Here is a 57,671-nt window from a genome sequence, read left to right on the forward strand (position 1 = left end):
TTTTGAAATTTTAATTAAATTTAGTCTTAGACTTGTAAAATGGGTAGATTTATTATGCAGTAAATTTATTTAGGACAGGATTGGTTTTAAGTTTAAAAAAAGTAAAAAACCAAGCTTACCTAATGATATTGAGTTTACAAAAACTGTATCAATAAAAGTAGTTATTCCAAAATATTAAATGAACTAAGGTTAATTGTTTTTGATCTGGATAATGATATCACTATTCAGGTTTTTTTGAGATGGTTGAATTTGTTTTAAAAGCTCTAACCTATGTAAAAAGATATGTGTTTTTAAGGTTAGTTTAAAATAGGATATATTATCTTTTTTTTAAACCTAATAAATAATCCGCAGCAGAAAAGGGACTAGTTTTATTATTTTCAATAAGTTGCAATTGATTTTCTAATTCTTTTTTAATTTTAGGTGTGTTAAAAAAATCAGACTTTAATTGTGTTTCAATAGTTTGAATGAGCCAAAATTTATTTTGTTCACTTCGTTTTATATTGAAATAACCATTTTTTGAAGTTGTTTTTACATAATCTATAATGAATTCCCAAATAGGATCAATACCTTCATTTTTAATAGCACTACAAATAGTTACTTTAGGTTGCCAAAGTGAAGGTTTTTCAGGATAGAGGTGAAGCGCTCTGTTAAATTCTACTTTAGCAAGTTTAGCTTGTTTTAGGTTATCACCATCAGCTTTATTTATAGCAATTATGTCAGCCATTTCTATAATACCGCGTTTTATACCTTGTAATTCATCTCCAGCTCCAGCCAATTTTAATAATAAAAAGAAGTCGACCATACTATGTACAGTAGTTTCACTTTGTCCTACACCAACAGTTTCAATAAGAATAATATCAAAACCAGCAGCTTCACATAAAATAATAGTTTCTCGTGTTTTTCTAGCAACACCACCTAACGAATCTCCAGAAGCAGAAGGACGTATAAAAGCATTTTTATCTTTTACTAAATCTTCCATTCTGGTTTTATCACCTAATATACTCCCTTTTGTAATAGAGCTACTTGGGTCAATAGCCAAAACAGCAACACGTTTTCCTTTAGAGGTTAAATGCTTTCCAAAGGTTTCAATAAAGGTGCTCTTGCCTACACCAGGAACTCCCGTAATACCAATGCGAATAGATTTATTAGCATGAGGCAAGCAGGCATTTACAATCGTATTTGCTTTTTTTAAATGCTTAATATTTTTACTTTCAATAAGTGTAATAGCTCTACTTAAGGCTGTAATGTTTTTGTTTAAAATAGAGGATACTAAAGCATTAGCATCTACATTCGTTTTACGTTTAGTTTTAATGGATTCAATAGAAGATGTATTGGTTATCTCAGATATAGAAACACCTTTTTTTTCTTGTAATGCCGTTTTGTTTTTTTTAGCCACAAATACATGAATGTTTGTCTAATTTACAATTTTATTTTTTACAAGATTATATGCTCAATATTGATAGAGAAATATTAGCCTTACTTTAATGGAAGTGCAATTTTTACATCATCCCAAGCCATGGTTAAAAATAGATTATCTGTAGAATTATCAAAAGCAATAGTAAATTGTTCTACAGAACCTTGTAATTTTTGTACAGGTACTTCTACATTTAAAACATCGTAATTTGGATCCCACATAGGTCTCATTTCTGTATCAACACCCCAAGTATATTGTTTAGAATTAAATATAACCTGCCACGTAGAATCTTTAGGAACCGTCCATAATGTATATTTCCCAGTAGCTAGAGACATACCTTTTACCTCAAGAGGCTTATTGGTTTCAAAAGTAGTTGCTTCATTGGCACCTGTTCTCCAAATTTCATTAAAAGGGACTAATGCACCAAAAATTTTCCGATTCTTTTTATAAGGTCTGTTATAAAATACTTTAAGCTTTAAATCATTCAGTTCAAATTTAACAGTGTCCTTAGGACTCAAGCGTTTTGCAAAAATATTTTCTACAAAAACAGAATAGATAAACAATCCTATAGCTATAATTGATAATAGAATGAGAATGCGTTTTAAAAAGGTATTCATGAAGCGTAATTTTTAAGTGATAAAGATAATTTAAAAAGGAATAATTACTTAAAGGCAAAGGTAGATTTCTTTTGTTAAATTTAACATAAAATAAAAATGGAGGTTTTAATATTTTGTATTAGAAAGAAAATTAAAATAGAGTTCATAATGTAAAAAAGCATTTTATTGAAGTAAAGTTTAATTTAAATGTAAAAAAATACACCTTTTTTGCAACACTATATTTTTTTTACCGTCTTTAAAATGAACTACCACAAACCATAAGTAAAAAAAGTATGTTTCAAGTTGACATTATCGAAAAATGTAAACAAAACAATCGTAAGGCACAATTGCAGTTATACAATCTGTACTGCGACGGAATGTATATTGTTGCTAAACGATTTTTGAAAGATGCTACCGATGCTGAAGATGTAGTACAAGAAGCCTTTATAAAGGCTTTTACAAAGTTACATCAATATAAAGCGGAAGTTACTTTTGGAGCTTGGTTAAAACGTATTGTGGTTAATAAGAGTATCGATTTTTTAAAATCTAAAAAACAAGAACTTCTTGAGTTAGAGGAGGTGCACCTCAAAGTTGTTGATACTTGTAATGACGACAAATGGTTAGTAGATGATACAATGACATTAAGTGATGTTAAAGACGCAATTAATAAATTACCAGATAAATATCAGTACGTAGTGATGCTGTATTTAATCGAAGGGTACGATCATCAAGAAATTTCTGAAATTTTAAGCATTTCTGAAGTTGCATCGCGAACACAACTATCAAGAGGTAAAACAAAGTTACAAGAACTGTTAATACTTAAAAAAAATGGCACGAGATATTAGAACATTATTTGAAAACGATAATATAACAAATGAGAAGATGCCTAAAAATCATCAAGAACGTTTTCTTGAAAAATTAGATAAGGCATTACCTGAGGAATATAGTCATTCAAAATATGGCTGGATAAAAATAGCTGCAAGTATTGTATTGCTTTTAGGAGTGAGTATTGGAGCATATAAAAATTTTCAACCAATAGCAGATTTACCTCAAACCGTAGTGACGACAAAAGTTATTGAAACAAAAACTTTAGGAGATATTTCACCAGGATTAAAAAAGGTAGAGGACTACTATTTGGCAAGCATCAATTTAGAACTATCTAAAATGGTATATACATCTGAAACTAAGGATTTGTTTGATGGCTATTTGGAGCAGCTGGATGAATTAGATAAAGAATACAAGCGCTTATCTATAGAGTTAACAGATTCTGGACCAAGTGAATTAGCTGTAAATGCTTTAATTGATAATTTAAAATTTCGTTTAAACTTATTGTATCGTTTAAGAGCACAATTAAAAGAATTAAGTGCTTCTGAGGTTAATACTACGGGAGTAACACAATCAATCTAAAAATCAAAAAATGAACAAGATTATTATAAAAATAAAACTTTTTACGATATACTTTCTTATAACAGGAACTCTTATAGCACAAGAAAAGCTAACTAAAGTATCTCAATCTATTAAAGTAAATAAAGATGTAACTATTGATTTAAATACAAGTTATTGCAATATTATATTTGATACTTGGAATAAAGATGTTGTTGAGGTTGAAGCTTATATTGAAGGGTCACAGCTAAGTCGAGAGACATTAAAAAAGGCTTTAAAATTGTGGAAAGTAGATATAGATGCTTCTCAAAGTGAAATTTCAATAGAAACCAGTAAAGAAAAGGGAATTCCTGTTGTTTGGGCGTATAAGTACAAAATAAACAGTGGTGAAGATGAAAAATGTTCTGTATTAGAAGAATTAAAATTTGAATTAGCAGATATTCCTGAAATACCAGAACTACCAGAATTACCCAACCTTCCAGAGTTACCTGAAATGCCAGAACTTCCACCTTTACCAAATGGAATTAATGAAATTCAGTTTGATTATGAAGCTTATAAAAAAGATGGCGAAAAATATTTAGAAAAATATACCCAAAAGTTTGAATCTAAATTTGGAGATAACTATTCAAAAAAAATGGAAGCATGGAGTGATGAATTTGAAAAAAAATGGGCAGAAAAATATGGTGAAGAAATGGAAAAGTGGAGTGAGCGTTTAACAGAAAAAATGGAACGGAAAGCAGAAGAACGTATAAAGTTAGAAGAGAAACGTAGAGAGGTAGAAGTAAAACGTTTGGAATCTCAAGCTAAACGATTACAGTATGAACATGAAAGGCATGAACAAGAACGCGTTAAATTACTTAAAAAACGTCAAAAAGAGATTGAAATATTAATGGATAAAGAATCTAATTTTAATATTAAGAAAACAATCAAAATAAAAATGCCTAAAAGGACTAAGTTAAAAGTGAATGTAAGGCATGGTGAGATTGAATTTGCTTCTAATATTAATAATTTAAAAGCCAACTTATCTCACACAAAATTAACAGCATATAGCATTAATGGAAGTGGAACTTCCATTAATGCTTCATACTCCCCAATTTATATAGCTAACTGGAATTTAGGAGAACTGAACTTGCATTATGTTAAAAATGCTGAATTAGGAAGAGTAAAACATCTTGTTTTAAATGCAACATCTTCTAATGTAAGTATAGATGATTTATTAGGAAATACAATTATAGATGGTAATATTGGAGATCTAAAAATTTCTAATATAGACGATACTTTTACTAGCTTAAACGTGATTCTTCAAAATAGTAATGCTATTATTAAGCTTCCTAGAGTAGATTGTAACTTACAATATAAGGGAACAAGATCTTGTTTAGACCATCCTAAAAAGAATTTAAAAAATAATACATCTAGTTTTTCATTAGGAAATTTAGCTAGTGGCAAGAGTATTATTGTTAATGCTAAGTATAGTAGTATAGAAATGAAGTAAATAGCTTGATTCTAATAATTTTTTTTGAATATAATAAAGAATCTCAATGATTAATTTTCCAGTAATGTATTTTTCTTCTAGTAGTAAATCCTAGTTTTTTATATAAATTAATAGGGCCTAAGTTGGTCTCATCTACATGTAAAAAAGGAGTTTTATTATCATCAAATATACCATTAGCAGTATGGGTTATTAATTGTTTAGCATAACCTTTTCCCAAATAATCAGGATGTGTTACAACAGCACTAATTTCTGTAAAGTTTTTAGTTTGCATGCGCTCGCCAGTTACAGCTACTAGTTTTTCATTTTTATAAATACCGTAGTAGCGTCCCAGTTTATTTGTTTTGTCTTTAAAAAAATATGGATATACAAGCTTAACCAGAGCTAATAAATCATTGAGATGAGTCTCATTAAGTTTAATAATATTTTCAGTTATCGGGTAATCTATTTTATTATAAATTATCATTTGTAACCCAATATATTTTACGGGTTCCTTAAAATGTAAAGGTAGTTTAGGCTTATCACCAACAATAAAAAAGGTATCAACTAATTTAGCATATTTTTCTATAGCAAGGCTAGTGTCTTCATTATTGATAAAAGAACCAAAAACAGCATAATTGGGATTGTAAAATTTTACATTATCATAATTTATTGATTGATTAAATTGTACCTCGGTTAATGAAAACCAAACGGGGTTATCTAAAACTTTTTCAGATATTGCCATTATTTAAAATATGCTTTATTTTTTTTATAACATCTTCTATTGGAGTAGTATAATCTATCCAGATTGTATCTTTATTCTTTTTAAACCAGGTGAGTTGACGTTTTGCAAAGCGTCTGGTATTTTTTTTTATTTCGGAAATAGCAAACTCTAAGGTCCATTCGTCATTTAAATAGTTGAAAATTTCTTTGTATCCAACTGTATTTAATGCGTTTAAATTTTTGTATGGAAGTATACTTTTAACTTCATCGAGTAAGCCTTCATCAATCATAATATCTACGCGTTGATTGATTCTATTGTATATTATTTCTCTTTCGGCAGTTAATCCAATTGTTATCGTTTTAAAATAGCGTTTTTCTTTTCCTTTATTTAAAAAAGAAGAATAAGGTTTTCCAGTACCAATACATATTTCTAAAGCTCGTATAACACGATGTGGGTTATCAATAGCTATGGAATTATAAGATGTATAGTCAAGTGCTTTTAGTTTATTTTGTAAGAACTCTAAGCCTTTAGTTTCTAATTCGTTATTTAAAGATTCACGTATAGTACTTTCAACTTCAGGAAAATAATCTAGCCCCTTTACAACAGCATCAACATATAATCCAGAACCACCAACCATTATAACGATATCTTGGGTGATAAATAGGATATTTAAGCATTGTAGCGCATCTTTTTCAAAAGCTCCTACGTTATAATTTTCCTGTATGGATTTATGATGAATGAAATGGTGCTTTGCTGCCGCTAATTCTTCTGGTGTTGGTGCAGCTGTACCTATTTGCATTTCTTTAAAGAATTGACGTGAATCTGCAGAAATTATTTCTGTATTGAAATAATTTGCAAGTTTTATGCTTAAAGATGTTTTTCCAATTGCAGTTGGTCCAACTATAGCGATAAGATATTTGGTTTTTGAGTTTATGGTTTTGTTGTTTATAGATTAATTAATGTAAAGGTAATCTGAAAAAATGATTAGTCAAATACTAGCTGTGAAAATTAACTTTAACAAACAGTATATTATGTTAAAGAGAATATTCATTTTTACTATCTCTTAAGAAATAAAGTAATTTATATGAGTAAAGAGTGAAAATGTCTAAAAAATATTAAACATGTAGCTTCTCTCCACAACTATAACAAAATTTGGAACTATCTTTATGATTTTCGGCTAAACAGTTTTGACAAGATTGTGAGTTTAACTGAATGTCAATTTTTTTATCCGTTTTATTTTGCGAGGCATATTCGGCAGATATTATACCAGTAGGTACAGCAATTATGCCATAACCAAGTATCATAACAATAGATGCTATAAACTGTCCTAGTGGAGTAGCAGGTGCAATATCTCCATAACCAACAGTAGTTAGTGTCACAATACACCAGTAAACACTTTTTGGAATATTGGTAAATCCATTTTCTTCACCTTCAATTAAGTACATAATAGTACCTAGTGTAATAGAAATTATAATAACTGTAAATAAGAATACAGATATTTTTACTCTACTTGCTTTTAATGCTTTTAATAAAGTGTTCGATGCACCTAAATATCGTGCTAATTTTAAAATTCTAAATACTCTTAATAACCGTAAAGCACGAAGTGCTGCTAAAGCATGTACACCTCCAAATAATAATGAAATGTACTTTGGTATGGTTGATAGTAAATCTACAATACCATAAAAACTAAAAATATATTTAAGTGGTTTTTTTACAGTAATAATTCTTGCAATGTATTCTATACTAAAAAGAATGGTAATAATCCATTCAGATATGTTGAGGAAATTATGATAATTAGTGTCAAAGGATTTAACACTTTCAAGCATAACTAGTATAATACTCGCTATTATGATTATAAGTAATACAATATCAAATAGTTTCCCTGCAGGTGTATCTGCTTCATAGATAATTTCATGAAGTTTTGTTTTCCAATGTTTTTTTAATGTATTGCTCATATATTCAAAAATATGAAAAAGATTATTTTTTCTTTAAGAGTATAAGGGAATTTATTTGTATGTCAACAATTTTATTCATAATTTTCTTTAAATATGGATAATATTCTGGTTCGTAAATAACTTTTTTAAAGCTAATTCTAAACATTATATTTATAGTGTTATCAACTACTTTTGAAGAAAACAGTAGGTTCCCAGTACTATCAGGGAGATTTAAGTTTATATTTTTTGGTACTTCAGTTATGGTATAATTATCATTAAAGTTTAGTTTGAAAGCATAAAAATAGGAATCTCTATACCCAAAATCGATAAGGTATGTTCTTTCTTGAAGTTTAAAAGGGTTTTCTTTAAAGAATTTAACAAAAAACGGATTTAAATAAACATTGTCTCCTGTGTTATCGTAATTATATTCTATGTTATACGATTCTTTAAAGTCGGAGCTCGTTTTGCCTTCACTTGTAACTTCAAAATTTGATATGTCTATATAAGGAAACTTATCTTCTAGTTTTTTTAAATAAGCATCGTTATTTGCATAGTAAATCTTTTTATGGTTTATTATGTGATATCCTGTTCTTTTAGATTGGATGTTTCCAGAAATAATAGATCACTATCATTAATGTGTAATTCAGCTTGATAGAAAACGCCAGAGGTGCCTCTGGGTTTTATATCTAACCATTCACTTCCGTTTTTAAAATCAAATAACCTACTGTATTGATTTAAGCACCTAAATGGGATGTCTCCAAAGCTTAAAAATTTATATGTAGCGTCTAATAAATATGTTTTTTCATTTATAATGGCCTGTATTGTTAAATAATTAAAATCTGAAATTACGGGGTATATTTTAGTTGGTAAGCCATTCTTTCTTGTAGATACTATACAGGTTTTACACTAATATTGTTTTCCTTTAGTAAGTTATTTAGTAAGATATTAATGGATGATACATTACCAGATTTGTTTTTTAATAAACCTTTTGCAGATACGTCTTTAAAAATTCTATAGACCTCATTCCATGTATAATGATCTTGTACATATTGATATATGGCGTTTGCTTTTTTTAATAAATCTGTTTCATTAATAATATCTAGAGTTAATAATTTTTCTGAATCTACAGATTTAGACAATTGCTTGCCTATGTTTGAATCTGTTTTTAACTCTTTATCTACAGTTTCCTATGTTTTTGTATAATCATTTATTACGCCATCAAAACCTTTAAATGTTTTAAGTTCGTAATCAATTCTAATTAAATAATTAGATTCACTAGTCATATAATCTTCCTCAATGAAAGCCGGTATATCCTTCATAACATACCTGAAAACAGCACAGTGGGCAATACCTCCATTACCTCCAGATAAGCGTTTTTTTCTACTTTAGACTCATTAACAGCAAACTCTTTACTGCCCACTAGTTTAATTTTATATTCCCAATTACCAGGTATACTTGCTTTATATTCGCTATATAGTTTTGGTATTTTACTTTGGAAATTCCAGCCTTTATATTTAAACATAAAAGGAGAAATAATTGTATAGTTATAGGTGATAACAGAACCTTCTTTAATATTTGGAAGCGTAAATTTAACTAATGTATAATTTTCGTTATACTTTTCTTTAAATATATCTTTTTCTTGTAGCTGTGTTTTTACAACTTTACCATCAATTTTGTTATAAGTTGTGGCTATAATTTTTTTTACTTTTTTCAGAAGCGGTTTTATTATTGTATAGATAAATTATTACATTAGCATTTACTAAAGCCTTCTTTATTTAAAATTTTTATTTTATGCTTTTCTTCTGTTCTTAAATCGTAGTCACCAGTGTGTACATAGCTTTTTCCTTCTTCAAATATAACTATAGCATTTGCCTCTGTAGAGTCTTTTTTATAAGTTCTTGTTTCTATATCTCCAAGGGTTACCCTGTAGGTTTCTGAGCTATATTTTTCTTGAGAAACACTTTTTAAGGCAATAACTAGAAAAAGAGCAAAGAAGATTTTTTTCATGTTTTCAATCTAATTCAACTATTTTGAGGCGTTTATTTTTACGAAGATAATTTTGAATGATATGCTGTGAATCACGATTATTTTGCATGGGGGTTATAATAGACTCTAAAACCTCTTTATTATTTATTTGATAATTTAAACTGAAGAATCCTAAACCTTTAAAAATACCATTTTCGATAAGTATAGCACTACGTTCATCAATATCCCGTCCTTTATCAATAATTACCATATTCTTATTAGAATAGCTGTTTTTCTCTATAAGTGCTTCAACTCGTTTGTTGTAAGATTCAGAAGGTTCTTTTTGTATACAGGCACCTTCGCAGGTTTTTATATCATAATTAAAACAACTTGTTTTTGTTTTATATAAGTCTGCTAATTTTTGACATAGGTTGTAATCTTCAACAGCTTTTGTTATAAAACTTTTTCCACTTTGGCGGTTACTAAATGTTGTTATGGCGTTTTTGCGTCCGTCTGCTTTATCAATTTTTAAATTGATATAATCATTTTCATCTTTAAAACTATATAAGGCATGCGTAAAAACAGAACGGCGAAGTGCTCTGTTAAATATAGGGCGCAAACGTTTTATTTCTTCGCTTTCTTTTAAAAGGGCTACCAATTCACTACCTGTAGCTTCGTAAGTAACAGTTGTTACTTGAGCTTGGAGTTTTTTTGATTTTTGATTAGTTGCTGTAAAATGCTGATTAATCCGCTTTTTTATATTATTACTTTTCCCGATGTAAATAATGTCACCATTAGCTTTATGTATGTAATATACACCTGTTATTGATGGTAAACTGTCAATAATATCCAAATGTTTGGGTTCTAATTGACGTTTTGGGTTTAATCTAATGGATTGTTGAATGATACTTTTAGAAGTGTCTTTATCTAATAATATTTTAAATAACTTAACAGTTGCTAAAGCATCACCAGAAGCACGGTGTCTATCTGTAACAGGAATACCAAGAGAACGGACTAACTTTCCTAAGCTATAGGATGGTTGGTCTGGGATTAAATCTTTAGAAAGTTCTACAGTGCATAACGATCGGCGATCGTATTGAAACCCCAAACGCCTAAATTCGGTACATAAAATTCTGTAGTCAAACTGTGCATTATGTGCAACTAATATACAGTCTTCTGTAATTTCAACAATTCTTTTAGCAACCTCGTAGAATTTAGGTGCATTACGTAGCATATTACTATTAATACCAGTAAGGTTTACTACAAAGGGTTGTATTTCTCGTTCTGGATTTATTAGACTTATAAATTGATCTACAACCTCGTGTCCATCATATTTATAGATTGCAATTTCAGTAATGCCTTCTTCGTTATACTTGCCTCCAGTAGTTTCTATGTCTAGTATTGCGTACAAAAAGTGTTTATGCGTTTATTTATTGTCATTGCTATTTTTTTTAAAGTAGAAACGATTTGTTGAATTTGAGTTTAAAAATGAAAAATTTCTTTATTGTTTCTTCTTTATAATGACCTTTTAATTATAATTTCGTGAACCAAATATACTACTTCCTACTCGAACCATTGTACTCCCACAATTAATAGCTAATTGATAATCACCGCTCATACCCATTGAAATGGTTTCTATATTACAATTTTTAGCTTGAATGGTTTTTAAATTGTTAAAAGTTGATTTTAATAATTTAAATTCTTGTTCTACTTGTTTTTTATCATTTGTAAAGGTTGCCATTCCCATAACTCCAGTAATATTAACGTTTTTTAATTCTGAAAATTCTTTAGATTGAATAATTTCTGAAGCTTCTTTGGCAGACATTCCAAACTTGGAATCTTCTGAAGCTATTTTTATTTGAAGTAGACAATCTATTATTCTATCATGTTTTTTTGCTTGTTTATTTATTTCATCAAGTAGTTTATAATTATCTACACCATGAATTAAACGTACAAAAGCAGTCATATATTTTACTTTATTACGTTGTACATGTCCAATCATATGCCATTCAATATCTTTTGGCATTAGTTCGTGTTTTTCAGCCATTTCTTGGATTTTATTTTCTCCAAAAATACGCTGACCAGCATTGTAGGCTTCCATTAAGTCACTTACAGGTTTAGTTTTAGAAACAGCTACAAGCGTTACATGTTTTGGTAATGTTGATTTTATATTGTTAAGATTTGTTGAAATACTCATTGTTATTTGTTAAGTAGTTTGTTGTTAAGTTATTTTTGAAACAATTCCAGAATACCAAAAGTGTTAAAATTCATAAATAGTAACACCACTACGTAATTTAGGTTCTATGAATGTACTTTTTGGAGGCATAGTTAAATTTTCGTCTGCAATAGCTTTCATTTCTTGAATAGTAATAGGAACTAAACCAAAACCAACAGCAAATTCACCTTGATCTATTTTACTTTTAATGTTTACTAGATCGTTTTTACCATGTGAATAATCTATACGTTTATTATTACGTAAATCGGATATTCCTAAAATAGGTTCTAAAATAGTTTTATAGAGTATTTGAGTATCTAAAGTATCTAGTGCGTTATTAAATGTATAATTATGCTTTCTTAAATATAATGAATAAAATTCGCCATCAAGATACATGCTAAAATGATGTTTGTTATTAGGTTTATAGAGTTCACTTCCTCTATTTTCAATACGAAACATAGCATCAAGTTTTATTAAAAAGGCTTCTTTTGTTAAGCCATTTAAATCTTTTACTAACCTATTAAATTCGTATATTTTTAAATTAGATTCAGGAATTAAATAACTCATAAAAAAGTTATAGGGTTCGTTTCCTGTATGCGAATTGTTTTCAGATTTTAATGTTTCCGAAAGTAAATATGATGAGGCAGACCTATGGTGACCATCTGCTATGTATATGGTATCAATAGATTTAAATTCATTTTCAATATTCTTAATAGCCTGTATATTGTTTACAACCCATAAGTAATGTGTATCTCTAAAGTGCGTTGTAAATTCATATTCTGCACGCTCTTTTTGGGTTTCAGAAATAATATTTGCTATAACATTGTTATCTGGGTAAGTGAGAAGTACTGGTTCTGCATTAAAACCTACTGTTTTTAAATAATCTTTAAAAATATGTTCTCTGTATTCAATAGTATCTTCGTGCTTTTTTATAACATCTTTTTTATAATCTTCTGCACTTGCAGCAGCTACGATTCCTGAAAAGGATTGACCTTCTCGATTTACAATTTTATATATATAGAAGCAGGGAGTTTTATCTTCAATAAAAATACGGTCTTCTTTAAATTCTAAATAACGATTTCTAACTAAATTATAGCGTTCTGTTCCAGTGATTTGCTTGTCGTATTTATATCCAGGGTTTACAATATGTAAAAATGAAAATGGATTATAATCTAAACGGGCTTCTAATTCGTCTTGTGTATAACTTTGGTATGAACGAGATGCTACCAGACTGACTTTGTCTCTGGTTGGTCTAACTGCTTTAAATGGAATTACTTTTGCCATGTTTTTTCGGACTTGTCATTACGGGGAGTTTTTATGACACGTGGTAATCTGTTTATTTATTTATTTATAATGAGATTGCCACATCACACAAAAAAGTATGATTCGCAATGATTTTATATAAACTGTTTCGAAACGTCTTCTGCTTTTCTATTTTCCGAATAATCATAAAATCCTTCTCCAGATTTTATCCCTAATTTATTAGCTCTAACCATATTAACAAGTAGAGGGCAAGGCGCATATTTTGGGTTTTTAAAGCCTTCATACATAACATTTAAAATAGACAAACAAACATCTAGACCAATAAAATCTGCTAACTGTAAAGGTCCCATAGGGTGTGTCATACCTAACATCATGACCGTATCAATTTCACGCACACCTGCAACGCCATTATATAATGTTTCAATAGCTTCATTAAGCATAGGCATTAAAATACGGTTTGCTACAAAACCTGGATAATCATTTACTTCGACTGGAATTTTACCTAATGTTTTTGAAAGTTCCATAATAGTACTAGTAATTTCATCACTAGTATTATAACCACGAATAATCTCTACCAATTTCATGATAGGTACAGGATTCATGAAATGCATACCAATAACTTTATCAGGTCTATGAGTTACAGCTGCAATTTGTGTGATCGATATAGATGAGGTATTTGTTGCAAGAATGGTGCTTTTAGAGCAAGTTTCATCTAATTTTTTGAAAATATTAAGTTTTAAATCGACATTTTCAGTAGCAGCTTCAACTACTAAATCAACAGATTTAACACCTTCAACTAAATTTGTGAAGGTTGTTATATTACCTAAAGTCTCAGTTTTATCAGCTTCAGAAATTTTTTCCTTAGCAAGCATTCTATCTAAGTTTTTAGATATAGTGCTTATTCCTTTGCTAAGTGTCTCTCCACTTTTATCTATAAGATTGACTTTAAATCTGTTTTGAGCAAAAGTGTGAGCAATACCGTTTCCCATAGTACCAGCTCCAATAACTGCAATATTTTTCATTGAATATTAATTTTTATTATCCCTAAAAACTTAGGAACCCTTTTAACGTTTGTTTATTTCGTCCAGATATAAAATGAACCCAAAAAATATATAAAAATTAGGAAATTACTAAAGCTCTATATGTCTTTTGTAACTAGCTTCTAAAACAATCAATAATTTGGGTTGCAACACGTAATGCTTCAGTACCATCATGAAGTGTTACTATTGGTGTTGTATTATTATTTATAGCATCGGCAAAAGTTTCTAATTCATCTAAAATGGAATTATTATCTGGTATCGATGGATTGTCAAAATAAATTTGTTTTTTAACGCCTTCGGCATTTTGAAGTATCATATCAAAATCTCCAGGGTTATCTGGAGCATCTTTCATTTTTACAACTTCACATTTCTTTTCTAGAAAATCTACAGAAATGTAAGCGTCCTTTTGAAAGAAACGGGCTTTACGCATTTTCTTTAATGAGATTCGACTAGCTGTAAGATTAGCAACACATCCGTTTTCAAATTCTAAACGCGCATTGGCTATATCTGGAGTATCACTTATTACGGCAACACCACTTGCCGATACACTTTTAATTTTAGATTTTACAATACTTAAAATGATATCAATATCATGAATCATTAAATCTAAAACCACAGGAACATCGGTTCCTCTTGGATTAAATTCAGCTAATCTATGTGTTTCTATAAACATAGGTGATTTAATGTCCTCTTCTACAGCTAAAAAAGCAGGATTAAAACGTTCTACATGACCTACTTGACCACGAAGGTTATGTTCTGCTAAAAGTTGTCTAATATGCTCTGCTTCTTCAACAGTATTTGTTATTGGTTTTTCTATAAAAACATGTTTACCTTTAGCTATGGCTTGTTTTGCACAATCATAGTGCGATAGGGTTGGGGTAACAATATCTACCATATCTACAGCATCAATAAGAGATTCTATAGAGCTAAAAAATTTATAACCAAATTCGGCTTCTACCTTTTTGCCATTGGCTTCATTGGCATCATAAAAACCGATAAGATTGTATTTTTCAGATTGATTAAGAAGTCTTAAATGAATTTTTCCTAAGTGACCAGCACCTAGCACACCAGCTTTGAGCATAATTATTTACGTTTTCAACAAAAATAACATATTTCGTAAATGAATTTGGTTATTTGCTGCTTATTTTTTTGTTGAATTATTTAACCTGTATTCTGTATTAAAAAGCCTGTTAAATTTTTAATAGAACTATAAAATATAAGGTTTCACCATTTTTTTTAGAATAGCCTTAACAGACGTTGGGTTAAAGCTAATTAAAAGTCATATTTTATTGATATTCTAATTATTATAACGACCTTTTAATACATAATATGGGGTGAAAAATAAATTCTTAAAAAAATGCTTTCAGCTTAAAAATGTTAAGTAATTTTATCCAACTAAACACAACCAAAATTGAAAGATACTTTTAAGCACCAAGGGCTAAGACAGCAATTAGTTAATGTTTTAAAAAACAAAGGGATAAAAGATGTGGCGGTTTTAAACGCCATAGGGAAGATACCTAGACATTTGTTTATGGATTCTAGTTTTTTAGATCATGCTTATCAAGATAAAGCATTTCCTATTGCTGCAGACCAAACTATTTCGCAACCTTATACTGTTGCTTTCCAATCTGAGTTATTACAAATAAAAAGAGGTGATAAAATTCTTGAAATTGGTACAGGTAGCGGATATCAAACTGCTGTTTTATGTGAATTAGGAGCTAGGGTATACAGTATAGAACGACAAAATGAATTGTTTAAAAAAACAAGTAAGTTTTTACCTAAATTAGGGTATCGCGCTAAGAGTCTTATTTTTGGCGATGGTTATATTGGCTTAAAAGAAGAAGCGCCTTTTGATGGTATTATTGTTACCGCAGGAGCACCTTATGTGCCAAAACCATTATTAAGTCAGTTAAAAATAGGTGGTAAGCTTGTTATTCCTGTAGGTGACGATATTCAGGTTATGAATATGTTTACTAGAAAAGGATCTAAAGAATTTGAACAAGAAGAATTAGGCGAGTTTCGTTTTGTACCTTTACTTGAGGATAAGAATTAATTAGATTTTTTTAGTTATAGAGGTGTGCGTTTCAAAACCATCAATACTTTTGGAGTTTTTTTCTTTCCAATAGGTTTTGATACGCTCTTCTCCTTGTTTTTCAGACCAAGAATTTAACTGTAAGCGCTCTTCTTTATAATCCATAAAAGGAACAGAATAGCCACATGATGATTGTACTAAATCTATATCTAATTCGATAATTTGTCTAGAACCAATATTTTTTTCAAATAAATTAATGTATTCATGAAATTTAGTATCTCTATCATGATATATTTTAGCGTGACCATAGAGTCTTAAAATTATTGGTTTTCCTTCAAAAGCACAGAACATAATAGTCATTCTATTATTTTTTAAAAGATGAGCAGCTGTTTCATTGCCACTACCTGTAAGGTTTAACCAGACTAATTTATTAGCATTTATTATTCGAAGTGTATCATACCCTTTAGGGGATACATTAACACGACCATCGTTTGCAGCTGTACCAACAAAAAAGATGTTTTGTTTTTTTATAAAATCTTGTAATTCGGTACTTATTTCAGAAAATTGTTTTCCCATTAGAGACTTTTATTTTGGTGTTAATTAGAAGAGTGGTCTTGAGGAATAGGATTCTCTTCACTTTCTTGAGTCCAATAAATATTAACAATCCACCAACGTTTACCATCATTTAATAGTTGAATACTATTAATACCTCTCATAAAAGGTTTTTCGTCACTTTCGCTGTGAAATGCTTCGTATGTGCTAAATACTTGAGTGATATTTCCAAAAGTATTTACAGTTCTATGAATTTCTTTTTCAAAAAAACCATTTTCAACTAACCATTTTCCTGAATCTTTAATATAATCTTCTGGAGATATGTAGCGCACTTCATAAATACCAGTTTTATCTTTTCTAGTAGGAATTAGTTTTGCGTCAGGTTTAAAAAGATATTTAAATTGTTTCCAATTTCTTTTTTCTCCTTTTTCACCAGAAATAACAGCGTACAAAGTTTTTATAGTACGATCTAAATTTAATACTAATGTGCTATCTATTTTGTGTTCAACGACAGTATTCTCAGATTTTTTTTGTGCCTGTAGATTTATAGTAATAAGGCATATAAACAAGACAGAAACTAATTTTTTCATGATGATTATTTTAAAGAAAGTAAATTAGAAAATATAAATAATTTAAGCGTTAATAAACACTTAAATTATTTGTAAGCTTTCTTGATTCTATCTAAATCACGTTTATTATCTCTATCTTTAATAGATTCACGTTTATCATATAGCTTTTTACCTTTCGCTAAAGCAATATCCAATTTAGCATAACCTTTTTCATTAATGAATAAGCGTAATGGAATAATAGTAAGTCCTGTGTTTTGAACTTCTTTAAGAAGTTTTTTAAGTTCCTTTTTATTTAAAAGTAACTTACGTTCGGCTTTAGGGCGGTGATTGTAATAGTTACCAAAAGCATATTCTTCAATAGTAGCATTAATTACGAAAAGTTCACCAGCTTCATTAAATTCGCAAAAACTTTCAGCAATAGAAGCTTTACTGCTTCTAATAGATTTTATTTCGGTTCCTGTTAATACAATACCAGCAGTGTACTTATCTAAAATTTCATATAGAAAGCGCGCTTTTTTATTTTGTATGTTTATTGTTTTTTGCATGGAGTACAAAACTACATAAATTTATTGTTAGAATTTTTTTGATTTTATTGAAAAGTTAAAGAAAAATTAATCCGCTTAAAAATAAAATAAATACGATTACTTTAGCTAGCGTTTTATTTTACACGTTATAACTTTATATGAAAAAAATATTTTTATTAATTTTTGTTTTAGTAGGACTAACATCTTGTAATAGTGTTAAAAGATATAATGAGCAAATAACAAGTTTACATACTATTGACGATTTACATAACGACGTAGATAGACTTTATAATCAATTAAAAAAGCACCACCCTAAACTTTACCAATATACGCCAAAAGAAGTTTTAGATTTTAAGTTTGATAGCTTAAAAAAATCAATAAACACACCTATTAATTCTCGAGAATTTTATAAAATATTAGCGCCTGTTGTTACGAATGTTAGACAGGGTCATGTATCTGTAAGTTCAGTAAGTAAAGGCTTTACTAAGAAAGAACGTAAACAACTTACAAAAAAAAAGTTTCAGTTTTATGATTTAGATTTTGAATATCTACAGAATAAACTTTGGGTTACAAATACAAGAGGTAAAGACTCTACTATGCTATGGAGTGAAGTGGTGAATATAGAAGACGAACCAATTTCTATGTTAGTTAATATTTATAAAAAACGTTTTGCGTCTGATGGGTATAATAAAACATTGCATAACAGAGCAATAGGAAGAGCATTTAGAAGTCTGTACTACAAAGATAAAGGCTTTTTAGACAGTTTACATATAACGTTTAAAAAGAAAGATTCGATATTTATAAAAACCTTTAAAAGAGTCCCTAAAAAAGAGAAGGCGAATGAAAAGGATTCTCTAAAACAAATTAAGCCTAAAAAACTTACTAAAGTAGAAAAAAAAGAAAATCGAATAGCTAGAAAGAAAAAACGGAAGGATAATAAAAAATATGGTTACATAGGGGAAAAAAGAGAGTACACTCGTAATTTCAATTTTATAGGTAAAGATAGTACTGTAGCTTTTATGAAAATAAGAAGTTTTACAAATGGAAATTATAAAAAGTTTTATAAAGAAAGTTTTAAAAAAATAGATTCAGAAAAAACAAAACACTTTATTCTCGATTTAAGAGATAATGGAGGCGGACGTATATCTGAAATTAATTATTTATACGCTTACTTAACCAATAAAAATTATCAATTTATTACAGAAAGTGAAGTTAATAGTAGAGTGCCGTTTTTAAAGTTTTTAATGAGTAATACGACACCAAATAGCCTTAAATTCCTTTCAGGGTTATTGTCTCCAATTATAGTGACTCAGAATTTGCTTAAAACGAAAAAAAGGGATGGTAAACTGTATTATAAATTTAAATATTCAAATATTCAAGAACCTAACCCACTTAATTTTAAAGGAAATATATATGTGTTAATAAATGGGGCTTCTTTTTCTGCTTCTTCCATTATATCGACTCATCTTAAAGCAAATAAAAGAGCCGTTTTTGTAGGAGAAGAAACAGGTGGAGCTTTTAATGGCTGTGTTTCTGGGATATATAAAATATATAAATTACCTATATCTAAACTAAAAATAAGAATAGGTTTAATGCAGATAGAGGCTCCTCAAAAACAAACTCCAGATGGCTATGGTGTAAAACCAGATATAAAAATTATACCAACTATTGAAGATAGAATATTAAAACGTGATGCAGAGTTAGAGTGGGTATTACAAGATATTGCTAAAAAGGAATGATATAATTGCAAATTATTTTATTTTTATAAAATATATATAGACTTAACTATAAGAACTCTAATTCTATTTGATAAAACCTTTTTTTTATTGAGTTCCCATAAAACATTTGTATTTTTGATTTTCAATTCTGCTTTGTTATGTAGTATACATTCAAAGTAATATCTCTTAATTAAAATTAGAAAATTATCTTATGAATTCATATGATGTAGCCGTTATAGGCTCAGGTCCTGGAGGATATGTAGCAGCTATACGTTGCGCACAATTAGGAATGAAAACAGCTATTATAGAAAAGTATTCAACACTTGGTGGTACTTGTTTAAATGTTGGTTGTATACCAAGTAAAGCGCTTTTAGATTCATCTCATCATTATGATGATGCTGTTAAGCATTTTGAAGAGCATGGTATTGAAATCCCTGGAGATATAAAAGTAAACCTAGAGAAGATGATTGCTCGTAAGCAATCTGTTGTAGATCAAACTACAGGAGGTATTGATTTTTTAATGAAAAAGAACAATATTGATGTTTTCCAAGGTCTAGGAAGTTTTAAAGATGCTACTCGTATTATTATTTCTGGTGAAGAAACTGTAGAAATTGAAGCAAAAAACACAATTATAGCTACAGGTAGTAAGCCAGCAAATTTACCATTTATAAATATTGATAAAGAGCGTATTATAACGTCTACGGAAGCTTTAAAGCTTAAGGAAATCCCTAAGCATTTAATTATTATTGGAGGAGGTGTAATAGGTTTAGAATTAGGTCAAGTATATAAACGTTTAGGTGCTGAGGTTTCTGTTGTAGAGTATATGGATCGTATTATTCCAACCATGGATGCTGACTTATCTAAAGAACTAAATAAAGTTTTAAAGAAGCAAAAATTTAAAATTAATGCATCACATAAAGTAAAATCTGTTGAGCGTGTTGGAGACGAGGTTATTGTTAAAGCAGATAATAAAAAAGGAATTGAGGTAGAGTTTAAAGGAGATTATTGTTTAGTATCTGTTGGACGTAGTCCATACACAGATGGCTTAAATGCTGATGCTGCTGGTGTTAAATTAACAGAAAGAGGGCAAGTAGAAGTAAATGATCATTTACAAACCTCTGCAAGCAATATTTATGCTATAGGTGATGTAGTTAAAGGAGCTATGTTAGCTCATAAAGCAGAAGAAGAAGGTGTTTTTGTAGCCGAAACTATTGCAGGGCAAAAACCTCATATTGATTATAATTTAATTCCAGGGGTGGTTTATACATGGCCTGAAGTAGCTACTGTTGGAAAAACAGAAGAAGCACTTAAAGAAGCTAGAGTTGCATATAAAACTGGGCAATTTCCAATGCGTGCATTAGGTAGAAGTAGAGCGAGTATGGATTTAGATGGTTTTGTTAAAATTTTAGCAGACAAAACTACCGATGAAATATTAGGTGTACATATGGTTGGAGCTCGTGCTGCCGATATGATTGCAGAAGCTGTTGTTGCTATGGAGTATAGAGCTAGTGCAGAAGATATATCTAGAATGTCTCATGCGCACCCAACATTTACAGAAGCTATCAAAGAAGCTGCTTTAGCAGCAACTGAAGATAGACCATTACATATTTAATACTTAAGTGTTATATTTATAGAATAAATGATAAAAAAACGACCATATGGTCGTTTTTTTATCTAAAATAAGTTCTCAAAAAAGAATATGATATTATTATTAAGTAAATTTTTTTTACAGAAAAATCTTACTTAAATTTGTTTTAAGTGTCAAAAAACTAATGTGACTTTTTGAATAAGTAGGTGTCTTAAAACTATTAACAATTAAAATAGCTTAGGCTACATTTGGAAACCCTAAAAAATATAAACAGAGAGTCTGATGAAGATCTTGTAAAAGCCATTGTGAAAACAAATGACACATTGCTTTTTGAGACTTTATATGATAGACATGTTATACAAGTATATAATAAGTGCTTAGGGTTTGCTAAGAATGAAGATGAAGCTAAAGATTTAACACAAGATATATTTTTAAAGCTCTTTGTTAAATTAGCTAGTTTTAAAGGTAAGTCAAAATTCTCAACATGGTTGTATGCATTTACGTATAATCATTGCGTTAATTATGTGACTAGAAATACTGCTAAAAAATTTGAAAGGCAATCTGTAGATTATAAAGACATAGAGAATCTTTCTTATGATGAAAACGACAATAGTTTTCTGGATATGAAAGTTGACAAGCTAAAAATAGCATTAGAACTTATTTCTCCAGAGGAGAAAATGATATTATTACTAAAATACCAAGATTTTCTTTCAATTAAAGAAATAGAAAGTGTTTTAGGAATTGGAGAAAGTGCTGTTAAAATGAGAATTAAACGCGCTAAAGATAAGCTAGTAAAAATGTATAATAATAACCTTAGTTATAATGGATAATCCGTTTAAACAAATAGACAAGCCTCTTAAAGAAGTTCCGCAAGAACTAAAGGCTAAGGTTATGAATGATATTGCTATGGCAAAATTGCTTATGGAACTAGCAGCTTTATTCTCTTATAATATTGGGAATGTTATTGAAGCAGTTGCAAAAAATAGAAAAGATAAAAAGGAAAGATAATTTAATAATCAATAAAAATGGAAAAAGCAGAACAACTAAAAAATAGAGCTTTGGAGTCTATAACTGCTATGTGGCCAGAGATAATGAGTATACTTCTTAATTTACTTATAGTTCTTGTTGTTTTATTTGTAGGTTGGTTAGTAACTAAGTTAGTAGTTAAAATAATTAGTAAAGCTTTAAAACTAGCCAAAGTTAATAAGTTAGATGACATGATAAATGATATCGAGATTGTTGAGGGTAAAAAACTCAACTTTGACATCATTAAAATTATCTCAAAGTTTGTAAAATGGATCATGTATATCATGTTAATAATCATAGTATCAGATATTATGAACCTAACTATGATTTCTACACAAATAGGTAATCTATTAGCGTATTTACCTAAATTATTTACAGCGTTAGTTATATTTACTATTGGACTGCTTCTGGCAAATCTTATAAAAAAAGGGTTAAAATCCTTTTTTGAATCTATGGATTTATCAGGAGCTAAAATTATAAGTCAGATTGTTTTTTTTATCATATTAATTTTTATATCAATAACAGCTTTAAATCAAGCAGGTGTTGATACGGGGATTATAACGAGTAATATTACTATGATTTTGGCGGCCTTCTTATTGGCTTTTGCTTTAGCCTTAGGATTAGGAGCTCAAAAAGTAGTAGGCGATTTGTTAAAAACGTTTTATGCTAGAAAAACTTATGAGATTGGTCAAGTTATAGCCTTTAATGATATACACGGAGAAGTGGAAGCTATAGATAGTATATCTGTAACAATAAAAACAAAAGAAGGAAAAGTAGTTGTGCCTATTAAAGATATTGTAGAGAGCCAAGTAAGAATACAGAATTAACTTTTAAAGTTAGGGTTAAATTTGGTTGGTTACTTTTCTGTAAACCGAAAACCTCTTTGCATGTGTCCCTTTTCATTAATTTGAAAAGGGATTTTTTAAAACTTTTCTAAAATATTAAGAACATCCTTTTTATAACTTCTACTAATAGGGAAAGACTTTTTATTGATAGTAATTTCTTCATTAGTAAAAGACGTGATGTTGGTTAACGATATAATATAAGACCGATGTATTCTTATAAATTTTTTGTTTGGTAATTTAACTTCTATAGCACTTATAGTTTCCCTAGTTACAATGGTTTCTTTGGTTAGATGCATTTTAATATAATCGCTATAGCTTTCAATATAAATAATAGTATCAAAATCTATTTTAATCATACGTCTGTCCGATCTCACAAACATAAAGTCATTATTATTAACTTCTTGCTTATCAACTTTTTTTGATTCACTATATATATCAAAATAATTATTAATAGCTTTTAGTAAGCGATTGAAGGAAATGGGTTTTAATAAATAATCTACAGCTTGAAGCTCAAAACCTTCTACAGCATAATCCCGATAAGCTGTTGTGAAGATTATCTTAATGTCTTTGTTTATAGATTTTGCGAAAGAAATACCAGAAATGTCGGGCATATTGATATCTAAAAAAATTAAATCTATAGTGTTGTTTATTAAGTGGTTAAATGCTTCGATGGCATTGCTACAACTGTCAATAGTTTTAATATTTGGTATTTTAGATAAATGTGTTGCTATAATTTCCCTAGCGATTGCTTCATCATCTACAATAAGGCATGATATGTTTCGATTTTTAGTCAAATTTTAGATTATATTTAATACTAAGTTAACTTTAAAAATTTCATTAATATTATCAAAGGTTAGTGAATAATTGTCTTTGTACAATAAATCTAAGCGTTTTTGCATATTCTCTAAGCCAATGCCTTTGGTTGAAACTTCTGTTTCTTTATTTGTGTTTTCAATATAAAAATAGATTTTTTTGTCTTTACAAGAAACAGAAATTTTTATTGATAAAACACCGTTTTTTAGGGTACCATGTTTAAAGCTATTTTCTATAAATGGAATTAAAAGCATGGGAGCGATTTTTAAATCTTCAGAAATATTATTTGTAATAAAATTTATATTTAATGTCTTATTAAAGCGCATTTTTTCTAATTCAATGTAGTCTTTAATATGATTAATTTCTGATGTTAAAAGTACAAAAGGTTTATCGACTTGATATAATAAATAATCTAATAGATTAGAGAGTTTTAATATCATTTCAGGAGTTTCATTCGCTTTCTTTAAGGCAAAGCCATACATGGTATTTAAGGTGTTAAATAGGAAATGTGGGTGAATTTGCATTTTTAAATAATTCAATTCTTGCTCTTTTAATTTAAGCTGTGTTTCTAAAATCTTAGTTTCTAGTTTTTTTGTTTTTTCTGTATGTTTTAAGTTCATTTTGAGTAGTTTAAAAGCGCTAACAACAATAACCACTAAGTAAACAGCAATAGCAACAAAAACAAGATTCCTACTAATGGGAGCCATGTTTGAGTGTTTAAAATGAGATAAATATACTAAACCATAGAATACCGAAACAACAATAAGATAAGTTGAAATTATTAGTGTATATGCGCTATATAAAACAAATAATTTATAACGCTTTTTTAGTAAATAATCGGGGATAAGTTTGTAAATAGAAATATAGGTTGTTGCAATGGTAATTGGCATTAAAAAAAGAGAAAAAGACAATACATAACTAAAATCATTAGTATCAAAGCCAAAAAAATAGGTATAAAAAAAGAGTACTGCACACCAAAAAAACGAGTGAAGCAGTAATTGAATAATTTTATTTAAAATGAATTTCCTTAGCATGTAAAATAAACCTTCTTACAATAATACTATATTTTTAATGGTAATATGTGTTTTGTAGGCGAATGACGGTTTTAGTTATGGTTTTAGCGTTTGGTTATAAAAGATACTAAATATGGTATTCGTCGCATTTTAGTTTTTAGGATTGATATGGAGACTAAGTTTGCTTTATGTTAAACTAAAATTATAAGCAAATGAAACGATTATTAGTTCTTTTTCTCTTAATAAGTTCCTTGTGTTTTTCTCAGCAAGAAAAATTCAAGCAATTAGATTCACTTTTAGAACAACTTTCTTTAAACAATAAAATAATGGGAACCATAGTGGTTTCTAAAAACGGGCATATTATTTATGATAAAAGTGTCGGTTTTGCTAATATTTTAGAAGATAAGAAAATTCCAATTACAAAAAAATCTAAATTCAGAATAGCTTCTATTACTAAAAGTTATACAGCGACAATGGTTTTTCAGTTAATTAATGAAGGTAAATTAAGGCTTACAGATAAACTCTCAAATTATTTTCCTAAGATACCTAATGCTGAGAATATTGCTATTGAGAATTTATTAAATCATAGTAGTGGTTTATTCGAGATTACTAGAGATAATGGATTTAAAGTATGGCATTTAGAAGAAACAACTCAAGTAGAAATGTTAGCAAGAATGCAAAAACATCCAGCAGTTTTTCAGCCTAATGAAAAAAACGAATACTCTAATACTAATTTTATTCTTTTAGGATACATCATTGAAAAAATAGACAAGACTAGTTATGCCGAAGCACTTCAGAAAAGAATAGTAGATAGAATAGGTGTGAAAAACACTTATTTTGGAGGAAAAATAAATGCAAAAAATAATGAGTGTTTTTCTTATTATTATAAAAAAGGAGTACTAACGATATCAGGAGAAACAGATATGAGTAATCCAGGTGGAGCGGGAGGAATAGTTTCTACGCCATACGATCTTATAACATTTTATGAAGCTTTATTTTCTAATAAATTAATGTCTAAAGAAAGCTTCTCTAAAATGATTTTAACTAAAGGCAAAGTTTACGGAAGTGGCATTTTTAAAGAGGAAATGTATGGTCAAGATTTTTATGGTCATGGAGGAAGTATTGATGGGTTTAGGTCTAGTCTTAAACATATACCAAAGGAGAAAATAACAATTGCATTAATAACAAATGCTTTAGATTATGGATTAGATAATATTGTTAATAATGCTTTTCTAGCTAGTCAAAATAAAAGCTTAGAATTGCTCAAATACTATACAGAAACTATTGAGTTAACCGAGGAAAAAATAAAATCTTATGCAGGAGATTATGAAGGTATTCATGGAAGTGAAAAAATACCCTTCATTCTTACTTTTGTTGCAGATGGTAAAGTGTTAAAAGGTGGACCAAATCGAAACAATTTAATTCGGTTAAAAGCTATTAAAAAGAATGAATTTGTACATGAAAAATTAGGGATTCACCTCAAGTTTAATTTGGAAGAAAAAACATTAATTTTTTCACAATCAGGAATTGAGTCACAAACATTAACAAAAAAACAATAAATTTAAACATTATGAATACATTAATATTATTACAGAATCCAAGTTTTTTTTCAGAATTATCAAAACGATTTAATGAGGGAGGTCTCTTTTTTATGTCCCTTATTTTAATATGTTTTTTACTAGCATTTGCTTTTCTGATACTAGGTTTTTTATATGTTAAAAAGAACATAACAAAATCTAAGAAAATGACTAGTTTAGCATCAGATATAAGTGTTTTAGGCTTGGTTATTGGATTTTTAGGGTCTACAATAGGTATGATTGCTGCCTTTGATGCGATAGATGCGATAGGCGATATTAGTCAAGGCAATATGGCTGCAGGACTTAAAATTGCATTTTTAACTACTGTTTTTGGTTGCATTACGTTTATTCTTCCTAGAATAGGTATTATTATTTTAAGAGCTCTGCAGAAGTCCTAATAGTTTTTGCTTTTTTTTGAATAAGAAATAACCTTTATAAACTAAAAAAATCGAACCTCCTAATAGTTTAGGAGATTCGATTTTATATTACTTTTTACTTTTAACCTATATATATATTACTTTATAATTTTCTTTACAATTTGTTTCCCATCGGTATTAACTTTTAATATATAAATACCTTTAGATTTTATGGTGTTAGATGAAATAGTAAATGCATTTTTATCTGATTTTCCAGATTTTATTAATTTACCATTTATATCATAAATACTATAAGAGATAACATCTGTAATGTTTGTTAACTTAATTGTTAGATCATTATTACCTATAGGGTTTGGAAAAGCTATTAAGCTTAAGTTTTCTTGAGTAATTTCATTTGTAGAAAGAGCCTCACAGTTATTTACAGATTGTTGTACAGATTCAGGTGTATTGAGGTTCTTAGCGGCAGATTCTTGATTGTCTTTAAATAAGACAATTCTATCTACACTATGCCCTTGAGATCTACCTCCATATTCAATTGTGTATTCTCCAGCGGTTGGAAAGTCAACCCACATAGTCATACCATTTATTTTCTTACCACCAGCATTTGTTTCACCATTGATTTTAAAATCGAATTCAGATTTTTGTATCCACATTTTAGTATGCTTTGTTAATGTGTATTCATTACCATCTTTAATACCATAGAATCTAGCACCATTGTCTTTGATTAATAACCAACTATCATTAGCAGCATCGTGAGTTGCAGCTTTAGGATCTCTTACGTTTCTCCATAAGAAACGGTATACTCCAGGGTTATTGATCTTGATGTTATAAGAAATAGTATGCTCTGCTACTTGAGATCTATGATGGTTTGGACCAGTATATCTTAAGTACCCTTTACCAGTAGGACTTGTAGACCCTACATCACCAGTTTCAAGTGTAAATGACGCGTCTTCATAACCTACTGCATTTTCTGCTTCGATAACTAATAATCCATTCTTTTCCTCAAAAGGACAAGATGTTGCATTAACAGAAAAAGCTTTATTTCTTATATCTGCTTTAGTAACTAATGCTACCCAATCAGAATTTGCATTATTAGGAGGATTTCCTATACTTTTGTTTCCACCACCGGTAATAGTTCTAACAGATCCGTTTTTTAAATTACCTCCTGTTCTAGGGTTAAACCATTTAACTTTAAAGTTTCCTGATTGACCAGTAAGGTTTAAGTTTGAAGAACCTCCGTTTTCTAAGTAAATAATATATGTTTTACCTTCTTGAGCTAAACATCTGTTTTTATTACCACTAGCTAAAGCATCGTTGTTTTGCATTTTCCAATATTCAAGAGCATTACCTTCAAAAAATTGTAATATTGCAATTTTAGACCAGTCAAATAAAGTAGCAAATCTATTGAAGTTTTCAGTTCTAAAATCTCCATTTTTACCACCATACCACATAACACCAGCACCACCAGCGATAAGACCTTTCCAAAGAATTTTTGTTCTAGCCTCAATTTTTACGTTGTAATTACTAATGGATTCAGAAGTAAACATTCCAGTATCCCCAGGATTTTGTTCATCACTAGCAACCACCCAAGGAATATTATTGTTTTTTGATTTGTTAATCCAAGTTTTTATTCCAGATTTCCCATCATATGCATCATCATAATTATTTGATCTAGAACTTTGAACAGAAGCCCCAGTTAATTTGGCATTGTTATTAATTAGGTAGTTATAGTATTTTTCATGTCTACCTGGATATGTGTGAAGTACTCTGTGATTTTGCCAAGGGTCTATACTAGCTAACCAATTTATTCTAGGAATTACATTAGCAGGAGCAGCATCGTTATTGTTGTCATCCTTTCCATATTCTTCAGAGATATTCCACTCAATGGCTAAATGATGTCCATATCTAGCTACCATTTCACGATAGTATACCTTAATTTGATCGAATGATAGTTTTTTATAGTTTTCAGCTTCCGCTAATTTAAAGTGAAGCATAAGGCCATTTTTTTCAGCATGGTCAAAAACAATTTCCCATTGTTCAAGTTTAGACACATCATACCTAAACTTATCTCTAGGATCTGTCCATGGAAATACATTTGTATCATCCCCACCAAACAAAGACATAGACATGGAGTTCATTTGTTGATTTTTTAAATAATTAACAGCTCCAATAAGGTTTTTACCTTTGTTGCCATCCCATGTAGGGTCTCCTGTATTCCAATCGCTAGAATGAGGACTAAACGAGTGTTCTGTACAATTTGTACAATTGTTTTTGTTGACGTCATGGTCAAAACCTTCGTAGTTAAGTAAGTTCTCAGGAGAGTCGGGTCCAAACTTTAAGAAATGTTCTCCAGTTTCTGCCCATTTTAGGTAACGTCTCTGATTATTGGTACCAGTTTTTTGATATTGCAGACGCCCTTTAGCTCTCAAGTCAGGAAGCGTAGCATTTGTAGCAGTAACATTTCCAATAGTACCAGTTAAGTTATGTGTTGGATTAGGTAATTGGTTCACGTTTTTTAAAGCGACATCATTTCCTGTGTAATAAAGTACTTGATATTTCCAACGACCAGTTTTGTAAGGTCTTAGGTAGGCTTTAAAAATCTTACCAGACTTGGCATTGGTATTTGCAGCATTGCCATCTGCAGCGAAAAAACCAGGAACTCTAATTTTTTTTCCACTAGGATCAGTGAAAAGGACATCCATTCTTGTGTTTTTAAAACTTGTATTAGATTCACTTATACTAGTAGGTAAAGTAAGTGAAACGGCTATTTTATCCCATTTTCTATAAGGTTTTTGTCCACTTACGTCGACAGTTTGACTGTAACTAGAATAGGATACGGCCATTGCGATAATTGCAAAGTGCAATACTCGTAACATAGAGTTAGTTTTTATCATAATGATTCGGATTTAATTTTGGTTAAAAAATAAAAAGTATTGTTAATAGTTTTTTGATTTAATTTTAATGCTCATTTTGAGTCGAAATTTTGTAATGGATTTATCTTTCAAGCAATGATATTTATGCTTACTGAGTTATACGAGTGAATAGATGAAAAGGATTACGTAAAGTTGAATAAAAAAGAGAGTTTGATGCAACTATTTGTTTAGTAGATTTTTATTGGTGTTTATTATGAGATGTTTTATGAATATTGGGTTTTAAATATCTTTATATTGAAATATTTTAGTTTTGTTTTTAGATCTGCACTTTGTTTATTAAACCCTCTTCTCTAATTGAAGGAAAAGGTTTTTACTTATAAAAGTAAGTAATGGTTTATTTTTTAAGAGGAAAAATCTAATTTCGCTTATCATTAGATATAAAATGTTTTATATCACGATGTAGACAATATTTAGCTCACTTATAATTGAAAAAAATGGTACAAGCAAAATTATTTATTTTAGGTCTGGAAATAGAATTACTCAGGACTAACATGCATTATTATAGAGAAATAAGAATAAATGGAAAACCAGCAACCGAAATTATGGGTGGTTTAATTAGTGTTTGTTTTGCTACAGGAGAAAACACAGACCAAATTTTACATTGGATGACCAAAGAAAGTAAAGACAATACCTGGGAAGAAGTTGATAAAATGGAAAAAACAAAGTCTGTTTTTATGAAAATGGATTTGATTATCCATCAACAAAAACGTATAAATTCAATGATGCTCATTTAATCTACTTTAAAGAGATATTTAATGCTGAAGAAGAAGAACCTATGCAAACCATTTTAACAATTTCACCAGCCATTCAAAACTACGGTGTAGACTTTGTAAAAAGATGGAATGTAAGTTGGATTTCTCCAAGTGAGAGAATGCCTTATGAAGCAATGGAAAACAATGATGAACCAAAACTAATTGAGTATCACTTTGAGGATGAAAAAGGAAATAGAATAGACAAGAATGAAATTAACATTGGTGAAATTATTTATTTGAAGATTAATACAAAAAATGCTATTGGGAAAAGTTTACAAATAAATTTAGATGATAACTATAAAGACTTTGAACATAATGGTAATACACTAATAAATGATGTATTAAATAATATCAAAATCACAGACGATACTTGTAAAGTACAGTTAAAAGCAGTAAAACAAAAAGAAGAATAACATTATGGGAAAAATATCTATAATTAACTATCCTAATCAAACTTTAGAAGTAACATTCCCAAGAGTTACTGACGTAATAACAATTGATATTTATGATGATGTTGAAGGGCTAACCCTAACTAATAAATCTAATAACTATGGATTTAGTACAGGAGTTAGTGATAATGAAAAAAAACTTTCAAGTTTAATTCAAGAAACTGGTTATTTTGAAATTGAAATTCATACCAATAGTGGAGGAATATATACTAAAGAAATCGAAATCTTATTTTTAGATACTACAATTATTTTTAATAAAATTAATTACGATTTTGAAATAAAAAGGGTTAATGAAGAATGTCAAAAAATTGAAAATGATGGTACAAATTTACTTTCAACTTCATTTATCTCAACAGATATTGTAAAATTACAATTTCGAGAGTTAAAAAATTATGATTTACTAAAAGATGGTTTTAGTTTTGACGACATTATATGGGAAACAAAAGGGCTAACTGAAAATGATGGAACTGTTGATTTAGAGGAAAGTGGTGATAACGCAATACATAGTTTTACACCTAATCCAATAAACAGACCAACTGAAAGACCTGTTAGAACAAGAAATTTAGCAATAAGCTATAAAACTTCAATAACAATTATAGGATTAAAAAAAGAATTCACTTTAGAACAAGACCAAGTAGATATATTAAGGCAGGAATATGTTGATTTTGGGATAACATTTCAACCTCAAAGAAGTAATGTATATAGAGATAATGGAGCTTGGAATGTTGGAAACTATGATTATATTGTAACGGAAAGTGATGATAATCATTTTCAAACTATTTATGACGCAATAGTAAGTAACTGGGAAGCCAAAGGCTATACTGATGGGATCACGGTGTCAAGTGCTTATAGAAATCCAAGAAGAAATCCTGGAGTAATAAATAGTAGACATTTAAGAGGATTGGCTTTAGATATATACCCTCAAGGTGTTATAACACTTCAACGTTGGTTAGATTTAAGAACCTCTGGAAATGAAGTTACAGAAGTAAACGGTGTAAATGCACATTGTGATAGATCTGGGACTTTTGTTGATGATAATTGTTCTCTTGCAAATCATATACATGTGCAATGGTAAAATCATATTTTATACTTTTCGCATTAATAATTTTAACTAACTGTAAAAATAATTATAAGAAAGAGGTTAGTTCTAAAAATGAAAAACATTTAACTACAATAAACAAAATAGAAAATGATACAATTAATCTATTGCATAAGTCAAAAACATTGAATTTAATTAACGTTTTTTTTTCTTCAAATGTTATTAGCGTTAATGATTCAATTTATATTAACAACAATTATTTAGCTCCTTTTTATGGTTCGAATAAAAATAAAACGTCATTTAGCAAGTACTCAACTTTATTAGAGGTAGAGGGAAATAAATTTAGGATTGAGTTATCTAAAGATTTTAAAACGACTCATATATCGCTTGGTCGATGTAATATAATCAATGATGAGTTATCAGAAAGAATAGGAGAATTTAATTATATAACAGAGTATTTATATTTAATTGATGGAGGAGAGACCCAGTTATGGAAATTATATTGTACAAAATACAATTTAATTGTGTTGGGCTTTAATAAATATGCTAATATAGCTTCAATTAATTGTAATTATGAAGGTGAAGAATTACCATTGTTTTTTAGAGATGTTATTATTACTGAAAAAGAAAATTATAAAAAAGGATTTTCATCTTTGAGTTTTAATTTTAGGTTTGAAAATATGTTAGAAAAAATGAATTTAATTTGCGAATAATTATTAACGTTACTTAATTAAAGCCGAAGGGGGGTATTATAAAAACCCGACTAAATTACAATTGGGGTTAAATAAAAAGGAGTTAAGTTTTGAATTAAAGTAAGATACAATTAATCATTTAATTATAGAAAATAATGACACAATAAAATCTTTTAAAATAAACTATAATAATTTAGTATTTCAAAAAATAAATTAACGTTAGGAGGGAGTCTTAATTTTGATCATAATAATACTGAAAACGAATATTCTAATTCTAAAAACCATTTATGGGGTATAAATCCAGATATAGGGTATGCTGTAAATAAAAATTTTATATTAGGAATAGGAGCAGGTTTTGATTTTTTTAAAAACAAAAATGAATATTCAAGCTCAAACAACGTTAATTATGAAACAAAATCTCATAGATTTAGTGTTTTTCCATATTTAAGAAAATATTTTTCTATAAGTGAAAAACTAGCTTTTAACCTTGAGGGAGGATTAACGTTTTCTATACGCTGGAATGAAAATGCAAGAATAGAGAATTCAATTATCGATATGGATAAATCAACAACAATTAGTTTCTCTGTAGGAATAACTCCAGGTATTACATATCAATTATTTAATAAGGTTTATTTATATAGTAACTTGGGTAATATAGGTTATTTTAAAAATGAAAATGAAAGAGAAGATGAGATATCAAAGTCTGATAGTTTTAACTTTAATGCGTTTACAAAAAATCTGAATTTTGGACTTTTTGTTACTCTATAAAAAAATACTCATACTAAAAACGGGAATTGATATCTTATCAATTCCCGTTTTAATTATATTTAATATTTTATTTCCTCTTATTACGTTTATTATAATTCTTATCACCTCGAGTTTTAGGTTTTTTATATTTCGCAGCAATTTTAAATTTATAAGAACCACCTAAATTCTCTTTAGAATTTTTTTCAGATTTTTCATGAAAAGCAGGACCGGGAGCGTCTTCATCTTTTCGTTTAGTAGGGTTGTTGCGTTCTTTTATTTGTGGACGTTCTTCTTCAATAAGCTCGTTCGAAATTTCAATAACATTAGGGATTTCCTTTAAAGGAATAGTCATTTGCATTAAATTTTCAATGCGTTCGATAGATTCTTGCTCTTTTTCAGTAGAAAAAATTAAAGCTTCACCCTTACGTTCAGCACGACCAGTTCTACCAATACGGTGCATATAGTTTTCAGGAAAATCTGGCGTATCAAAATTAATAACGTGAGATACATTATCAATATCTAAACCACGCGCCATCACATCTGTAGCAACTAAAATTCTATTAAAACCTTCTCTAAATTGCTCAATACTACGTAACCTGTAATTCTGCGTTTTGTTAGAGTGAATAACACATAATTCATCATGAAACAATTCATCTAACTTTTCAAACAAACGATCTGCCATACGTTTATAGGCGACAAAAATTAAGACTTTGTTGTAATGTTCTGTATCATTTAACAAATGCGTTAATAGATTAACTTTAGTATTGAAATTTGGAACATTATAGCGTTGTTGAGAAATATTGTCCAGCGGTGTACCAGAAACAGCAATAGAAACACGTTCTGGAGATTTAAAAAAATCGTTAATTAAAACATCAACATCTTGAGTCATAGTTGCCGAAAACATGATGTTTTGTCTTTTTCCAGGCAGGATATCAAAAATATTAATAAGCTGGTGTCTAAAACCTAAATCTAACATCACATCAACTTCATCAATCACCAATTTCTGGATGGTCTTTAGTTGTAAAACTCTACTCAATGCTAAATCGTAGAATCGACCAGGTGTTGCCACTAAAATATCTATACCTTCTGCAATGGCTTTCTTTTGTGTATTAATATTTGTGCCACCATACACGCCTAAAACCCTATTGTTAATATATTTTGAAAGCTTTTCTATTTCATCTACCACTTGCACAACTAATTCACGAGTAGGTACTAAAACCAAAACCCTAGGAGTTTCCTGCATAGAAAACTTTAAGTTTTTAAGAATAGGTAACATGTAAGCAAAGGTTTTACCCGTACCTGTTTGTGCAATACCAACAACATCTTTACCAGAACTAACAACATTAAATGCCTGTTCTTGAATAGGAGTAGGGGTTGTAAAGCCTAAGTCGTTTAAGGCGTTATAAAGCGGTGTATTTAAGTTTAAGTCTAAAAAGCTCAAAATAGTAATATTTAGCCAGCAAAGTTAAGCTTATTATTCTATTATGTTTAAGCTAAATGGTTATTATGTATTTCTATATTGTAAGATGCTACAAATGTTTTGCTGGCATATAAGCTAATTATACCTTCTTTTTCTTTTATATTTTGATTCGTAATCTCACTATCAGCAATGCCTAACCAAGGTTCAATACAAACATAATCACCGTTAGGTTTGGCCCAAATGCCTAAATATGGAAAATCATTAAAACGAACAGAAAGTATTGCACCATGTTTATTGCTTTTTAAAGTGACTTTTTTAGATTTTAAATCTTTAAAAATAAGCGCATCATTATTAAATAATTCATGTTTTAATGGAATTTGATTAGACGTATTAAAAATGACTTTTTCTTTAGAAGACACCAGTTGGTTATCCATGTTAATAAGATGTGTTTTAGAATGCTCTACATGTTCAAATTCTAAAATATAATCCTCATAATTTTCATTTTCATATAAAGGACATTTAAAAGCAGGGTGTCCACCAACAGAGAAGTACATCGTTTTATTATCAATATTTTTAACCGTATAAATAACTTCAATAATAGTATCATGAAGTTTATAGGTGATATAAAACTCAAACATAAATGGATATATTTTCAATAAATCCTCATTAGACGTTAATTTAAATGTCAAACTATTTTTAGTTTGTTCATGCAATATAATATGATCGTTCCGTCTAACGAAACCATGTTTAGGAAGTATATATTCTTGGCCTTCATAAAAGTAAGTTCCTTTTTTTAATGCACCAATTATAGGGAATAGGTTTGGCGAATAACTTCCCCAAATAGCATGATCTGCATGCCACATAAAAGAAGCGGTGTTTTTAACAGCTTTAATTTTACATAGTTCTGCACCAGTTTTTTTTACAACTATTTTGAGTTTATCATTTTGTAACGTATACATGCTATCCAAATTTAAAGTAATGTACAAAAATCTTCATTTTTTAAGTATTCTAAATTAACTTTGTTTCATAATATTTTTCTATTGAGGACAATCAAAATTAATAAGTTAGAAGATACTGTTAGATTTAAAAATCAAATTTTGATTTGGGCACAACAATTTGAAGATGTGGTTTGGTTAGATTCTAATAATTACGAACAAAAATATTCTAATTATGATGCTGTTTTAGCGGTTGATGCTTTTACAGGCATTCAAACAGACTATCATCAGGGTTTTGAAAAACTTAAGGAATATCAAACAAATGTAAACGATTGGATTTTTGGGTATTTAACCTACGATTTAAAAAATGATGTAGAAGTACTAGAATCTAATAATTTTGATGGCTTACAATTTCCAGATTTATATTTTTTTCAACCTAAAAAACTCTTTTTATTTAAAGGTGATCAAGTTGAAATTCAATATTTAAAAGTTGTATACGATGAGCTGGAAGAAGACTTAAAAAACATCGGTCATTGCGAGGAGGTACGACGAAGCAATCTAACAAATGCTACCAACAACATAAAAATAAAACTTCGTATTCATAAAGATGAATATTTTGAAAAGGTAAATAATATGTTAGACCATATGCATCGTGGATATATATATGAAGCTAATTTTTGTCAGGAATTTTATGCTCAAGATACCGTAATAAACCCTATAGAAACTTATTTAAAACTCAATAGCATATCTAAACCGCCTTTCGCATCTTTTGTAAAACTGCAAGATAAATATGTATTAAGTGCCTCTCCAGAGCGTTACATAAAAAAGGATAAACAATCTATTATATCCCAACCTATAAAAGGAACAGCTAAACGCTCTATTAATGTATATGAAGATGAAGTGCTAAAGTTTAATTTGTTAAAAGACGAAAAGGAACGTAGCGAAAACATAATGATAGTAGATTTAGTGCGTAACGATCTATCTAAAACAGCACTTAAAGGTACTGTAAGGGTTGAAGAATTATGCGAAATTTATACATTTGACCAAGTACATCAAATGATTTCTACAGTAACATCGAAAGTAGAAGCCCAAACACATCCTGTAGATATTATTAAGAGTACATTCCCAATGGGGAGTATGACGGGTGCTCCTAAAATTTCGGCAATGCATATTATTGAAGATTTAGAAGAAACCAAACGAGGTGTGTACTCAGGAGCTATAGGCTATTTTTCTCCAACAGGGGATTTCGATTTTAATGTGGTTATAAGAACTATTTTATACAATCAAACCAAGAAATATGTGTCGTATTCTGTAGGTGGTGCTATTACAGCAAAAAGCAACCCTTTAAAAGAGTATGAAGAGTGTTTGGTAAAAGCTAAAGCGATGCGAGAGGTTTTGGAGGGTTAGTGGTGGAATAGAAGGAAAAGGGGAAATAAAAAAAGGAAAAAAGAGATTAGAGGTAAGTAAAAGGGAATGTAGAAAAAGTTTAAAGTTGTAGTTTTGTATTATGAAGAATTATCGTGATTTAATTGTTTGTCAAAAATCGATGCAAATGGTAATTTTGGTATATTAACTTTTAAAGCAATTTCCAAATGACGAAAAATTTGGATTGACGTCCCAAATAAAAAGATGCTCAGTTTCAATTCCTTCAAATATAACTGAAGGCTATGGTCGAAACTATCGAAAAGATTATATAAGATTTTTAAATATTTCTAGAGGTTTTTTTATATGAAATGTAAACGCAGTTTCAAATAAGTGTAAATTTGAATTTTATAAATGAAAAAGAATTAAAGGAGATTAAAGAATTATCAATAGAAGTTAAAAAGATGCAAAATTCTTTGATTAAGAAGTTAGCTATCTAATCCCTCATTAATTAACAACTTGTATAAGCTCATAGAAAATCATATCACTCAAAATCTCCCTTTCCTAAAAGAAAGTAAAACCCTTATTGCTATTTCTGGAGGAGTAGATAGTGTTGTATTGGCATATTTATCACATAAACTGAATTTAAATATAGCTTTAGCACATTGTAATTTTAATTTACGAGGAAAAGAAAGTGATGCAGATGAAGATTTTGTATTCAAATTAGCGGAAGAACTCAATTTAGAAGTATTTGTTGAACATTTTGATACAGAGAAATACGCCAAAGAAAGCAAGCAATCTATACAAATGGCTGCTCGTGAGTTACGTTATAATTGGTTTGATGAATTAGCAAAGCAATTACAATTTGATTATATTTTAACAGGACATCATGCAGATGATAATTTGGAAACTTTTTTAATCAACCTCACAAGGGGTACGGGTTTAGAAGGTTTAACAGGTATTCCCGAAGTTAACAATAAATTTGTAAGACCCCTTTTACCATTTTCTAGAGAACAAATTGAGACTTTTGCAAAAGATAATGTTATAAGCTGGCGTAACGATAGTAGTAATGCTTCAACGAAGTATTTGCGGAACAAGTTGCGTCATGATGTAATACCTATTCTAAAAGAAATAAATCCTAACTTACTTCAAAGTTTTCAAAATACACTTAATAACTTAAGTGACACGGCAGATATTATAGAAGAAAGTACTGCTACTGTTTTAAAACAAGCTATTGAAACTAAAGACAGTGAGTCTATAGCGTATAAAATTTCAGAATTTAAAAAACTTAAGAACCCTAAAGCCTATCTATTCGAAGCTTTTAAAACTTATGGATTTACCGAATGGGATGATGTTGCGAATTTGTTAGATGCACAATCTGGAAAACAAGTATTTTCAAGAACCCATCGCTTAATAAAAGATAGATCACACTTCTTACTAAGTAAAATTCCTCCAGAAATAATTGAAGGAGATATAAAACAAGATGTATCAATTTTAGAAAATGATGATAAGGTAGAAATACCTTTAGGTACGCTGTTTTTAGAAGAAGTAGAGGCTGTTTTAGATAAGTCCCCTAATACAATATACGTAGATAAAGAATTATTAAAATATCCTTTAATATTAAGAAAAAAAACAGAAGGAGATATCTTTTACCCGCTAGGAATGAAAGGGAAAAAGAAACTTAGTAAGTATTTTAAAGACGAAAAACTATCTTTATTAGATAAAGAAAATACGTGGTTATTATGCTCTGGAGATGCTATTGTATGGGTGGTGAATAGACGTGCAGATAACCGTTATAGAGTCACAGAAAAAACCAAAAATATTCTAAAAATTAAATTGGACTAATGCTTTCCTTTGGAGAGATGTCCACATGACAGAAAGGATGAAACTACAAGGAAACATAGTAGATATAAAAAACAAGCGCATTTTTAAAGGAGAAGTAACCTTTAAATATGGTAGAATTTTATCTGTTGAAGAAAAAAATCATGATATAAACCATTATATATTACCAGGGTTTGTAGATGCACATATTCATATAGAAAGTTCGATGTTAGTGCCAAGTGAATTTGCGAAACTAGCAGTAACTCATGGTACGGTATCTACAGTTTCAGATCCACATGAAATTGCCAATGTATTAGGTGTTGAAGGTGTAGAGTTTATGATAGATAATGGCAAGAAAACGCCATTTAAATTCAATTTTGGAGCCCCATCATGTGTGCCAGCAACCTCTTTTGAATCGGCAGGAGCTGTTATAAATTCAGAAGACATAAAAATACTCCTTGAAAATCCAGAGATTAAGTACCTGGCAGAAATGATGAATTATCCTGGAGTCTTGTTTGATGATGATGAAGTTTTAAAAAAAATAGCTTGGGCAAAGCATTATAATAAACCTGTTGATGGGCATGCACCAGGTGTAAGAGGTGATGATATTACAAAGTATATTGATGCAGGCATATCCACAGATCACGAGTGCTTTACATATGAAGAAGCTATAGAAAAACTTCAAAAAGGCATGAAAATATTAATTCGAGAGGGGAGTGCAGCCAAAAATTTTGAAGCCCTTATCGATTTATTACCAGAGTATTTCGAGAACATGATGTTTTGTAGTGATGATAAGCATCCAGACGATTTAATGATTAGCCATATTAACGCATTATGTGCTAGGGCAGTTTCAAAAGGAATTGATGTTTTTAAGGTCTTACAAGTCGCATGTATAAACCCCGTGAAGCACTATAATTTAGATGTGGGGTTATTGCAAGTAGGCGATCATGCCGATTGTATTGTAGTAGAAGATTTAAAAGATTTTAAAACCCTTCAAACTTATATTGATGGGAATTTGGTTTTTAACAACGGAAAATCAATGATAGCGCCAGTTGCATTTAATAACCTGAATAATTTCAATTGTAATAAAAAAGAAGTTTCAGATTTTAAAGTAGTATCTTCAGCAAAAAAAATTCGAGTTATTGAAGCATTAGAAGGTCAATTAGTTACCAACGAACTTATTGAAGATGCTTTAATTGAAAGCGGAAATTTAGTATCTAATACCGAAACAGATATTTTAAAAATGACCGTTGTTAACCGCTATAACGACGATAAACCAGCTGTAGCATTTATTAAAAATTTCGGATTAAAAGAAGGTGCTATAGCATCATCCGTAGGTCATGATTCTCATAATATTATTGCAGTAGGAGTAAGTGACGAAGAAGTGTGTAAAGCAGTTAATTTACTCATTGAAAATAAAGGCGGTATTTGTGCAATTTCTAATTCCGTAGAAAAAATAGTGCCATTACCTGTAGCTGGTATAATGAGTGATAAAGATGGTGAAACTATAGGTAAACAGTATGCAGAACTTGATGCCATGGCAAAACAATTAGGAAGTACATTACAAGCCCCTTATATGACGTTATCATTTATGGCTCTATTAGTTATCCCATCAATTAAATTAAGTGATAAAGGATTGTTTGATGGAACAGACTTTAAGTTTACTAGTTTAGAAGTTTAATTGGTTGTTAAATAGAGATTCAGAGAACTGAAAAATGTTATGAAAACTTTAATTTTAATGGAAACAACTGAGAACTGAAACTGAACACTAAATATCGAATACTAAAGCATGCCCATACTAGAGTCAACCTACAAACCACCATTTTATTTTAAGAATGGATTTATTTCAACAGTATATTCAGGATTAGTAAGACGTGTTTCTGGTGTTAACCAAGAACGCGAACGCATTACTTTAAAAGATAATGATTTTTTAGATTTAGATTGGAGTTATTCCAAAGAAAAAACAAGTAAACTAATTATACTATTACATGGTTTGGAAGGTGACGGACAACGCCCTTATATGACTGGAGCTGCTAAACTTTTTAACACGAATACTATTGATGCAGTATGTGTGAATTTTAGAGGCTGTAGTGGAGAAGATAATTTAAAATTTAAAAGCTACCATTCTGGAGCAACAGAAGATCTTGAAGCAGTAATAGAGCATGTTATTTCAAAGAATAAATACTCAGAAATATATTTAAAAGGTATTAGTTTAGGAGCTAATATAATTTTGAAATACTTAGGAGAACGAAATGTAGTACCGCAAGAAATAAAGGCTGCCATAGCAGTTTCTGTACCTTGTTATTTAAAGGGTTCTTCAAAAGCTTTGCATACACCTAAAAATAGATTATATCATGATCGATTTTTAAAACATCTACTTGATAAAATAAAGATTAAACAAGAGAAATTTCCAGAATTATTAAATGAAGAAGATTTTAAATCTATCAAAAAATTAATAGATTTTGATAATATTTATACAGCAAGGGCACATGGTTTTAAAGATGCTTTAGAGTATTATGAAAAAAATAGCAGCTTACAATTTCTTCCAAAAATAAAAACACCTACATTAATTATAAATGCTTTAAATGATTCATTTTTATCACCAGAATGTTACCCTGTTAAAGAAGCTAAAAACAATACGAATCTTTATTTAGAAATGCCAGAATACGGAGGGCATGCAGGGTTTGTTGATAAAAAAAATGTGTATTATAATGAAAAACGAGCTTTGGAGTTTGTACTTCAATATTAATGAGATTAATAACTTACAAGTAATTTCTTTTAAAATGCTAAATTTTGTTTGAATTTTCTTTAAAAATGATTTTTTTTCATAGAAATACTATTTTTAGTTTATTAAAACTATGTTAAACGTTAAAAAACTCCCAAAAGAGATTACATTTTTTTGTAATTTGAGAACTATTCTAATTAAAACCAAAAATATTATATTGTTATTAATGTTATAATATTTGGTCTAAACTCTATTTCTATATAATCATGCCAACATTTAATTTAAAAATCAATAACGAAACCCATACTGTTGAAGCAGATATGGACACACCCTTACTTTGGGTGTTAAGAGATCAATTAAACTTTGTAGGTACTAAATTTGGCTGTGGTATTGGCCAATGTGGTGCTTGTACTATTCATATAGATGGAAATGCTATGAGAAGCTGTTTACTTCAAGTATCTCAGGCAGAGGGAATGAATATTACAACTATAGAAGGGCTTTCAAAGGACGGAGACCACCCAGTTCAACAAGCGTGGAAAGAAGTAGATGTACCACAATGTGGATATTGTCAAGCAGGACAGATTATGACAGCTTCTGCTTTTTTAAAGAATAACCCCAATCCAAATGAAACTGAAATAAGAAATGCCATGCATGGTAATATTTGCAGATGTGCAGCTTATAATAGTATTGAAGAAGCAGTTAAAGTGGCGGCAAAAAAAATAAGTTAATAAACCTATAAATATAAAAACAATGACACCTTCAAAAAAAATAGCATTTAGTAGAAGATCGTTCTTAAAAACATCAGCATTAGCTGGTGGAGGTATATTAATAGGTTTTAATGTACTTAATGCATGTAATCCAAAGGCTGAGATGCCAATAGATATTAGTAAGTTAAATTTTAATGATTTTAATGCCTTTATAAAAATTTCAGATGAAGGTAAAATAACCATATTTTCACCAAACCCAGAAATAGGGCAAGGTGTTAAAACATCTATGCCAATGATTATAGCTGAAGAGTTAGATGTAGCATGGAAAGATGTTTATGTTGTTCAAGCACCTTTAGATACTAAAAATTATACACGTCAAGTAGCAGGAGGAAGTCAATCTATAAGAAAGGGTTGGGAAGCCTTGAGACAAACAGGGGCTACTGCAAAGCAATTGCTAGTAAATGCTGCTGCTGCAAAATGGGGTGTAGATGCATCAGAATGTAACGTTAAAGAAGGCATTATAACTAATGCTAAGGGTGATAAATTAGGATACGGAGATGTTGTTAAGGAAGCCGCATTATTAGAAATTCCAGAAAATGTATCATTAAAAGATACTAAAGATTTTACTATTATTGGAGAACAAATAGGTAATGTAGATATAGATAAAATTATAACAGGAAAACCTTTATTTGGTTTAGACTATAAAGAAGAAGGCATGCTTTATGCCTCTGTTTTAAGACCTCCTGCATTTGGACAAGTTTTAGAATCTTTTGATGATTCAGGAGCTAAAAGTGTTTCAGGAGTATCTCAAGTACTTAAGTTTGGTAATAAAATTGCAGTTTTAGCTAATAGTACATGGGCGGCAATGAAAGGGAAAAAGGCTTTAAAAGCAAATTGGAAGCAAGAATCTCAAGCGGAAAGTACAGCGTTTCATGATACTAAGTTATTAGAAATATTAAACGGAAAAACCTTTGATACACGTAGAAAAGATGGAGATGTTAAAGAGGCATTTGCTAAAGCTGATAAAGTTTTAGAACGTATTTATGAGTCTCCTTTTTTACCACATAACTGTATGGAACCTATGAATTTCTTTGCTAACGTAAAAGATGAGAAAATCCATTTGGTAGGACCTATACAAACACCAGCAGGTACAGCAAAACGTGTTGCAAGGCATCTTAAAAGAGAAGAAAATGAAGTATTTCTGGAAATGACCAGAATGGGAGGTGGTTTTGGAAGACGCTTATATGGTGATTTTGTTTTAGAAGCAGCAGAAATTTCAAGTTTATCAAAGAAACCCGTAAAAGTGGTGTTTTCTCGTGAAGATGATATGACGGCAGGAACGTACAGACCTGCTATTAAATATAAAATAGCAGCATCTATTAAAGATGGTAAATTAACAGGGTATCATTTAAAAGAAGCAGCTGTTAATAATAATATGTATGGCTTAATTCCTAATTTTTTCCCAGCTGGAGCTGTCGAAAATTATCAAGTAGATACAACTAATTATAAAAGTAATATTACTACGGGAGCTTGGAGAGCACCATATACAAACTTTTTGGCAAGTGCAGAGCAAAGCTTTTTTGATGAATTAGCAGAGCTTATGGGAGTAGATCGTATTAAGTTGCATATGGATTTACTAGAGCAAGTAAAAACGAACCCAAATCCAAAAGTTGAATATAGTCCAGATAGATTACAAAATGTAATCAAATTGGCAGTAGAGAAATCCAATTGGGGGAAATCTGAAAAAGGCGTTTATCAAGGTTTCTCAGTATATTATTGTCATAATACACATGTTGCTGAGGTAGCCGATATTACTATGGAAAACGGTATTCCAAGCGTTAAAAAAGTAACTTGTATTGTAGACTGTGGTATTGTTGTAAATCCTTTAGGGGCAACGAATCAAGTTAAAGGAGGAGTTATTGATGGCATAGGGCATACTATGTATTCCGATTTTTCATTTAATAATGGGGTACCCGAATCTAATAACTTTAATAGTTATCAATTAATACGTATGGGACAAACACCAAAGGTTGATGTTCATTTTGTAGAAAGCGATATAGATCCTACAGGTTTAGGAGAACCTACTTTACCTCCAATAGGTGCAGCTGTAGCTAATGCTATTTATAAAGCAACAGGAAAAAGGCTCACTAAGCAGCCTTATATGAGTAATTTGAATGTAGATAAAAAGGTTATGGGCTAGAGTTGTATATGTTTATGTAAAATATTTAGACATGAGACTTAATAAATATATTTAATCATACTAATACCAGTCTCATAGTATATTAAGCTGTACTAATTTGTGACTAATTAGTATAAATAAAACTAAAACCACATAAAAACAAAAGCTTTTACATTTCTGTAAAAGCTTTTGTTTTTTACTTACTTCGCTATAGAAAATTTTAAGGAACGGGTAGGAGGTTGCTTAGAGATATGTATACTGGAATAGCGACACTTTGTTTTTTTAATTCATTTAAAAATTAGGACTGTGGTGTAAAAATAGTTAATTCAAAAGTAATAAAGTTTTGACTAGATCTTTCGTTACAAATAGCACTAGGAAACTCTAGCGGCAATGACATACTATAATCGAATGAATCTAATTTACCACCAGTGGGAGGAGTTATTAGCTTATGCTATTTATGGAATAACAAGGAAATACGAACTAAGTAATCTTATATAGTAACTAGAATGTAGATGTAAGATAAGGTTATAAGATAGTTATACATTTATGTAAAATATAATGATTAACGTGAAATTTATTAAACTTATTTTAATCATATTATTGCTATTAATTAATAGTACAAAAGTTTTGTCTCAAGAACAAATTATGGAAAATAAAATAGAAAAAATAAAAGCTTTAGGAAAGGATTCTATTGTTAAAATAGCTTATAACATTTTAGAAAAAAAGTATCCAACATTAAAAATTAATTTAAACAATTTTGAAATAACAACTTGGTCTAATAAGAAGGAGATTGTCGTTAATTTTAAAAGGCATATCACGTTTATTCCGTTGGGGAGAAATTCAAGTGATTTTAATTACAATTTCCTTATTAATATGATAACTGAAGATGTTAATACCTTAAATTACGGGAGAATTTCAAGTTTTTATATACCAACAGAAGAAGAAGTTAAGAAAATTGAGTTTGTAAAAAAAGCGTTTAATTTGCCTCGTTTAGGATTTGATAATGAAATATCTGAAGAAACAGATATGTATGTAGTGCGAATTAGTAATGATGACGCTTTTGGGATTTATCACATAGATAAAATCACTGGAAAGGAAATCCTAGGATCTATAGAGGGGAGTTATGAATCACCTCCAGAAATAGAACAGGATATAATTAATGAAGATCCATTAATAGAAATAAAAGAATAAATCAATAGTATTTAAAATAAAAAAAGCCAGCAATTGCTGGCTTTTTAGCGACTTCTAATTTTAGAGATATCTTATGTCATTAGTTCTTCTCAGGTGATTATTAGTCTTTTTTAATTAATTTTATTGTCTTATTAACTCCATTTTTTTTTGTAAAGTTAAGAAAATACATACCTTCTTTCAAATTTTTAGGAGAAGAGATATTAAGTTCTTGAATATTTTCTTGAAGTTCTTTGTAATAAACGATTCGACCATGGATATCCATAATATTCACCTTTTGTATACCTTCTTGATTAAACCTTAGTTTAATTTTATTTTGAAAAGGATTAGGTGAGATGCTAATGTCTTGATTTATTGTTTTTACCAGATTATCTTTACTGATATTTAAGATATTTAAATTTCTATTATAAGTAGTCCAAGTAATATCATCAATAGCAATATGGTTTTGCTTATTTGTAGCTGAATTATTTTTTAATTCTATAGTAATATTACCAGCAATATCGATATCGTTTACTTCAAAAGTATAAAGATCTGTACCGTTATTATGAGTACTAGTTCCTACTACATCTCCGTTTATTAATAATTCTAAAATATGAGCTGTTCCAGCTACTCTATCTTTACATTTAACAGAAAAAGAAGAAATACCACCAGCGATAGGAGTAGACTTAACACCTGTTTTTCCACTTCTAAAATAAATGTCTTTAGAGTTTTTTACATTATTAGAAGATCCTTTAGCAGCAATTATATTCCATACAAAGCTATTATCTCCAGTATAAGTTTCGTTACCCCATCCGGTAAGTGTCATATTGCTAAAAGTTTCAGTATAAGATTGTCCTGGTGTAGGGTTCCCTCCTCCAGTAACAGTTACGGTTGAGGTTGCAGTTTTATTACCATCAATAGTAGTAACAGTGACTATTGCAGTACCAGCAGATATAGCAGTAACTCTTCCATTAGCGTTAATTGAAGCAACAGAGGTGTTGTTTGAAGACCAAGTCACCGATTTATTACTAGCATTGTTAGGTAAAACAGTTGCATTTAAATTTTTTGCCTTCCCTACACTAAGAGCTACCAATGTTGGTGCTAGTAATACTTCTGTTGCATTAACAGGGATTGTATTATCGCCTATGTTGACAGCATACAATGTTCCTCCAGATGGAGCTCCACCACTAAAAGCAGGAAAGTTATCAATACGTTCTTGTATAGATAAACCTAATTTTTTAGGTCCAAAATACACTTTACTATTATCAGACCATGGCGTACGACTACCATAATTATGATTATCTTGAACGCATTTATTTTTATAAAGGTAATTCGGTTTATCTGAGTTTCTATGTTTTGTAGACCATGGACCCATTATTGCAAAATAGATAGGTTTACCATTTTCTGTTTCAGGAAATGGTCCTTTTTCACCTCTTTCTAAAGGAGGCATATCAGATGGTAGTGTTATTCTATTGTTTGAGATAAGGTTATTACCAGCATCACCAGAATGGAAGCTGATTTCTTGTTTAAAATCATTGTCATATACAACATTATATTCAACATTACTTCCTTGAAGAGAAATATGTCTTAAATGCGTGATTTCACATCCTGTAATAAGATTGTCTCTTCCTTGAATGAAAAAATAACCTTCGGCTCCTCCAGCTTTCCTTTTACACCCATCGACAATTAAATCTCTAAATGTATTATGATCTGCAGGGCATCTTAAAGGGTCTTTAGCGCTATTAATTATGCTTACTTTGTCTAACCAGCAATCTTTAGTTGTTCCAGTAAGTTTTATAGAAACATTAGAATTACTAAATTCTTTATTAGCATCTAAACTATAGTTCCAAGGGTATTTTGGAGTATCCCAGCTTCCTTTAATTGTTAAATTATAGATTCCACATTTTTGAACATCTCTAAAAGAAAACGCATCATTGTTATTCATAGTAATAGTACATACTACACCATTTCTACTCTCTCCTTGTAGAGAAACATTAGATTTCATGGTAATTGATTTGTTAATATTATAATCACCATTAGATAATTTAATCAATCCTTTTTGTCCTCCAGATAAATCATTTGCCATGTTTAGTATTTCAGCATTAATTTTATCACTATTACCTTCAGTAATCGTTTTAACAATATTGAAGCTATTTATAAAAGGAATACCTCCTCTTACACCAGCATTAGCCCATCTTGCCATTTGTGGATAGTCACTATCAAACTTACTTTGGTCAATAGTCACTCCAGGATCACCAACTCTTAATTGGGCTTGACTTGGAAAAAATGTTATGTAGAGCATGAACATAAGTAAAAATTCTAATTGTTTTTTCATAATGCTTAATTTGGGCTTTATATTATTTAATGATATGTTTATCTACGATAACTGACTATAAAATGGACTACAAAAAAAAGTAATTATCTTACAAAATAGGGCGTGTTGTTTAAAATCATGAGATTAATTTTGGTTATTGTTTAGGGAAAGAGTAATAAATAAGAGTTTGATGATTTTTAAAGGTGTATCCTTTTTGGATGACTCGCTATTAAGTGTTTAAAGATTGTGTGAGTTTGGAGAGTTTACTTAATATGTTTTATTGGTTTTGATTTTGTTAGATAGCTTATTGAAAAGCTTTTAATTATTATATTAGAAATAATTAATTTAAAAAAGTATATTTACTTAAATTAGAATTAATTTTAAGAATTAGGATGGGTAAATTATCAGAGAAAAAAGCAATACCACCAGAAGCGTTTAGTGATTTAATTGTAAAAAATCCACCAAAAAACAGTGTTGGTTTAGGAGCTGTAAAGGCAGCAATAGGTCATGCTGCTAAGTATATGAAACCTGCTGATGCATTGAAGCTATCTCTAAAAATAAATCAAAAAGGTGGTTTTGATTGTCCTGGTTGTGCATGGCCAGATCCAGATGATGAGCGTTCTGTTTTAGGTGAATATTGTGAAAATGGTATGAAAGCCATTGCAGAAGAAGCACAGAATAAAACAATCAATCGGGAATTTTTTGCAAAGCATTCTATAGACGAGCTGTCGAATTTATCAGATTTTGAAATAGGTAAATCAGGACGATTAGCAGAACCTATGTTACTTGCAGAAAGTGGAACACATTATATACCTATTTCTTGGGAAGCCGCTTTTAAAAAAGTAGGAAAGTATTTAAATACACTTAGCGATCCAGATGAAGCTGTATTTTATACATCAGGGAGAACAACTAATGAGGCGGCTTTTTTGTATCAACTTTTTGTTAGAGAATATGGGACATCAAATTTGCCAGATTGTTCTAATATGTGCCATGAAGCTAGTGGAAAAGCATTAACAGAAACTCTAGGTATAGGAAAAGGTTCGGTTACTTTAGATGATTTATATAAAGCAGAATTGGTAATGGTTATTGGGCAAAACCCAGCAACAAACCATCCAAGGATGCTTACAGCTCTTGAAAAAACTAAAAAGAATGGAGGTAAAATAGTAGCAATAAATCCACTTCCTGAAGCAGGACTTATAAAATTCACGAATCCTCAAAACCCAATTAAACTATTAACGGGAGGTACTAAATTAGCCGATGTATTTGTACCTATTACAATTAATGGTGATGTGGCTTTTGTAAAGGCAATTCTTTTAAAACTTTTAGAAAAGGAAAAACAAAAAGGAGGAGTATTTGATCAAACTTTTATTGAAGCTCATACAGATGGTTATGAGTCTTTTATAAATGATTTGAAAACCTATAATTTTCAAGCATGCCTTGAAGCTTCTGGTGTTTCTCAAGATATTTTTGATGATGTTTTTAATTTAATTTTAAATAATGATAAAATCATTATTTGTTGGGCAATGGGGCTAACTCAGCATCAAAATGCAGTAGATAATATTAGAGAATTAGTAAATCTACTATTATTAAAAGGAAGTATTGGAAAGGAAGGGGCAGGAACTTGTCCAGTGCGAGGACATTCTAATGTTCAGGGAGATAGAACAGTTGGCATATGGGAAGCAGCTCCTCAAACATTTTTAGATAAAATTGAAAATAAATATGGATTTAAACCAACTGCTAAACATGGCTATTCGGTTATAGATGCGATTAAAGCCATGTATGAAAAGAAAGCGAAAGTATTTTTTGGATTGGGAGGTAATTTTATTTCTGCAGTTCCAGATACAGCATATGCCGCTCAAGCATTAGCTAATTGTAATTTGACAGTGCATGTTAGTACAAAATTGAATCGCTCTCATTTAGTTACAGGAAAAGAAGCATTGATTTTACCTTGTTTAGGACGTACGGAGAAAGACTACCAAAAAACAGGAGAGCAAGTGCAGAGTGTGGAAAATTCGATGGGTATTGTATCGTCTACAAAAGGGATTCTAGAACCATGTTCAAGTGCTTTGTTGAGTGAAGTGGCAGTTGTTTGTGGTATAGCGCATGAAACATTAAAAGATAGAACTAAAATTAATTGGCTTGCGTATAAAGATGATTATAATTTAGTGCGAGAAGATATTCAAGAAGTAGTTTCTGGGTTTGATGATTATAATAAACGTTTAAAACAGCCTTCTGGGTTTTATTTGCCTAATGGAGCACGTGTTAGAGACTTTAAAACGAAAACAGGAAAAGCAAATTTTTCAATTAATAAGCTTCCAGATTGGAAGCTTAAAAAAGATGAATTAATAATGATGACTATACGTAGTCATGATCAATTTAATACCACTATTTATGGGTTAAATGATAGGTATCGTGGTATTTTTAATGAACGTCGTGTTGTTTTAATGAATCGAGAAGACATGAAAAGGAGAGGGTTGAATGAACATCAAGTAGTGAATTTGAAATCGGAATTTAATGGAGTTATTAGAAAGGCTAATAAATTTAAGGTTGTAGGGTATGATATCCCTAAAAATTGTTGTGCAACTTATTTTCCCGAGACAAATGTACTTGTGTCTTTAGATAGTTTTGCGCATACAGCTAAAACACCAGCTTCCAAGAGTGTAATAATAACGATAGAGGCAAGTTAATAATAAAGTAGATTAATTATAAATTGACTTTTTCGCCTATCTAAAAGCTATTTTTTACTTTATAGTTAATTATACTTATATCAATTTGAGAAATTGATAATAATCGTTATTCTACGTAAAATTCTTTAAAAAAAGACTTTAAAATACGTATAAATACTTAGTTTTGTATTCAAATACGTAATTTATGAAAAATATTATTGTTGTTGGTAATGGAATGGTTGGTTATAAATTTTGTGAAAAGTTTGTAGCAAAATCAGCAAGTAAGGACTTTAAAATTACTGTTTTTGGTGAAGAGCCAAGACCTGCTTATGATCGTGTTCATTTAAGTGAGTTTTTTGAAAATCAAGATGCTAAAGCTCTTGAAATGGCTCCAGCAGAATGGTATGCAGATAATGGTATTGAATTAATAGTAGATGAACGTGTTACAGATATTCACAGATCTACAAAAAAAATTACTACAGTTAAAGATCGTGAGTTCTCTTATGATTATTTAGTATTAGCTACAGGTTCTTCGGCTTTTGTACCGCCAATTAAAGGTGTAGAAAAAGAAGGCGTATTTGTATATAGAACAATTGAAGATTTAGAAGGTATGCTTGCTTATGCCGATAAACTTAAAAAAGAAAAACCAAATGCAAAAGCAGCAGTTCTTGGTGGAGGTTTATTAGGTTTAGAAGCGGGTAAAGCTGCAATGGATATGGGATTAGAACCGCATATTGTTGAGTTTGCATCTAAACTAATGCCTAGGCAATTAGATTTAAGAAGTAGTCAAGTATTACAATTAAAATTAGAATCTATAGGATTAAATATTCATTTAAGTAAAGCGACTAACCAGATTTTGGGAGATAAGGCCATTACTGGAATGGAGTTTGGAGAGGATGATGTATTAGATGTCGATATGCTAATTATTTCGGCAGGTATTCGTCCAAGAGATGAGCTAGGAAAAACTTGTGGTCTTGAAATGGGCGTTCGTGGAGGAATTGTTGTTGATAATAAAATGCAAACATCTGATGAAAATATTTATGCTATTGGAGAGATTGCACTATACAACCAAATGATTTATGGTTTAGTAGCACCTGGTTATGATATGGCTGGTGTGGCTGTAGATCAAATTTTAGGTGAGGTAGAAGCATTAATGCCTGATGAAATAGATATGTCTACCAAATTAAAATTAATTGGAGTAGACGTAGCTAGTTTTGGTGAACCTTTTATGCCAGCGTCAAAAGGACATTCTATTATTTTTGAAAATAAAACACAGTATTTATATAAAAGAATAAACGTAAGTCTTGATGGTAAATCATTGCTTGGAGGTATTTTAGTTGGAGATGCTTCCGATTATAATATGTTACATCAAGTATATTTAAATGGAATGGCTATTCCTGAAGATCCTTCGCAATTAATTTTACCAGCTAGTGAAGGCGGATCGTCATTTGGTAGTGTTCTTGATTTACCAGATACTGCACAAGTATGTTCTTGCGAAAGTATTTCTAAAGGTGATATTTGCTGTTCTATTACAGAAGACGATTGTAATAATTTAGGTGATGTTATAGAAAAAACAAAAGCAACAACAGGTTGTGGTGGTTGTAAACCTATGGTTGTAGATTTAGTAAATGAGACATTAAAATCTTTAGGTAAAGAAGTTAAAGAAACCATTTGTGAACATTTTAGTTTTAGTAGACAGGAGCTTTACGATTTAATAAAAATCAATAAAGTAGCCGATTACGAAGAAACGCTTAATTTATTTGGAGATGGTCATGGTTGTGAGATTTGTAAGCCATTAGTAGCATCTATTTTTGCTACAATTACTATGGAAACTCCAAACCGTCAACCCGTTATTCAAGATACAAACGATAGATTTTTAGCAAATATTCAACGTAATGGCACTTACTCTGTAGTGCCAAGAATTGCTGGAGGAGAGATTACTCCAGACAAATTAATTGTTATTGGTGAGGTTGCTAAAAAATACGATTTATACACTAAAGTTACTGGTGGACAACGAATCGATTTATTTGGAGCACAGTTGCATCAGTTACCACTTATTTGGAAAGAATTAATTGATGCTGGTTTCGAAAGTGGTCATGCTTATGGAAAGTCATTACGTACTGTAAAAAGTTGTGTAGGTTCTACATGGTGTAGATATGGTATGCATGAAAGTGTAACCTTTGCTATTGATATTGAAAATAGATATAGAGGATTACGTTCGCCTCATAAATTAAAAGGCGGTGTATCAGGATGTATTAGAGAATGTGCAGAAGCTAGAGGAAAAGATTTTGGATTAATTGCAGTCGATGGCGGATGGAACTTATATGTATGTGGAAATGGTGGAGCAACTCCTAAACATGCTGTATTATTGGCAGAAAAATTAGATGATGAAACTGTTGTAAAATATTTAGATAGATTCTTGATGTACTATATACGCACTGCAGGTCCTTTAGTAAGAACAGCGCCTTGGTTAGATAAATTAGAAGGAGGGATAGAATATTTAAAGCAAGTGGTTATTGAAGATTCTTTAGGTATTGCTGAAGAGTTAGAACAAGAAATGCAAGGACTTGTAAATAGATATGAGTGTGAGTGGAAACAGGCTATTGAGAATCCAGAAATGATGAAACGTTTTAAGCACTTTGTGAATTCGGATGATACTGATGATAATTTAGTATTTGTACCTATGCGTGATCAAAAAATGCCAAAAGCTTGGAGTTAGATATTGAGTGTTATTAAAAAAAAGATATAACAAGAAAATAAATTCACTAAAGGCGAGTTGCGTTAAGGATTGCAGTGAAAATCCTTTTTAAAGTATTGAAACGTCATTGCGAGGTAATTTTTCTTTGACGTGGCATTTGTTAATCGATAAAAAAGGATATCAGATCGTTTTCCTTCTCGTCATAAACAAGAAAAAAGGGTTTTTAAAAAGATTGTAGCGAAAAACCCGACCTTTTAGGTAACGCCCTAAGAAAATAATTAGATTAAAAATAACACATTGTAATTATGCAAGAAGATATACTTAAACAATACGAAACAGTAACAGAGGGTAATGTAAAAGAATGGTTTGAGGTTGGTAAAGTATCTGATTTTCCAGAAAATAGTGGTGCCTGTATTAAACATAAAACCAAGCAAATAGCGGTTTATAATTTTACTAGAACAGGGAAGTGGTATGCGAGCCAGAATTTATGTCCGCATAAAATGGAAATGGTGCTGTCTTTAGGGATGATAGGTGATAAGGATGGTGTGCCTAAAGTGGCTTGCCCGATGCATAAAAAGAATTTTTCTTTAGAAGATGGTTCTAATCTTGCTGGAGAAGATTTAAAAATTGCAACCTATCCTGTTAAAATTGAAGCAGGAAATGTGTATATTGGCTTTTCAGATTAATATTTTTGAAAATTCATGGAGCCAACTCGATTTGAAACAGCTATTGCATTAATAGATAAAAAAAACTCGGAAGATATAAACGCATACCATATTTATGGGTTAGAGTACCCTAAAGAATTGTTGTATTCGCAACGTATGTCTAGGAAATTATTACAGTTTAAACCTAATGCATCAAAAGCATTACAAATAGCTGCAAGAGCACAACATATTTGTAGATGGAAGATAGCTAGAGATGAGTATCCTATGGATCGTGTAGGGTATTTGAAATGGAGAGAAACTCTTAAAAAAATGCATGCAGAATTAACTTCAGAAATTCTTACTCAGGTAGGTTATGATGCTGAATATATTGATAGAATTTCTTTACTTATTAATAAAAAATTAATTAAGAAGAATAAAGAATCTCAAGCATTAGAAGATACCATATGTTTGGTGTTTTTAGATTATTACTTTGAAGAATTTGCAGCTAAGCATAATGATGAGAAAGTAATAGATATACTAAAAAAAACCTGGATTAAAATGTCTGATGAAGGCCATGAAGAGGCTTTAAAACTTAATTTTTCGGATAAAAGTTTATCTTTAGTAAAACAAGCTATTTCTTAAATAATAACATATGACAAAAAACGGTAAATCATTAGACAAAATAACGTTTAATAGATTATGCCGTTTATATGTTCTGGCCTTGAGTACTATTGCTTTTTCGGTAATAATGAGTCAAGTTCTTATTAAAAATCACCTTAATATTCAAGAAAGCGATTCTACGGTTATTAATATAGCTGGTAGACAGCGTATGCTAAGCCAGAAATTAACAAAAGAAATTGTATCACTTTCAAGGGAGTCAAGTTTAGAAAATAGAATTCTTCTTAAAGATAAAATTAAGAATACATTACAACTTTGGGAGCTGTCTCATTATGCACTTCAAAAAGGAAATGATAGTCTTGGTTTACCAAGTAACAATAGTGAGGTTGTTATTGGTAAGTTTAAGGAATTGAATATTTCTTTTAATTCAATTCATCTAGCTTCTAAAGCAATTATTAAAAAGTTAGAAACTAAACCAGACTTAACTCTTGATTTGTTTATTGATGATTTAGACAACGTTAAAAAACATGAAGGTGATTTTTTAATGATAATGGATCAAATTGTAAATCAATATAATCTGGAAGCAGATGAAAGAGTAAGTTGGTTACGACGATTAGAAGAATGGTTAATGGTTTTAACTTTATTGATTCTATTAGCTGAATTTTTGTTTATTTTTTTGCCAACAGCAAAAATAGTAAGGAATAGTATAGAGAAATTATTACTAGCAGAAAAGGAAGCTAAAAAAATGGCTTTTGATGCAGATCAGTTAAGTATTGCTAAAGAGGTTTCTATTAAAGAATTACGAGCACTTAGTCATGCTATGGATGAAACACTTTTATTTGCTCGTATTTTGCCAAATGGAACAATTGCTCACATAGGAAATAAATTTTCGCGACTTTTTAAATCTACTAATTTTACTGCTACTAAGAATCTGTCGCAAGTTTTATCTATTCATGAAAATGAACAAAATGTTATTGATGAGTTAATTTCTAAGCATAAAAAAACAGGTTGGCAAGGAGAAGTTAAAGCAACAGTAAAGGGTGGGGATAGTATCTGGTTAGAAATGGCTATTATTCCATTTAATTTAACTAAAGATAAATCTGAGATTTTAATCATTGCTTCGGAAATAACATCAAGAAAAGCTGCACAGTTAGAAATAGAGCGACTTACTAAAAAGAGTTTTGAAGAAGAAATGAGTCAGCAAAAAATCATTTCTAGTAAGATTATAGAAAATCAAGAAAAGGAACAAAACCGAATAGCTAAAGATGTACATGATGGAATAGGACAAATGCTAACTGGACTTAAGTACAATTTAGAAAGTATAGATATATCTGATATAGAAAAAACAACATCGAAAATTGAGCATTTAAAGGAACTCACTACTAATATTATTAAAGGGGTGAGAACTGCAACGTTTAATTTAACACCTCCAGAATTATCAGATCATGGTATAGTTCCTGCCATTTCTAAGCTATCTAAGGAGTTAGGTAAGCTTACAGGTAAGAATATTGTCTTTTTAAATAAAACAGATTTTAATCAACGTTTAGAGTCGCTTGCAGAAATAAATATTTATAGAATTACTCAAGAGGCTATTAATAACTCTATTAAATATGCCGATTCTACACATATTTTAGTGTCTTTGTCTCATAGCGAAAATATACTAAGTATTGTAATTGATGATAATGGTAAAGGTTTCGACCCTAGTAAAGTAAAGCATGTTAAAAGTGGTGATGGAGGTATGGGATTAACCTTTATGAGAGAGCGTATAAAATATATAAATGGACGTCTTTTCCTTAATTCTGAATTAGGCAAAGGGACTCGTGTTACTTTAAATATTCCTTTAAAATAAGAAGTTTTGATTTTTTTGTGTTTCATTAATTTAAAGAAAGACTAAGTAATTAAAATAAGGAAGTAAAATGTTAATTTTGCCATTAATAGTAAAAACTAAAAATTTATAAATTAGATTATGGGTAAAAAATTAATAAGTACTGGTTCAGATTTTGAAACTAAAATGGCGTATTCAAGAGCTGTTGTTCAGGATAATTGGGTATTTGTATCAGGAACTACAGGATATAATTATGACGATATGTCTATTAGTGATGATGTTGTAACTCAAACAGAACAATGCTTAATAAATATTAAAAATACGCTTGAAAGAGCAGAAGCAGAGTTGTCGGATGTGGTAAGAGTTACTTATATTTTACCTAATGGGAGTGATTTCGAAAAATGTTTTCCTATACTTAGAAAGTATTTTGGAGAGGCTAAACCTGCTGCAACTATGATTATTGCTGGGTTAGCTGATGAAAAAATGAAAATTGAAATTCAAGTTACAGCTCTTAAATCACAAAATAAGTAAGTAATATTACGTAAATTTATTATTTTTGAGTGTAACTCAATTTACGTATTTTTTTGAAATTGAAGTGATAATGTCAAGCTACTTCAATTTTATATTTGTGTAATATTTTTAAACTTTAAGGAATGGATATTATCAATGTTGTTTTGGCAGATGATCACGTATTAGTAAGAGATGGTATAAAAGCACTTTTAGAAGATCAATCTGGTATTGTGGTAATTGACGAAGCATCTAATGGAAAAGAAGCTTTAGAAGTTATACAGGTTAGTAAGCCTGATGTGTTAATTGTAGATATACGTATGCCAGAGTTAAATGGTATAGAGGTGGTTAGGGAGGTAAATAGACTTAGGCTAGATGTTAAAACTTTGGTGCTTTCAATGCATGATTCTGAAGAGTATGTTGTACAGGCTATTGAGGCAGGAGCACATGGGTATTTGCTAAAAGGAGCTAGTAAAGAAGAATTTCTTAAAGCTTTAAATAAAGTAGCTTCTGGAGGTAAATATTATACTGGAGATGTTTCTGCTATTATCATGAGTAATTTTGTAAATAGCTCATCTAAAGTTGTTTATTCACAAAAAGAGCCTATTGAAACACCATTTAAATTAACTAAGCGTGAAAAGCAAATACTTAGTTTAGTACTTGAACTTAAGAATAATAAAGATATTGCCGAGGAACTTAAAATTAGTAAGCGTACCGCTGAAGTACATCGTTTTAATTTGATGAAAAAACTTGATGTTAAAAACTTGATGGAACTTTCTAATAAAGCTAGGGAATATCAATTGGTTTGATAAGTTTGTTACAAATCTTTTTTAGG

General features: G+C 29.9%; 55 protein-coding genes. 31 read left to right on the plus strand and 24 right to left on the minus strand.

Going from position 1 to position 57,671, the window contains the following annotated elements:
- Positions 1-316: 316 nt before the first annotated feature.
- Positions 317-1,396, minus strand: a complete 1,080-nt coding sequence (gene meaB, locus A8C32_RS06325) for a methylmalonyl Co-A mutase-associated GTPase MeaB (RefSeq protein ID WP_069829602.1) — start codon at positions 1,394-1,396, stop codon at positions 317-319.
- A gap of 80 nt (positions 1,397-1,476) precedes the next feature.
- Entirely contained in the window at positions 1,477-2,031 is a 555-nt protein-coding gene (locus tag A8C32_RS06330; protein WP_069829603.1) for a DUF2911 domain-containing protein, read from the minus strand.
- Positions 2,032-2,303: 272 nt separating this feature from the next.
- On the opposite strand from A8C32_RS06330, the gene A8C32_RS06335 reads away from it, so the two are divergent.
- The 3 genes from A8C32_RS06335 to A8C32_RS06345 are packed head-to-tail and all read left to right on the plus strand — an operon-like array spanning position 2,304 to position 4,885.
- Positions 2,304-2,855, plus strand: coding sequence for an RNA polymerase sigma factor (locus A8C32_RS06335; protein WP_069829604.1), 552 nt, complete (start codon positions 2,304-2,306; stop codon positions 2,853-2,855).
- On the plus strand, positions 2,839-3,417 hold the full coding sequence (locus tag A8C32_RS06340) for a hypothetical protein (RefSeq protein WP_069829605.1): 579 nt from the start codon (positions 2,839-2,841) through the stop codon (positions 3,415-3,417). Before A8C32_RS06335 ends, A8C32_RS06340 begins: the two co-directional genes overlap by 17 nt.
- A 10-nt stretch (positions 3,418-3,427) precedes the next feature.
- Positions 3,428-4,885, plus strand: coding sequence for a hypothetical protein (locus A8C32_RS06345; protein WP_069829606.1), 1,458 nt, complete (start codon positions 3,428-3,430; stop codon positions 4,883-4,885).
- Positions 4,886-4,928: 43 nt separating this feature from the next.
- On the opposite strand, the gene A8C32_RS06350 is transcribed toward A8C32_RS06345, so the two are convergent.
- From A8C32_RS06350 to A8C32_RS06400, 13 genes are all read right to left on the minus strand, one after another.
- Positions 4,929-5,606, minus strand: a complete 678-nt coding sequence (locus tag A8C32_RS06350; protein WP_083253272.1) for a GNAT family N-acetyltransferase — start codon at positions 5,604-5,606, stop codon at positions 4,929-4,931.
- A complete protein-coding gene (miaA, locus tag A8C32_RS06355; RefSeq protein WP_069829608.1) occupies positions 5,593-6,519 on the minus strand; it encodes a tRNA (adenosine(37)-N6)-dimethylallyltransferase MiaA in 927 nt (308 codons plus the stop codon). The genes A8C32_RS06350 and miaA overlap by 14 nt, the downstream gene beginning before the upstream one ends.
- Before the next feature lie 181 nt (positions 6,520-6,700).
- Complete coding sequence (locus A8C32_RS06360) at positions 6,701-7,540, minus strand: ion transporter (protein WP_069829609.1); 840 nt, start codon at positions 7,538-7,540, stop codon at positions 6,701-6,703.
- Positions 7,541-7,562: 22 nt separating this feature from the next.
- Complete coding sequence (locus tag A8C32_RS21575; RefSeq protein ID WP_489884313.1) at positions 7,563-8,138, minus strand: DUF3858 domain-containing protein; 576 nt, start codon at positions 8,136-8,138, stop codon at positions 7,563-7,565.
- 271 nt (positions 8,139-8,409) lie between these two features.
- The gene (locus A8C32_RS06365) at positions 8,410-8,658 is read right to left on the minus strand and encodes a transglutaminase domain-containing protein (protein WP_069829610.1); all 249 of its coding nucleotides are present in this window, start codon (positions 8,656-8,658) and stop codon (positions 8,410-8,412) included.
- Positions 8,659-8,706: 48 nt separating this feature from the next.
- The gene (locus tag A8C32_RS21250) at positions 8,707-8,838 is read right to left on the minus strand and encodes a hypothetical protein (protein WP_276205018.1); all 132 of its coding nucleotides are present in this window, start codon (positions 8,836-8,838) and stop codon (positions 8,707-8,709) included.
- Complete coding sequence (locus A8C32_RS19830; RefSeq protein WP_083253273.1) at positions 8,835-9,257, minus strand: DUF3857 domain-containing protein; 423 nt, start codon at positions 9,255-9,257, stop codon at positions 8,835-8,837. Before A8C32_RS19830 ends, A8C32_RS21250 begins: the two co-directional genes overlap by 4 nt.
- Positions 9,258-9,268: 11 nt before the next feature.
- Positions 9,269-9,526 (minus strand): hypothetical protein, encoded by a 258-nt coding sequence (locus A8C32_RS06375; RefSeq protein ID WP_069829612.1) that lies wholly within the window; start codon positions 9,524-9,526, stop codon positions 9,269-9,271.
- Between the two features lie 4 nt (positions 9,527-9,530).
- The gene (locus A8C32_RS06380) at positions 9,531-10,895 is read right to left on the minus strand and encodes an exonuclease domain-containing protein (protein WP_069829613.1); all 1,365 of its coding nucleotides are present in this window, start codon (positions 10,893-10,895) and stop codon (positions 9,531-9,533) included.
- Between the two features lie 117 nt (positions 10,896-11,012).
- Positions 11,013-11,681 (minus strand): YggS family pyridoxal phosphate-dependent enzyme, encoded by a 669-nt coding sequence (locus A8C32_RS06385; protein ID WP_069829614.1) that lies wholly within the window; start codon positions 11,679-11,681, stop codon positions 11,013-11,015.
- Positions 11,682-11,744: 63 nt separating this feature from the next.
- Positions 11,745-12,983: a DUF1015 domain-containing protein gene (locus tag A8C32_RS06390; RefSeq protein ID WP_069829615.1), complete on the minus strand. Its 1,239-nt coding sequence runs from the start codon at positions 12,981-12,983 to the stop codon at positions 11,745-11,747.
- A 113-nt stretch (positions 12,984-13,096) separates the two neighbouring features.
- The gene (locus tag A8C32_RS06395) at positions 13,097-13,984 is read right to left on the minus strand and encodes a 3-hydroxyacyl-CoA dehydrogenase family protein (protein ID WP_069829616.1); all 888 of its coding nucleotides are present in this window, start codon (positions 13,982-13,984) and stop codon (positions 13,097-13,099) included.
- Positions 13,985-14,117: 133 nt separating this feature from the next.
- On the minus strand, positions 14,118-15,083 hold the full coding sequence (locus A8C32_RS06400) for a Gfo/Idh/MocA family protein (protein ID WP_069829617.1): 966 nt from the start codon (positions 15,081-15,083) through the stop codon (positions 14,118-14,120).
- A 330-nt stretch (positions 15,084-15,413) separates the two neighbouring features.
- Here A8C32_RS06400 and A8C32_RS06405 point away from each other — a divergent pair, with 330 nt between their 5' ends.
- Positions 15,414-16,055, plus strand: coding sequence for a protein-L-isoaspartate(D-aspartate) O-methyltransferase (locus A8C32_RS06405; RefSeq protein WP_069829618.1), 642 nt, complete (start codon positions 15,414-15,416; stop codon positions 16,053-16,055).
- Here A8C32_RS06405 and A8C32_RS06410 read toward each other — a convergent pair whose 3' ends face one another.
- From A8C32_RS06410 to smpB, 3 genes are all read right to left on the minus strand, one after another.
- Entirely contained in the window at positions 16,056-16,610 is a 555-nt protein-coding gene (locus A8C32_RS06410) for a pyridoxamine 5'-phosphate oxidase family protein (protein WP_069829619.1), read from the minus strand.
- Between the two features lie 20 nt (positions 16,611-16,630).
- A complete protein-coding gene (locus A8C32_RS06415; protein ID WP_069829620.1) occupies positions 16,631-17,176 on the minus strand; it encodes a hypothetical protein in 546 nt (181 codons plus the stop codon).
- Positions 17,177-17,241: 65 nt separating this feature from the next.
- Complete coding sequence (smpB, locus tag A8C32_RS06420) at positions 17,242-17,700, minus strand: SsrA-binding protein SmpB (protein ID WP_069829621.1); 459 nt, start codon at positions 17,698-17,700, stop codon at positions 17,242-17,244.
- A gap of 137 nt (positions 17,701-17,837) precedes the next feature.
- Between smpB and A8C32_RS06425 the strand changes: the two genes are divergently transcribed.
- From A8C32_RS06425 to A8C32_RS06445, 5 genes are all read left to right on the plus strand, one after another.
- Positions 17,838-19,418 carry a S41 family peptidase gene (locus tag A8C32_RS06425; RefSeq protein ID WP_069829622.1) on the plus strand — a complete coding sequence of 527 codons (1,581 nt, stop codon included), beginning with the start codon at positions 17,838-17,840 and terminating at the stop codon, positions 19,416-19,418.
- Between the two features lie 190 nt (positions 19,419-19,608).
- Positions 19,609-21,009: a dihydrolipoyl dehydrogenase gene (gene lpdA, locus A8C32_RS06430; RefSeq protein ID WP_069829623.1), complete on the plus strand. Its 1,401-nt coding sequence runs from the start codon at positions 19,609-19,611 to the stop codon at positions 21,007-21,009.
- A gap of 224 nt (positions 21,010-21,233) precedes the next feature.
- Complete coding sequence (locus A8C32_RS06435; protein ID WP_069829624.1) at positions 21,234-21,815, plus strand: RNA polymerase sigma factor; 582 nt, start codon at positions 21,234-21,236, stop codon at positions 21,813-21,815.
- Positions 21,808-21,993: a hypothetical protein gene (locus tag A8C32_RS06440; RefSeq protein WP_069829625.1), complete on the plus strand. Its 186-nt coding sequence runs from the start codon at positions 21,808-21,810 to the stop codon at positions 21,991-21,993. The genes A8C32_RS06435 and A8C32_RS06440 overlap by 8 nt, the downstream gene beginning before the upstream one ends.
- Positions 21,994-22,010: 17 nt before the next feature.
- Positions 22,011-22,838: a mechanosensitive ion channel family protein gene (locus A8C32_RS06445; protein ID WP_069829626.1), complete on the plus strand. Its 828-nt coding sequence runs from the start codon at positions 22,011-22,013 to the stop codon at positions 22,836-22,838.
- A 95-nt stretch (positions 22,839-22,933) separates the two neighbouring features.
- On the opposite strand, the gene A8C32_RS06450 is transcribed toward A8C32_RS06445, so the two are convergent.
- The gene (locus tag A8C32_RS06450; RefSeq protein ID WP_069829627.1) at positions 22,934-23,650 is read right to left on the minus strand and encodes a LytR/AlgR family response regulator transcription factor; all 717 of its coding nucleotides are present in this window, start codon (positions 23,648-23,650) and stop codon (positions 22,934-22,936) included.
- A gap of 3 nt (positions 23,651-23,653) precedes the next feature.
- The gene (locus tag A8C32_RS06455; protein ID WP_069829628.1) at positions 23,654-24,703 is read right to left on the minus strand and encodes a sensor histidine kinase; all 1,050 of its coding nucleotides are present in this window, start codon (positions 24,701-24,703) and stop codon (positions 23,654-23,656) included.
- A 191-nt stretch (positions 24,704-24,894) separates the two neighbouring features.
- On the opposite strand from A8C32_RS06455, the gene A8C32_RS06460 reads away from it, so the two are divergent.
- Both A8C32_RS06460 and A8C32_RS06465 read left to right on the plus strand, forming a co-directional pair.
- Positions 24,895-26,241: a serine hydrolase domain-containing protein gene (locus tag A8C32_RS06460; RefSeq protein WP_069829629.1), complete on the plus strand. Its 1,347-nt coding sequence runs from the start codon at positions 24,895-24,897 to the stop codon at positions 26,239-26,241.
- 11 nt (positions 26,242-26,252) lie between these two features.
- On the plus strand, positions 26,253-26,657 hold the full coding sequence (locus A8C32_RS06465; protein ID WP_069829630.1) for a MotA/TolQ/ExbB proton channel family protein: 405 nt from the start codon (positions 26,253-26,255) through the stop codon (positions 26,655-26,657).
- A 116-nt stretch (positions 26,658-26,773) separates the two neighbouring features.
- Here A8C32_RS06465 and A8C32_RS06470 read toward each other — a convergent pair whose 3' ends face one another.
- Positions 26,774-29,530, minus strand: coding sequence for a T9SS type A sorting domain-containing protein (locus tag A8C32_RS06470; RefSeq protein ID WP_123803341.1), 2,757 nt, complete (start codon positions 29,528-29,530; stop codon positions 26,774-26,776).
- A 473-nt stretch (positions 29,531-30,003) separates the two neighbouring features.
- On the opposite strand from A8C32_RS06470, the gene tssD reads away from it, so the two are divergent.
- The 5 genes from tssD (at position 30,004) to A8C32_RS21435 (ending at position 33,269) form a co-directional block, all read left to right on the plus strand.
- Positions 30,004-30,303: a type VI secretion system tube protein TssD gene (gene tssD, locus A8C32_RS21255; protein ID WP_069829632.1), complete on the plus strand. Its 300-nt coding sequence runs from the start codon at positions 30,004-30,006 to the stop codon at positions 30,301-30,303.
- A 14-nt stretch (positions 30,304-30,317) separates the two neighbouring features.
- Entirely contained in the window at positions 30,318-30,734 is a 417-nt protein-coding gene (locus A8C32_RS21260; RefSeq protein ID WP_276205022.1) for a hypothetical protein, read from the plus strand.
- 4 nt (positions 30,735-30,738) lie between these two features.
- Positions 30,739-31,845: a D-Ala-D-Ala carboxypeptidase family metallohydrolase gene (locus tag A8C32_RS06485; RefSeq protein WP_069829634.1), complete on the plus strand. Its 1,107-nt coding sequence runs from the start codon at positions 30,739-30,741 to the stop codon at positions 31,843-31,845.
- 149 nt (positions 31,846-31,994) lie between these two features.
- Entirely contained in the window at positions 31,995-32,522 is a 528-nt protein-coding gene (locus A8C32_RS06490) for a hypothetical protein (protein WP_123803343.1), read from the plus strand.
- A gap of 177 nt (positions 32,523-32,699) precedes the next feature.
- Entirely contained in the window at positions 32,700-33,269 is a 570-nt protein-coding gene (locus A8C32_RS21435; protein WP_083253274.1) for an outer membrane beta-barrel protein, read from the plus strand.
- Positions 33,270-33,336: 67 nt separating this feature from the next.
- Here A8C32_RS21435 and A8C32_RS06500 read toward each other — a convergent pair whose 3' ends face one another.
- Together A8C32_RS06500 and A8C32_RS06505 are read right to left on the minus strand one after the other, a co-directional pair.
- Positions 33,337-34,689, minus strand: coding sequence for a DEAD/DEAH box helicase (locus A8C32_RS06500; RefSeq protein WP_069829637.1), 1,353 nt, complete (start codon positions 34,687-34,689; stop codon positions 33,337-33,339).
- A gap of 47 nt (positions 34,690-34,736) precedes the next feature.
- Entirely contained in the window at positions 34,737-35,627 is an 891-nt protein-coding gene (locus A8C32_RS06505; RefSeq protein WP_069829638.1) for an aldose 1-epimerase family protein, read from the minus strand.
- An 81-nt stretch (positions 35,628-35,708) separates the two neighbouring features.
- Here A8C32_RS06505 and pabB point away from each other — a divergent pair, with 81 nt between their 5' ends.
- The 8 genes from pabB to A8C32_RS06540 all read left to right on the plus strand — a co-directional run bounded on the left by pabB (position 35,709) and on the right by A8C32_RS06540 (position 45,588).
- Entirely contained in the window at positions 35,709-37,010 is a 1,302-nt protein-coding gene (gene pabB / locus A8C32_RS06510) for an aminodeoxychorismate synthase component I (RefSeq protein ID WP_069829639.1), read from the plus strand.
- A gap of 202 nt (positions 37,011-37,212) precedes the next feature.
- Positions 37,213-37,335 (plus strand): four helix bundle protein, encoded by a 123-nt coding sequence (locus A8C32_RS20180; protein WP_240491703.1) that lies wholly within the window; start codon positions 37,213-37,215, stop codon positions 37,333-37,335.
- A gap of 149 nt (positions 37,336-37,484) precedes the next feature.
- Positions 37,485-38,810 carry a tRNA lysidine(34) synthetase TilS gene (tilS, locus tag A8C32_RS06515; RefSeq protein ID WP_069829640.1) on the plus strand — a complete coding sequence of 442 codons (1,326 nt, stop codon included), beginning with the start codon at positions 37,485-37,487 and terminating at the stop codon, positions 38,808-38,810.
- A 37-nt stretch (positions 38,811-38,847) separates the two neighbouring features.
- Complete coding sequence (ade, locus tag A8C32_RS06520; RefSeq protein WP_069829641.1) at positions 38,848-40,467, plus strand: adenine deaminase; 1,620 nt, start codon at positions 38,848-38,850, stop codon at positions 40,465-40,467.
- Positions 40,468-40,575: 108 nt separating this feature from the next.
- The gene (locus A8C32_RS06525) at positions 40,576-41,535 is read left to right on the plus strand and encodes a YheT family hydrolase (protein WP_069829642.1); all 960 of its coding nucleotides are present in this window, start codon (positions 40,576-40,578) and stop codon (positions 41,533-41,535) included.
- Positions 41,536-41,777: 242 nt separating this feature from the next.
- A complete protein-coding gene (locus A8C32_RS06530; RefSeq protein ID WP_069829643.1) occupies positions 41,778-42,239 on the plus strand; it encodes a (2Fe-2S)-binding protein in 462 nt (153 codons plus the stop codon).
- Positions 42,240-42,261: 22 nt separating this feature from the next.
- Positions 42,262-44,418: a xanthine dehydrogenase family protein molybdopterin-binding subunit gene (locus tag A8C32_RS06535; RefSeq protein ID WP_069829644.1), complete on the plus strand. Its 2,157-nt coding sequence runs from the start codon at positions 42,262-42,264 to the stop codon at positions 44,416-44,418.
- A gap of 624 nt (positions 44,419-45,042) precedes the next feature.
- Complete coding sequence (locus A8C32_RS06540; protein ID WP_123803345.1) at positions 45,043-45,588, plus strand: hypothetical protein; 546 nt, start codon at positions 45,043-45,045, stop codon at positions 45,586-45,588.
- 100 nt (positions 45,589-45,688) lie between these two features.
- Here the strand turns inward: A8C32_RS06540 and A8C32_RS06545 are convergent, their stop codons facing one another.
- Positions 45,689-47,899 (minus strand): Ig-like domain-containing protein, encoded by a 2,211-nt coding sequence (locus A8C32_RS06545; RefSeq protein WP_069829646.1) that lies wholly within the window; start codon positions 47,897-47,899, stop codon positions 45,689-45,691.
- Between the two features lie 371 nt (positions 47,900-48,270).
- On the opposite strand from A8C32_RS06545, the gene A8C32_RS06550 reads away from it, so the two are divergent.
- The 7 genes from A8C32_RS06550 to A8C32_RS06580 all read left to right on the plus strand — a co-directional run bounded on the left by A8C32_RS06550 (position 48,271) and on the right by A8C32_RS06580 (position 57,645).
- A complete protein-coding gene (locus A8C32_RS06550; RefSeq protein ID WP_069829647.1) occupies positions 48,271-50,565 on the plus strand; it encodes an FdhF/YdeP family oxidoreductase in 2,295 nt (764 codons plus the stop codon).
- Between the two features lie 184 nt (positions 50,566-50,749).
- Positions 50,750-53,263 carry a nitrite reductase large subunit NirB gene (gene nirB / locus A8C32_RS06555; RefSeq protein WP_069829648.1) on the plus strand — a complete coding sequence of 838 codons (2,514 nt, stop codon included), beginning with the start codon at positions 50,750-50,752 and terminating at the stop codon, positions 53,261-53,263.
- A gap of 284 nt (positions 53,264-53,547) precedes the next feature.
- On the plus strand, positions 53,548-53,928 hold the full coding sequence (gene nirD / locus A8C32_RS06560) for a nitrite reductase small subunit NirD (RefSeq protein WP_069829649.1): 381 nt from the start codon (positions 53,548-53,550) through the stop codon (positions 53,926-53,928).
- Between the two features lie 15 nt (positions 53,929-53,943).
- The gene (locus A8C32_RS06565; RefSeq protein WP_069829650.1) at positions 53,944-54,528 is read left to right on the plus strand and encodes a DUF4202 domain-containing protein; all 585 of its coding nucleotides are present in this window, start codon (positions 53,944-53,946) and stop codon (positions 54,526-54,528) included.
- A gap of 10 nt (positions 54,529-54,538) precedes the next feature.
- Positions 54,539-56,353 carry an ATP-binding protein gene (locus A8C32_RS06570; protein WP_069829651.1) on the plus strand — a complete coding sequence of 605 codons (1,815 nt, stop codon included), beginning with the start codon at positions 54,539-54,541 and terminating at the stop codon, positions 56,351-56,353.
- Positions 56,354-56,470: 117 nt separating this feature from the next.
- Entirely contained in the window at positions 56,471-56,860 is a 390-nt protein-coding gene (locus A8C32_RS06575; RefSeq protein WP_069829652.1) for a RidA family protein, read from the plus strand.
- A gap of 122 nt (positions 56,861-56,982) precedes the next feature.
- On the plus strand, positions 56,983-57,645 hold the full coding sequence (locus A8C32_RS06580) for a response regulator transcription factor (RefSeq protein WP_069829653.1): 663 nt from the start codon (positions 56,983-56,985) through the stop codon (positions 57,643-57,645).
- Positions 57,646-57,671 lie beyond the last annotated feature (26 nt).

This window comes from Flavivirga aquatica (assembly GCF_001747085.1).
Taxonomy (GTDB): Bacteria; Bacteroidota; Bacteroidia; order Flavobacteriales; family Flavobacteriaceae; genus Algibacter_C; species Algibacter_C aquatica.

What these genes read in the sequence shown, in the direction of transcription:
- A8C32_RS06335 (WP_069829604.1), top strand. Translation starts at nt 2,304, where the DNA reads ATGTTTCAAGTTGACATTATCGAAAAATGTAAACAAAACAATCGTAAG.
- nirB (WP_069829648.1), top strand. Translation starts at nt 50,750, where the DNA reads ATGAAAAATATTATTGTTGTTGGTAATGGAATGGTTGGTTATAAATTT.
- A8C32_RS06460 (WP_069829629.1), top strand. Translation starts at nt 24,895, where the DNA reads ATGAAACGATTATTAGTTCTTTTTCTCTTAATAAGTTCCTTGTGTTTT.
- A8C32_RS21250 (WP_276205018.1), bottom strand. Translation starts at nt 8,838, where the DNA reads ATGAAGGATATACCGGCTTTCATTGAGGAAGATTATATGACTAGTGAA.
- A8C32_RS06400 (WP_069829617.1), bottom strand. Translation starts at nt 15,083, where the DNA reads ATGCTCAAAGCTGGTGTGCTAGGTGCTGGTCACTTAGGAAAAATTCAT.
- A8C32_RS06340 (WP_069829605.1), top strand. Translation starts at nt 2,839, where the DNA reads ATGGCACGAGATATTAGAACATTATTTGAAAACGATAATATAACAAAT.
- smpB (WP_069829621.1), bottom strand. Translation starts at nt 17,700, where the DNA reads ATGCAAAAAACAATAAACATACAAAATAAAAAAGCGCGCTTTCTATAT.
- A8C32_RS06345 (WP_069829606.1), top strand. Translation starts at nt 3,428, where the DNA reads ATGAACAAGATTATTATAAAAATAAAACTTTTTACGATATACTTTCTT.
- A8C32_RS06330 (WP_069829603.1), bottom strand. Translation starts at nt 2,031, where the DNA reads ATGAATACCTTTTTAAAACGCATTCTCATTCTATTATCAATTATAGCT.
- A8C32_RS06425 (WP_069829622.1), top strand. Translation starts at nt 17,838, where the DNA reads ATGAAAAAAATATTTTTATTAATTTTTGTTTTAGTAGGACTAACATCT.
- A8C32_RS06455 (WP_069829628.1), bottom strand. Translation starts at nt 24,703, where the DNA reads ATGCTAAGGAAATTCATTTTAAATAAAATTATTCAATTACTGCTTCAC.
- A8C32_RS06465 (WP_069829630.1), top strand. Translation starts at nt 26,253, where the DNA reads ATGAATACATTAATATTATTACAGAATCCAAGTTTTTTTTCAGAATTA.
- A8C32_RS06350 (WP_083253272.1), bottom strand. Translation starts at nt 5,606, where the DNA reads ATGGCAATATCTGAAAAAGTTTTAGATAACCCCGTTTGGTTTTCATTA.
- A8C32_RS06525 (WP_069829642.1), top strand. Translation starts at nt 40,576, where the DNA reads ATGCCCATACTAGAGTCAACCTACAAACCACCATTTTATTTTAAGAAT.
- nirD (WP_069829649.1), top strand. Translation starts at nt 53,548, where the DNA reads ATGCAAGAAGATATACTTAAACAATACGAAACAGTAACAGAGGGTAAT.
- A8C32_RS06545 (WP_069829646.1), bottom strand. Translation starts at nt 47,899, where the DNA reads ATGAAAAAACAATTAGAATTTTTACTTATGTTCATGCTCTACATAACA.
- A8C32_RS06445 (WP_069829626.1), top strand. Translation starts at nt 22,011, where the DNA reads ATGGAAAAAGCAGAACAACTAAAAAATAGAGCTTTGGAGTCTATAACT.
- A8C32_RS06385 (WP_069829614.1), bottom strand. Translation starts at nt 11,681, where the DNA reads ATGAGTATTTCAACAAATCTTAACAATATAAAATCAACATTACCAAAA.
- A8C32_RS06410 (WP_069829619.1), bottom strand. Translation starts at nt 16,610, where the DNA reads ATGGGAAAACAATTTTCTGAAATAAGTACCGAATTACAAGATTTTATA.
- A8C32_RS06535 (WP_069829644.1), top strand. Translation starts at nt 42,262, where the DNA reads ATGACACCTTCAAAAAAAATAGCATTTAGTAGAAGATCGTTCTTAAAA.
- A8C32_RS06540 (WP_123803345.1), top strand. Translation starts at nt 45,043, where the DNA reads ATGGAAAATAAAATAGAAAAAATAAAAGCTTTAGGAAAGGATTCTATT.
- A8C32_RS06440 (WP_069829625.1), top strand. Translation starts at nt 21,808, where the DNA reads ATGGATAATCCGTTTAAACAAATAGACAAGCCTCTTAAAGAAGTTCCG.
- A8C32_RS06485 (WP_069829634.1), top strand. Translation starts at nt 30,739, where the DNA reads ATGGGAAAAATATCTATAATTAACTATCCTAATCAAACTTTAGAAGTA.
- A8C32_RS06390 (WP_069829615.1), bottom strand. Translation starts at nt 12,983, where the DNA reads ATGGCAAAAGTAATTCCATTTAAAGCAGTTAGACCAACCAGAGACAAA.
- A8C32_RS06415 (WP_069829620.1), bottom strand. Translation starts at nt 17,176, where the DNA reads ATGAAAAAATTAGTTTCTGTCTTGTTTATATGCCTTATTACTATAAAT.
- A8C32_RS06470 (WP_123803341.1), bottom strand. Translation starts at nt 29,530, where the DNA reads ATGATAAAAACTAACTCTATGTTACGAGTATTGCACTTTGCAATTATC.
- A8C32_RS06395 (WP_069829616.1), bottom strand. Translation starts at nt 13,984, where the DNA reads ATGAAAAATATTGCAGTTATTGGAGCTGGTACTATGGGAAACGGTATT.
- A8C32_RS06565 (WP_069829650.1), top strand. Translation starts at nt 53,944, where the DNA reads ATGGAGCCAACTCGATTTGAAACAGCTATTGCATTAATAGATAAAAAA.
- A8C32_RS06505 (WP_069829638.1), bottom strand. Translation starts at nt 35,627, where the DNA reads ATGTATACGTTACAAAATGATAAACTCAAAATAGTTGTAAAAAAAACT.
- A8C32_RS06375 (WP_069829612.1), bottom strand. Translation starts at nt 9,526, where the DNA reads ATGAAAAAAATCTTCTTTGCTCTTTTTCTAGTTATTGCCTTAAAAAGT.
- tssD (WP_069829632.1), top strand. Translation starts at nt 30,004, where the DNA reads ATGGTACAAGCAAAATTATTTATTTTAGGTCTGGAAATAGAATTACTC.
- A8C32_RS06530 (WP_069829643.1), top strand. Translation starts at nt 41,778, where the DNA reads ATGCCAACATTTAATTTAAAAATCAATAACGAAACCCATACTGTTGAA.
- A8C32_RS06570 (WP_069829651.1), top strand. Translation starts at nt 54,539, where the DNA reads ATGACAAAAAACGGTAAATCATTAGACAAAATAACGTTTAATAGATTA.
- ade (WP_069829641.1), top strand. Translation starts at nt 38,848, where the DNA reads ATGAAACTACAAGGAAACATAGTAGATATAAAAAACAAGCGCATTTTT.
- A8C32_RS06550 (WP_069829647.1), top strand. Translation starts at nt 48,271, where the DNA reads ATGGGTAAATTATCAGAGAAAAAAGCAATACCACCAGAAGCGTTTAGT.
- A8C32_RS06575 (WP_069829652.1), top strand. Translation starts at nt 56,471, where the DNA reads ATGGGTAAAAAATTAATAAGTACTGGTTCAGATTTTGAAACTAAAATG.
- lpdA (WP_069829623.1), top strand. Translation starts at nt 19,609, where the DNA reads ATGAATTCATATGATGTAGCCGTTATAGGCTCAGGTCCTGGAGGATAT.
- A8C32_RS06580 (WP_069829653.1), top strand. Translation starts at nt 56,983, where the DNA reads ATGGATATTATCAATGTTGTTTTGGCAGATGATCACGTATTAGTAAGA.
- A8C32_RS06360 (WP_069829609.1), bottom strand. Translation starts at nt 7,540, where the DNA reads ATGAGCAATACATTAAAAAAACATTGGAAAACAAAACTTCATGAAATT.